The sequence below is a fragment of the Acetobacter estunensis genome, assembly GCF_019083805.1.
Classification (GTDB): domain Bacteria; phylum Pseudomonadota; class Alphaproteobacteria; order Acetobacterales; family Acetobacteraceae; genus Acetobacter; species Acetobacter estunensis_A.
On sequence record NZ_JAHRDV010000005.1, the window covers coordinates 1 to 57,671 of the forward strand.

Here is a 57,671-nt window from a genome sequence, read left to right on the forward strand (position 1 = left end):
TCAGTTGTCAAAGAACAACGCCCCAGAAGAAACCGGAGCCAACCATTCTGCCTCAGCGCCCCGGGAAGTGCAACCCCCCGTCCGCTTCGGTGAGCGGCTTATACGGCGATACCTCAAAAAACGTCAATCGACTTTTTCAAAAAACTTACATAAAAACACTCACATACCCCCCGAAACCGCAGGGAACCGCCAAAAATTCTTCTCAAAAAAATCCAGGAACACAGCATACCGCCATAACTCCCCGCACGAATCCTCCCATCGTCAGGCACCACCTCCCCAACGATCCATCTGAATCAGACCGTTGATGACCATAAGATGGAAAGACACCTTACCCATCCGTCCGCCCCACCTCATGACAATGACCAAGTAGAAAAGGCTTCCGCTCGGGCTTTCCTCATTCAACGTGAACTCGAACGCCCTTGCGGCGTTAAGCTCTACTTAATAGACGATCCAACACACCTTATAAGTCGAGACGCATCCGTTCGGGACGACTCCGACCAGCCTTCATTTGAGCAACGTCTCTGCACAACAATTATTTCCACGCATTTCAAAGACGAACAGGGCTTTTGAGCCCTCTTTTCTCATGCAACCGAGAGCTGTCCCCGGTCATCGAAATATCACAGAAACCTCTGCTTTCTGGGTGCGGGCACACCTTTATGGGTTCGAACGCCCTCCCGTCTTCAGCGTTCCCAGCATCTCCGTTCGCCCACGGCTCCCATATTTGCGGGATACAGCGATTTCACCCAAAATGACGCTAATGGAAATATCCGTAACAACGCGCGATTTCATAAAATGATAAAAACCCTATATAGGCCACACGCCTGATCCCAGCGGCAGAGCACTACAGGGTTCCGTGCCCACAGCGCCGCGGTTGTCAATCACCCGAGAATGGCCAGCTGAATGACCGTCATATCCCGTATCGAAAGCGTCTCCACGCTCACCGGTTTCCAGGACACGACACCTACTCCCGTTCAGACCGAGTCCGGCCAGAACCGACGTTACGGTGACTTCGCCACCTTCCCCGAGGCTCTGAACTACGCCGCGCAGGGAGCGGCGGGGTACAATATCTATTCCGGTCGCGGTGTCCTTCTTGAAGCGCTGCCTTATGCTCTGCTGCGTGAGCAAGCCATCGAGATGGCGCGTCGCCTTCTGGCTCTCGGCCTCCAGCCGGGTGACCGGGTCGGCCTGATCGCGGAAAGTGACGGCGACTTCGCGCGCATCTTCTATGGCTGTCAGTATGCCGGTCTGGTGGCGACTCCCATGCCCCTGCCGGTGGCCTTCGGTGGCCGTGAGACCTATGTCGCGACCATTCGCGGCATGATCGAGACAGCAGACGCTTCCGCCATCGTCATCCCCGACCTGATCGCCAGTTGGACCGACGATATCATTGCCGGGTTCGATCTGAAGTTCGGCGGCTCTCCGGCCCAGTTGATGGAACTGCCCGCACCCGCGCGGCCGCTGCCCACAGTGCGCCCGGATGACCTGTCCTATCTCCAGTTCTCCTCAGGCAGCACGCGCTTTCCGAAAGGCGTCTGCGTCACACAGCGTTCCGGCCTGGCCAACGCACATTCCATCGCGCATGACGGTCTGCAGGTCCGTGAAACCGGCGACCGCTGCGTCTCGTGGCTGCCGCTCTATCATGACATGGGTCTCGTAGGCTTCTTCATCACGCCCATGACCTGTCAGCTTACGGTCGATCTGTTGCCGACGCGTGAATTCGCCCGCCGTCCGCATGTCTGGCTGGACCTGATCTCCCGCAATCGCGGCACGCTCTCCTACAGCCCCTCCTTCGGCTACGACCTGTGCTCGCGCCGGTCCGGTGCGGCCGGGCTCGATCTGTCGAGCTGGCGTGTGGCCGGTATCGGCGGCGACATGATCCGCCCGCACATTCTGGAGAACTTCGCCGAGCGCTTTGCGTCGCTTGGTTTCGACGCCCGCGCGTTCGTGGCCAGCTACGGCATGGCCGAAGCCACGCTCGCCATCAGCTTTGCTCCGCTGAACGTCGGAATGCGGACCGACACCATCGATCTGCGTCGTCTTGAGATGGAGGGTGTGGCTTATCCGAGCAACGATCCCTCCCATCCTCTGCGCACCTTCGTCCTGTGCGGCCGCGTACTGCCCGGTCACGAGATCGAAGTGCGCGATGCTGACGGCACGGTTCAGCCCGAACGCCATATCGGCACCATCTTCGTTCGCGGCCCCAGTCTGATGAGCGGGTATTTCCGGCTCCCGACCGAGTCCGCCGAAGCGCTGGACGCCAATGGCTGGTTGAACACAGGCGACCTTGGCTACATGCTCGATGGCCAGATCGTGGTGACGGGGCGCGCCAAGGATCTCATCATCATCAATGGCCGCAACATCTGGCCGCAGGACCTTGAGTGGAGCGCCGAGCACGAGGTCGAGGGACTGCGCAATCACGATGTGGCCGTGTTCTCGATCGAGGAAGATGGCGGTGAAAAGGTCGTGGCTCTTGTCCATTGCCGTGCCACCACAGCAGAGGGCCGGCAGGCGCTGAGTGAAAAGATCGCGGCCGTGTTCCGTCGCCTGCACGGGGTGGAGGCGGAGATCATCCTTCTGCCGCCGCACTCCCTGCCCCAGACATCCTCAGGCAAGCTGACGCGTGCCAAGGCCCGTAGTATGCTGCTCTCCGGCGCGTTCACCCGTATCGACGAGACGGCTTCAGCCGCCTGAAGCGGCGGTGCTCCCGACCACCGATGCGGTCACGGCAGGACTGGATGACACGTCGTGCCGTGACATTTCTCTGGCGAGGGGACATGTTTTCCGCCATAACCCCGCCGTTCCGCGGAACCATGCCCATGACCGGACATTCCGCCCGCAACTGATTCAAGGTGCCCCGAATGAGTGAAACGGTTCAGGATGTCTCGGCTCTGATCATCCAGAAGCTCCTTGCCAATCCCAAGGTGCCCCGTGACATCACCGGATCGAGCAAGATCGTTGAAGATCTGGCGTTCGACTCCCTCGCCGTGATGAATTTCGTGATGGAAATCGAGGACGAACTCGATGTCTCCGTCCCGCTGGACCGTCTGGCCGAAATCCGTACCATCGACGATCTTGCATCCTGCATCGTCGCCATCCGCAACGGCGGCTGATCCCTGCATGAGCATTTTCGACAAGTTTCGTGGCGTAGAACAGCGTCTGGCCGAACTTCAGGCCGCTGGCGGACGCAATCCATTTTCGGTCGTCATCGAGCGCCCCATCTCCTCCACCGTGGGACTGATCGAGGGGCGTGAGACGCTGCTGTTCGGCACCAACAACTATCTGGGCCTGAGCCAGTCTCCCCGCGCCATCGAGGCGGCGATCGAGACCGTACGCGCCCGTGGTGTTGGCACGACCGGTTCACGCATCGCCAACGGCACGCAAAGCCTGCATGAGCAGCTCGAAGCCCGCATCGCGGACTATTTCGGCCAGAAGCACTGCATGGTTTTCTCGACCGGGTATCAGGCCAACCTCGGCATGATCTCCACATTGGCAGGCAAGGGCGACTATCTGCTGCTCGATGCCGACAGCCACGCAAGCATCTATGACGCCAGTCGCCTCGGCCATGCGCAGGTCATCCGCTTCCGTCACAATGATCCCGAAGATCTTCGCAAGCGCCTGAACCGCATCAAGGACGAACCGGGCGCAAAGCTCGTGGTGGTCGAGGGCATCTATTCCATGACGGGCAATGTCGTGCCCATGAAGGAAATGGCCGAGGTCAAACGCGAGACGGGTGCCACCCTTCTGGTGGACGAAGCCCACTCCTTCGGCGTGCTCGGCCCGACAGGACGCGGTGTGGCGGAAGCCGCTGGTGTCGAGAAAGACGTGGACTTCATTGTCGGCACCTTTTCCAAGAGCGTCGGCACTGTGGGCGGCTACTGCGTCTCCAATCATCCTGAACTGGATCTGGTGCGGCTGCATTGCCGCCCGTACATGTTCACTGCCTCGCTGCCGCCGGAAGTCATCGCCGCGACCATGGCAGGACTGGACGAAATGAAGGCGCATCCGGAACTACGCACGCGCCTGATGGACAACGCCGCGCGCTTTCATGCGGGCCTGAACAGTATCGGTCTGAAGACGGGTAAACAGGTCAGTCCGGTGGTCGGCGTGGTGCTGGAGACCATTCCCGAGGCCATCATGCTGTGGAATCGGCTGCTGACCTTGGGGCTTTACGTCAATCTCAGCCTGCCGCCGGCAACACCGGACCATCACCCGCTGCTGCGTTGCTCCGTTATGGCCACGCACACGCCGGAGCAGATCGACCGGGCCGTGGAGATCTTCCGCGAGGCGCTGGAAAGCCTGTCTGCGGACGCCTGATCGCAGACGCGACACATCATGAAAAAGGGCGGCTCTGCACTTGGCAGGCCGCCCTTTTTCATGCGTTTATCAAACGATCGGACTCTGTCCGCGCCCGGAAGGAATCGCTGATCCCTTCCCCTATTGACGTGAACGCCTGACTCAGATCGTGAACGCGCGCCGTCCCGTGCGAAAACGACCCGGACGATAGGGCAGTGGATCGATATAGGGCGTCTCGCCCTTCATCAGCTCTGCGCACAGACGCCCCGTCGCTGGGCCAAGCGTGAAGCCCTGATGGGCATGACCGAAATGGAACCACAGTCCCGTATGACCGGACGCCTCCCCGATGATGGGCAACATATCTGCCACACAGGGACGGCTCCCGATCCACGGCGTGGCTTCCACTCCCTCACCGATGTCGAGCATCCCGCGTGCCAGACGCTCGCTTTCGCGAATCTGACGCCAGCACGGCGGCGCATCGCGGCGGGCGAACTCGGCCCCCGTCGTCACACGCAGACCCCGCGCCATCGGCAACAGGGCAACGCCAGCATCCGTGTCGATCATGGGATTGTTGAGTTTGCCGTCCCATTTGAAATGCCGGTGATAGCCACGCTTCACGAACAGCGGAAAACGATAGCCCATCGCCTCCGTCAGATCGGATGACCACGGCCCGAGCGCAATTACCGCCTGCTCCGCGGAAACCGGACCATCCGCTGTCTGCACGGTCCAGCCCGACGAGAGATTCGCCAGCGTGCGGGCATCGCCATGCACAATATGGCCACCGGCCTTCACGAACGCTTCCGCATAACGCTGCACCAGCGCACCGGGGTCTTTCACGCTCCACGGCGTCGTCCACTGCACACCGCCCGTCATGCGACGACGCAGCGCGGGTTCCTCGCGGGCCAGAGCGGAAGGATCGAGAATACGGCTGTCCACACCGAACTCGCGGGCGAAATACCGGGCGCGCGCGGCGCCGTCCTCAAATCCTTTTTCCGTGCGGAAAATCTGGGTCCAGCCCTGTTTTTCCACCAGATCGGCCGCTCCTGCGGCCTCGACCATCGCCTCATGCTCACTCAGACAATGGCGGATCAGAGCCTCGAACCCCGTGCGCGCCACGCCGTAGCGACGCGGGGAAGAGTTCCACCAGTATTCCGCAAGCTTCGGCGCAATGGCGAGCAGATCGCCCCAGCGGTAATTCACGTCGTTGCCGCGCTTGAACGCGACCTGCACCAGCTTCATCAGGTCATGAGGAAAGGCATACGGCTCAACGGCTTCACGCTGAATCAGTCCCGCATTGCCATAGGACGTCTCCCGCCCCGGCTCGCCGCGCTCCACAAGTGTGACGTCATAGCCTTTCTGGATGAGGTGCCATGCCGTGCTGACACCCACCATACCGCCACCGAGAACAAGCGCCGATCGAGCCATGTAATGGACACTCCCTGTCCGGACGAAGCGCGCAATGTCGGGCGCTTCATGTCCGCAAACCGTCATTTTCCGCATCCCAAGGGACGCCTCTCCGCTTTCCCATCCAGCGGCACGCCGGTCAACCGCCCCTTCAGGACGAAGGGTTGCCCGTACGGCGGAACACCCCTGCGCGCACTAGGCGCCACAGGACAGCAGGAGCGCACACCACCGGGTGACGCTCGGCAAAGGGTGTGAGCGGCACATGCACACCGCTGTGGCGCTGGATTTTCCACACGATGTAACGCGCAGCCCCTTCAAACGTGAAAGCCGCCTTCACCAGCCGCGCAATGTTGAGCGGACGCCCCAGCCGTGCGCGGAGTGCCCAGCGGCGCTCCGCCTGCTCTCGCTCGGCTTCCGGCACACCAGATGCCACCTGGCCGTCGGGCCGAAGCTGTGCGTCCAGACCCGCCGCCACCCATGACGCCGTGAGCAGCCGCGAAAACCGCGCTTCCTCACCCGCCAGAAGATGGCGCGAACGCGTCGTTGTCTCCACCCGAAGCTCGGCCGCATAGGTCCGATGAAACAGCGCCTGCCAATATCCCTCCGGCGTCGCCTGATCCGGACCAAGTTCCGCAGCCCAGAGTGCGGCGGTCCCGACCGCGCGGATCACACAGCGCAGCACGGCATCGGCGGCCTGTGCATCGCGCACCCACACCAGACGCACAGGCTGCGCGAACCGCGCCCAGACGGTGGTGTCGCGGCACTCGGGTCGGGTTAACCGGCGGAACTGCTTCAATGAGAGAATGGCGACCTTGGCGCGCAGGGGCACACCGTCCACGTCCATCTCGTGATATTCCACATTTGGCGGCAGCAGGGCATTCGCCACACGCGCCAGCCGCCCACGCGGCCAGTCCGACTGATGCTCCACGATCATATAGAAATCGAGGACACCCTCCGCGAGAACGGACGGATCGGTCTCCCCCTGCGCGATTTTCCGCACAAGAGAGCCATAAAACAGCACCCCCAGCGGTCTGGAGAGCCCCACCATCCGCTCCACGAAGCGCGAAATCAGTGGCGGCACGGGAGAAGTCAGTTCGGTCGCCAGCATCTGGGCGACGGTTCGGGCAGCGTTCGTCCGCGCCGTTTCGGTCGTGCCGCTCACAGCGCCCTCTTCAGCACTGGATAAACGCCAGACGCGGCCCTTCGCGGAGCCACACACGTCCGTCTTCACCCGGCGCAAGTTCCTCTCCGTCCATCACCAGACGGTCGTGGGTCTCGATCATGATCTCGGCGGCCATGCCGCTGTGATAAGCCGCGGACCGCCGCAAACGCTGCGAAATGCGGCCGCGCAGCACGGACAGGAGCCCACGTGCCAGTCCCGGCGGGTTTCCGGCAATGTCCAGATAGATCACGCTTCCCCGCGCAGGCGTGTCCAGCCAGAACGGCCAGACGCCCCGTGAGAGCCGATGCAGTCCCGTGACCAGAAAGAGAAACCGCGAGCGGATATCGGAGGTCTGTCCATCGACGGTGAGTGTCATGGGCGTGCCCGCCATCCATTTCTGGCGCACCTCCGCGCGCAGGAACTGACGCAAACCGTAAAAAATTGTCATCAGAACCGCGGTGTCGTGCGAATACCGATCAAGGATCGCAGGGGCATGCGCGATCTCGATTCCACGGGTGAACGCCGCCATCCCCCCGAACATTCCCGCCACGGGGCGACGCTTGGGGTCCGACCACGAGACCACCACCGGATGACGCCAGCGCACATCGTCCATCAGCGTGCCCGTGCGCACCTTCTCGCGCAGCAGAGCCAGTGCCGGAAGCCCACGGGTGGGGCAGCCAACATCGCTGGCAATCAGGTTGGTGTTGCCCGAAGGAATGACGGCCAGCGCCGGCAGCCGGTCCTGCGGCCAGCAGACCAGCAGGGCGCTCAGGACGTTGCTGACAGTGCCATCGCCGCCATTGATCACAATGAGCTGCACCTCGCGCCGCGCCAGTTCCACCATGGCCTCGGACAGTTCCGACTGACCTTTCGGCTCGATGAAATTGTCCCCGAACAGCGCGCGGGCCTCACGGGCGAAGGCTCCTCCATCATGGATGTTCAGACGACTGCGCGAATTGTGAATCAAGGCGACAGATGAAGGCACGCGGCTATCCGTGTTCCGGGGCGACCGTCATCCTGCGGTCCGAAAAGAGGGTCGTCAGGACGCGACAACCCGGATGACTCGTGCGTGATGACGCGGCTCCTATAGACGCCTCACTTCAAGTTGTCACATTCCTCCCTGTCGCCGCTCCGCGCTGCGTGACGGGAAGAATTGCGCGCCGCCCTCTTGATCGGATACGCCGTTTGAGAGATCGATGCGTCCGGTCAGGTTCCGTCCTGTCCCCCGCGACCGTCTCCGAACGTCAGGTCAGGAAATCCCTTAGTGTCAGCCATTCTGGCCCATCTCTCCGACCCGCATCTGCCGCTCGAAGCCCTCCCCGGCCTGCGCGACCTGCCCAACAAGCGCGCCGTCAGCCTTCTGTCATGGCTGTTCATCCGCCGCCATATCCACCGCACAGCGCCGCTGGCCGCCGTCATGCGCGATATCGCCACCCATAATCCCGACGCGCTCGCCATCACCGGCGACATGACCAATCTCGGCACCCGGGCCGAAAGTGCGGCCGCCGCCCGCTGGCTGAGCCGCACCGGCCATGTGCAGGCCGTCATTCCCGGCAACCACGACACGCTCGTCCGCGAGCCGTGGGAGGAAGGGCCGGGACTGTGGAGTCCGTATGGCGGCATGAGCGGGCCGAATGAGCCGCTGTGCCTGCGGGTGAACGACGTGGTGTTGATAGGTGTCAGTTCCGCCATCGTGACACCGCCGTTCTTCGCATCCGGCCGTGTGAGCCCGGCGCAACTGGACCGCACCGCCCGACTGCTCCGCGAAACCCGTGCCGATGGGCTGTGTCGCGTCGTGATGATCCATCATCCGCCCGCGCATAGTCTCATGATGTGGCACAAGAAGTTGTACGGCATCACACCTTTTGCCGAAATGTTACGCGACAACGGGGCGGAGGTGGTCCTTCACGGCCACTCTCACGAAGGCACACTCACCACCGTGTCCGGCACCGATATCCCGCTGATCGGCGTCACATCGGCCTCCCACCGACCGGGCCGGAGCCTCAAGCGCGCGGCCGGATGGAACCGCATCACCGTCACACGCGATGCAAAGGCCACGAAATGGGACATTCGGGTGGAAGCCCGACGCCTTGCGCCGAATGGGCGACTGCACACGTTCCGGAGCTATGATCTCACACGCCCGGACGGCGGAGCAACCGGTCCATGACCACCACCCCGAAGGAGTCGGCCTACATCCCACCGCTCGCGCGTCTGCCGCGCTGGCTGCGGCCGGGTACGCTCGACTCCTATCTTCTGGCACAGACCGTCCCGCCTTTTGCCATCGCCATTTCGGTCGTGCTGATCGCGCTGCTGCTGGAACGGCTGCTGGTGCTGCTCAATGTTCTCGCCTCCGCCGCCAGCCCCTATTCCACCCTCGTCAAGCTGCTGGCCGACCTGTTGCCGCACTATATGGGCCTCGCCCTGCCCGCCGCTTTGTGCGTGTCGGTCTTTGTCGTCGTGCGCCGCATGAGCGAGGGCGACGAACTGGACGCGCTGATGAGCAGCGGCGTCTCGCTGGCCCGCGTCGCGCGCCCTTTCGCCATCACAGGCGCTGTCATCGGCGTGCTGTCGATGCTGCTCTACGGCTATCTCCAGCCCCATGCGCGCTATCAGTTCCGCGAGGGATTCTACTTCGCCCGCCATGCCGGATGGTCCCCCGTGCTCCAGTCCGGCATGTTCGCCTCCCCCTCCAGCTCCCTCACCTTGACGGCGGACCGCGTCGATCACGCCGGGTCGCATCTGATCAATGTGTTCATCCGTGACATGAGCGATGATCGGGAGCGCGACATCACCGCCCGCACAGGCACCATCCGCAGCGACACCTCCAAGGGAGAGGTGCAGATCGAACTGTTCGACGGCTCCATTCTCACGGTTCGCCCGGGCGAACAGTCCACCGTCACCACGTTCGACCACGCTGTGCGCCTGATTTCCCGCGCACAGGCCGCATCCTTTCGCCATCGTGGCGACGATGAGCGCGAACTCACCTCCCACGAACTGGCCAGCAAGATCCGCACCGTCAAACACGGCGATCCTCAGCCGCAGGTTCCGGCCTCAGCGGCCATGCAGACCGACATCCCATTGGCCAGTCTGAGGGCCGAACTGAATTTCCGTCTTGCCCGCAGCCTGTCGATCCCTTTCATTCCCGTGCTGGCCGTCTCTCTGGCCATCATCGGAAAACGCAAGCGCAGCAGTTCAGGGCTGGCGGTGGCCGTGCTGGTTCTCGTGACCTATGACCACATCCTTCAGATGGGCGAGAGTCTGGTGGCGAGCGGCAAGTCCTCGCCCTTTCTGGTGATCTGGCCCCCCACGCTGGTCTTCTGCGGAGCCTGTGTGCTGCTGATGCTGTTCCGTGGCCAGATCCTGCCCATCCGCCGCGTCCGCCCGGCAGCCCCGCGGGAGAGCGCCGCGTCATGAGAGACCCCGCGATTCCGCGCGGCCCCCGGCACGTCCTGCTGCGCTACCTCTCCTTCAGCCTGCTCTCGCGCACGGTCATGTGCTGCGCCATCCTCATCGCGCTGATGGAAATCCTGGCGCTGCTGGAGCAGATGACGCCCATCCTCAAGCGCCATCTCGGCTTTGGCGGTGTGCTGACCTATATGGGCCTGCATCTGCCCGCCATGCTGCTCAACGCCCTGCCGCTGAGCGTGCTGATCGGCGCCCTGCTGCTGCTCACGCAGATGACGATGAACAGCGAAGTCGCCATCCTGCGGGCCGCCGGGCTGTCTCCGCTGGGCTTTTTCATCCGCCTTGTTCCTATCACGCTGCTGATCGGCGGTTTCGGCTTCGCCATGGAAGATCAGGTCACACCGCGCTCGGAACTCGCACTGGCCGCGTGGTGGAACCGCACCGATCCCCATCCCGAGACCGGCCGTTCCTTCTGGTTCCATGTGCCCGGCGGACAGGCTTCCGCCTGTCCCATGCCCACCCTCTCCACACCACCTGCCGCCAACGAACTGGCCCATGTCCATCATGTGGCCCGCGCCGGACATGAAGCGGTGGGAATCGATCTCTATGACCGGGACTCGGAAGGCCGCCTGCTGCGCACGCTTCACGCCGAACGCGCGGTTCACGCGCAGGGGCAATGGACGCTCTCGGGCATTCGCTGCATCACCGTCTCGCTGGAGGCGCACGACGCCACGGCCACCGAAAGCGCGCGCGAGTCGGCCATGTGGATCAACCCTTTCGGGCCGACGGACATGCTGCGGCTGGCGCAGGAATCCATCCCCTTCTCTTCGGGCATGATTCTCGCGGCTCTGCACGGACACATCGCAACCAACCAGACCCCCGGTTATCTGCGGGCCGCCCTCTTCGAGCGCCTGCTCCGGCCTCTGGCCTTCATCGTCATGCTTTTGCTGGCGCTGCCGGTGATCTATATTCCTCCGCGCACCGGGCTGCGGAGCTGGCTCCCCGTCTGGTGTCTCGGTGGCGGTTTGCTCTTCATCATCGTGCAGGGCATGTTCCGCGCCATGGGCAATGCGGGCCTGCTTCCGGCGCCCGTTGCGACGGCGCCCGGCCTGCTTATCTTCCTGCTTGCCGCCTGCACCGCGCTTTTGAGGAACGAGGACAAATGAGCGCCACCTTGCGCAATTCGACCATCCGGTCCGGGCGTAGCTTCGATCTCGGCAAGATGAACCTGCGCCAGCTCTGGGTGGCGTATCTCACCTATCCGACGATTCTGCTGTATTTTGCCCTCATCGTCATCAGTGTGGCGCTCGTCGTGCATCTCGCCCCTGGCTGGGTGCCGCTTGCCGCCTCCGTGGTGGCCGTGATGCTGGTTTACCCTCTCGTGTGGTATCTGCTGCACCGTTACGTGCTGCATGGTCAGTGGCTCTACAAGTCGCGCTGGACGGCGGCTCTGTGGAAGCGCATCCACTTCGATCACCATCAGGATCCGCATCTGCTCGATGTGCTGTTCGGCGCACCGGCCACCACGCTTCCCACCATCGCCGCCGTGACCATTCCCGTGGGCTGGCTGATCGGGGGCTGGGGATGCAGCGCCGCCGCTTTCGGCACAGGTGTGACCATCACCTGCATCTACGAGTTCTTCCACTGCATTCAGCACCTGAACTACAAACCCAAGGCTGCGTGGATCCAGAAGATGAAGGCGTGGCACGTCCTCCATCACTTCCATGATGAAGACATCAATTTCGGCATCACCAGTTACGTCGTGGATCGTGCCTTCGGCACCCTTTACACCGATGCGAAAAGTCGTCCGCGTAGCCCCACGGTCTTCAACCTCGGCTATGACATCAAGGAAGCCCAGCGCTATCCGTGGGTGATGGAACTGACAGGTTCCGCGCCGCGCGACCGTCCCGACGGTGCTCGCCCCTCGGCACGGACGGACAGGACCGCCGCGTGAACACTACGACCACCGGCACGCTTTCAGCCCTCGTTCTGGCCGGCTCCCGCAGGGGAGCCGCAGACCCGATGGCCGTGGCCGCTGGTCTGTCGCACAAGGCCCTGATCCCGCTCGACGGCAAGCCGATGATCGCGCATGTGCTGGACGCGCTGCGTGCCACACCCGCGATCACACGCATCATCGTCTGCATTGAGACGCCCACCGTGCTGGACGGGCTGCTGCTCCCCGGCGAAGACATCATTCCGGCCGCAGATGGCCCGAGCGCCAGTGTTCTCGCCGGGCTCGCTGCATGCGGAACGCCCCTTCTCGTCACGACCGCCGATAATCCGCTGCTCCGCCCGGAATGGATCGAAGCGTTCCTGAAAGACGCAGGCACGGCCGATCTCGCCGTGGGCGTGGCGAAGGAAGCCACCGTGCGCCGGGATGTGCCGGGCACGGCGCGTACCTTCATCCGCCTGGCGGATGTCGCCTTTTCGGGCTGCAATCTCTTCCTGTTCCGCACCGAAGTCTCGCGCCGCGTGGCATCCCTGTGGCGACGACTGGAGAACGAGCGCAAGCATCCTCTGCGCATGGGCTGGCTGCTGGGGCCGTCCGTGTTGCTGCGGTTCCTGTTGCGCAGGCTCGATACCCGCGCGCTGCTCGCACGCATCCGCAAGCTGACCGGCGCTCAGGCCCGTTTCGTGTTCATGCCCGATGGACGCGCGGCGGTGGACGTGGACAAACCCGCGGACCTCGAACTGGTCCGCAGACTGATGGCGAGTGAACGGCGCAACTAAGTCCGCTCCGTCGCGCTGTGGGTATGCGTGACTATTCGGTCAGAAACGCGCGGAGCGAGCTGCGAACTCTCGCGTCGAGCTGCGCGTGAGATGCAGGAAGGAGCGCCTCCAATCAGCATTGCGGACGGCTGGCCTTCTCCCCAGACAACGACATATTCGGGAAGATCGAAAATGAAAAAACGTGCGCTTGGCAAAACAGGTTTCGAGATTTCTCCCATCGTGTTCGGCGGCAATGTCTTTGGCTGGACGATCGATGAGAAAACCAGTTTCGACGTGCTGGATGCCTTTGTCGATCATGGGTTCGATGCGATCGATACGGCTGACGTGTATTCCGTGTGGGTGCCTGGCAACCAGGGCGGTGAGTCCGAGGCCATCATCGGGCGGTGGCTGAAAGCTCGGCCCGGAATGCGCGACCGGGTCAAGATTTTCACGAAAGTCGGCATGGATATGCGCCAACCGGGCAAGACGGGGCTGTCCGAAAAACGGATCCTGCAGGCCGTCGAAGAGTCTTTGTCGCGGTTGGGCATCGAGCGGATTGATCTCTACTTCTCTCACTGCTTCGACCCGAACGTGCCGCAGGCGGAAACGCTGGGCGCTTACGAGAAGCTTCTGAAAGCGGGCAAGATCCGCTCCATCGGTGCCTCGAACTTCGATGCGGCGCAACTCAGTGATGCCCTGGACACCGCGAAAGCCGAAGGATTGCCCGCCTATCAAGTGCTGCAACCCGAATACAATCTCTACGACCGCGCGTCATATGACGGCCCGTTGCGTGATCTGTGCCTACGGGACGGGCTGGGTGTCGTGCCCTATTACGCACTGGCCTCCGGCTTTCTGTCGGGCAAATATCGCAGCGAAGCTGATATCGGCGACAGCAAGCGTGGTGACAAGGTGAAGAGCTATCTCACCCCGCGCGGACTGAAGATTCTTGAAGCGCTGGATAAGGTGGCGGAACGTCACGGCGCGAAAGACGCTGAAGTGGCGCTGGCCTGGCTTATCGAGCGGGAAGGCGTGACAGCCCCCATTGCCAGCGCGACGAAGATTTCCCAGATCGAAAGCTTCGCAAAGGCCGTCAGTCTGGACCTCACGTCACAGGACATGACGGAACTGGAAGCCGCAAGCGCTCCATAACGCCCACCTGCGGCGAAGGCGGCGGATGTTTCGTCCAAGAAACATTTTCCGTCGCCCCAAGCGGTCGATGAGTCTACGCTGATCCATGCATACCCTTCGTTCATTCCTGACGAGAGGCCGTTCGCATGTGTATCGCCTGTACTCATACCATTCATCGTGCCCACCGACATTTCGGCTGGAACCGTGATTTCGCACCCGCCCTCACCGCTCGGCCCGGTGAGACGATCCATTTCGAATGTGTGGACGCCGCAGATGGTCATTTCCATGCCGGTTCCACTGCGGACGATGTAAAGACGCTGGATTTCAGTCTCACCAACCCGGTGACTGGGCCTGTTTTCGTGGAAGGCGCCCGACCGGGTGACGCCCTGAAAGTTACCTTCCGCAAATTCATCCCGTCCGGACTTGGCTGGACTGCCAACATTCCGGGATTCGGATTGCTCGCCGATCAGTTTCCCGATCCGGCCCTGCACATGTGGACCTACGATCCAGATGCCATGACACCGGCGCTGCATGGTTCGGGTTTCCGTGTACCCCTCAAACCCTTTGCAGGCACCGTCGGTGTCGCCCCGATGGAAGCAGGCCAGCATTCGGTCGTGCCGCCCCGTCGTGTGGGCGGCAATCTCGACATTCGGGATCTGACGGAAGGCGTCACGCTGTATCTGCCGGTCGAAGTCGAGGGTGCCCTGTTTTCCATTGGTGACACACATGCCGCGCAGGGGGATGGAGAAGTCTGCGGCACCGCCATCGAGAGCCAGATGGATGTGGTCGTCACACTCGATCTCGTGCGTGACGCCCGGCTTGCTTCACCCCGTTTCACGACACCCGGCCCCGTCACCCGGCATCTCGACAATGCCGGTTACGAAGCCACGACCGGCATCGGGCCTGATCTGATGACGGCGGCCCGCGAGAGCGTGATGCGCATGATCGATCTGCTGACCAATGAGCATCACCTGACACCGATGGAGGCCTACATGCTGTGTTCGGTGTGCGGCGACCTGCGCATCTCCGAGATCGTGGACCAGCCCAACTGGGTGATCTCGTTCTATTTCCCCCGGTCGGTGCTGTCCTGAGAGCGCCTATCCGCCATACTCTCGAACACCAGCATCTCATGTCCATCGCGCATGAAGCTGTCGCACACATGCATGCCGATACCGCCCAATACCTTGCGTGAGGCGATGTTGGTGTCGCGGGCGACGGCGATCACGCGCCCTATGCCCGCCGCATGCGCGTGCCGAAGTGCTGCCGCCGCCGCTTCCCGGGCCAGCCCCCGGCCTGACGCCGAAGGATGGATGGCGAAACGCAGCGCCATGCCACGCCCATCCGGGCGCTCATGAATCCCGGTAATACCGATCAGTTTGCCGTTCTCACGGATGGCGAACATGCCGGAGCCATGTTTTGCCCAAGTGGTGATGTCGGACACCATGTCCGCTTCCGCCTGCTGACGGTTGCGCACACCGCCCAGCATCATGCCAAACGCCGCACCATCGGCCTTCAGCCGCGCGATGTCGTTCATATCGCGCCACGACACGGGCGAAAGCGTCAGCCGACCCGTGCGTATGGAGTTGAGATTCATCATTCCACGTGGCCCCGCAAACAACCGGAGAGCCGATCAGAACCGATCATGCTCCCCGATTCCGGCGAGAAAACGTGAAGGAAACCGCGTACCCGCTCAGCGGGCGAGCGGGCGATACTTGATGCGGCTCGGCTCGGTGGAGGCATCACCGAGACGGCGTCGCTTGTCCGCTTCATAGGCTTCGAAGTTGCCCTCGAACCACTCGACGTGACTGTCACCCTCGAAGGCGAGGATATGGGTGGCCAGACGGTCAAGGAACCAGCGATCATGGGTGATGATGACCGCGCAGCCCGGATACTCCGCCAGCGCGTCTTCCAGCGCGCGCAGCGTGTCCACGTCGAGATCGTTGGTCGGCTCATCAAGCAGAAGAACGTTGCTTTCCTTGCGCAGCATCTTGGCCAGATGCACGCGGTTGCGCTCACCACCCGAAAGCACGCCGACCTTTTTCTGCTGGTCCGCGCCCTTGAAGTTGAATGCGCCGACATACGCACGGGAAGCGACCGCCCGCTTGCCCAGATAGATGACATCCGTGCCGCCCGAGATCTCTTCCCAGACATTCTTGTTGTCATCGAGACTGTCGCGTGACTGGTCCACATAACCCAGTTCCACCGTATCACCGATGGTCAGCGTTCCGCTGTCGGGCTTCTCCTGTCCCGTGATCATCTTGAACAGCGTCGATTTACCCGCGCCATTGGGACCGATGATGCCAACAATGCCACCGGGGGGAAGCTTGAAGCTGAGATTGTCGATCAACAGGCGATCGCCAAAGCCCTTCGTCAAATCCTCGGCCTCGATCACTACATTGCCCAGACGCGGACCGGGCGTGATGACGATTTCCGCCGTGCCGGTGGTCTTCTCGTTGCTCTTGGCCAGCAGCTCTTCGTATTTGGTGATGCGGGCCTTGCTCTTGGCCTGACGGGCCTTCGGGCTGGAGGCGATCCACTCCTGCTCGGCCGCAAGGGCCCGCTGGCGGCCGCTCTCTTCCTTCTCTTCCTGCGCCAGACGCTTGCGCTTCTGCTCCAGCCACGAAGAATAATTGCCCTCGAACGGATACCCGCGACCGCGCTCGATCTCGAGAATCCAGTTCGTCACGTTGTCGAGGAAGTAACGGTCATGGGTGATGACCATGACAGTGCCCTGATAGTCGCGCAGGGTCTTTTCCAGCCACGCCACACTCTCGGCGTCGAGATGGTTGGTCGGCTCATCGAGCAGCAGCAGATCGGGCTTTTCGAGCAGCAGACGGCACAGCGCCACGCGGCGGCGCTCACCACCGGAGAGCTTGTCTACGGGGCTGTCGGCTGGCGGGCAGCGCAGCGCATCGAGTGCGATGTCGAGCTTGCGGTCCAGTTCCCAGCCGTCACCTGCGTCGATCTTTTCCTGAAGCTCGGCCTGCTCCGCGAGAAGAGCGTTCATCTCCTCGTCGTCCATTGGCTCGGCGAACTTGGCGGAAATCTCGTTGAAACGGTCCACGGCCTTCTTGAGGTCGCCAAAGCCCAGCGCCACGTTCTCGCCCACCGTCAGGTTCGGATCGAGCTTGGGCTCCTGCTCCAGATAGCCCACGCGCACGCCCTCGGCGGCCCACGCCTCACCACCGTATTCCTTGTCGATACCAGCCATGATCTTGAGCAGCGTGGATTTACCCGCGCCGTTGACACCCAGCACACCGATCTTGGCGCCCGGCATGAAGGAGAGCGTGATGCCCTTGAACACTTCGCGACCGCCCGGATAGGACTTGGTCAGGTCCTTCATCACATAGACATACTGATATGGTGCCACGGGACGAAACTCCTGAAATACGGTCGTGGAAAAGGAGGGCCACAGATGAGGCGGGAGGCGCGCAGGCCGGTCAGGCCTCCCCCGGACTTGTCGCCTGCGCCCGGCAGGACTTGAACCCGCAACCAAGCCGTTATGAGCGGCCCGCTCTAACCAATTGAGCTACGGGCGCGCAGGCCGCCCCTGATTCGCCCAAACGCCGCGTTTTTGCAAGATGTGAGTTGCATTGGGCTGCGCATCGCGCTTGGCAATGCCCGCCTGCGCGGATACGCTCCGGCCGCTTAATTGTTAACGGAGCGAGAGACCATGGACGTTTCCAAACTGTCCCCCGGCAAGGACGTGCCCAACGACATCAACGTCGTGATCGAGATCCCGCAGGGATCTTCGGTCAAGTACGAGATCGACAAGGAGAGCGGCGCGCTGTTCGTGGACCGCTTCCTGTTCACGCCCATGGCCTATCCGGCGGCCTATGGCTTCATTCCCGGCACGCTGGCCGCCGATGGCGATCCGGCCGACGCCATGGTGCTCACGCCGCGTGGCGTCGTTCCCGGGTGCGTGATCCGCGCGCGTCCCATCGGTGTGCTGCTGATGGAAGATGAGGCCGGACAGGACGAGAAGATCCTGTGCGTGCCGCACGACAAGATCCATCCCCAGTTCTCCAAGGTGGAAAAGATCGAGGATCTGCCCGAGATCACCCTCAAGGAGATCGAGCACTTCTTCACGCGCTACAAGGATCTGGAGAAGGGCAAGTGGGTAAAGGTCACCGGCTGGGGCGACAAAGCCCGCGCGGGTGAGTTGATCAAGGCCGCTCTGGAAGCCGCAAAGAAGTAAGTTTCGCTGGTTTCAGGCGATGGGAATGCCCCGCTTTTCTTTCCGAGAGAGCGGGGCGTTCGTGTACCGGGCGCTGCCCCGTCCCCCGGCAGGAGGCTCGGCCTCCTGCACCTCCATTCATTTCGTCATTGGGCATCACAGGAGCCGCGACCTTTTGCGGGTTTCAAGGCGGAGCCCTGAGGCAGCATCATTCGTCTTCATTCGCCTCAACCGGCAACTGCCAGTCGATCGGCTTGAGACCATGCTCTTCAAGGAACGCATTGGCTTTCGAGAAATAATGACCGCCGAAAAAGCCGTTATGAGCGGACAGCGGCGAAGGATGCGGCGCCTTGAGCACCAGATGGCGCGACGAATCCACAAACGCCGCTTTTTTCTGCGCGTAACTGCCCCAGAGCATGAACACCACGGGTGTGCGCTGCTCGTTCACGCAGGCGATCACCGCATCCGTGAACCGCTCCCAGCCGTGCCCCTGATGTGAAGCGGCCCGTCCCTGTTCCACCGTCATGACACTGTTGAGCAGCAACACGCCCTGCTTCGCCCAGTGCGTAAGATTGCCATGCCGCGCGGGCGGGATACCAAGGTCGCTGTACAGTTCCTTGTAGATGTTCACCAACGAGGGCGGTACGCGCACGCCGCGCGGCACGCTAAAAGACAGACCGTGCGCCTGTCCCATGCCGTGATAGGGATCCTGCCCAAGGATCACCACACGGACGGAACCCAGAGGTGTGAGATTGAGCGCGCGAAACCAGTCCGGCCCACGCGGGAAGATCATCTTCCCCGCTTTCTTCTCTTCGACAAGGAAAGCCTTCAGATCCTTCATGTAGGGCGAGTCGAACTCCTTCTGAAGCGCGACCCGCCAACTTTCATCCAGCTTGACCGTGGTTTCGCTCATACATCCCGCTCCCTCTGCCATTACATCCCGCCATCCACAGGCGGCTCCGCACCATCCGGCACAATGCCGAAAAGGAAAAGGGGCGAAGTCCGGTTGCGGACTTCGCCCCTCATATCCTCGACCGGTGATCGAAATCAGACGCGATCGGCCAGACCCAGTTCACCCGCCATGTCACCCCGGACAGCCGCACGCTCACGCTTGGCCATCTTGTCCAGATGACGGCGCGCCTCCGGCGAAATCGTCAGCGCCAACGTCATCACGGCGGACAGCACATACAGGCCAGAGAAAATCCAGAGGATACCCTCAATACCATGCCAGGACTCAAACCATGTCACGATGGCCGGACCAACCCATGTGCTGGCGCCCGCCCCCAGACCGAGCGCGGACAGAGCCGCCGCTTTTTCCTTGGGACAGATCTGCGGCACAAGACCCGACAGAGGCACAAACGCCGCCAGCGTCGCGCCATAGAGCGCGCCAATGATTGCAGCCACCATGAAATTGCCCGGATACATCAGCGGCACATAGTAGAACGCCGGCACCATGATGGCCGCGCCAATACCACCGCCAAACGCCACGACCGTACGATGCCCCACGCGATCCGAGGCAATGCCCGACACCAGATTCACCAGAATGTTCGACAGGAACACGATGGAGAGAAGCTGCAGCCACTGCGAAAGCGAGAACCCGACAACCTTCGTGAAGAACGCGGGCATGATCACCAGAAACGCGTATTCTGACGACGTGTTGATCGTGCGCACAATCATGGCGATGAACGTCTTGGGCTCACGCCAGAGAATGCTGAAAGAACTGAAAAAAATCGTTTTCGCGGGCGTATTCTTGTCCACCAGCGGAGCCGAGCCGATCGGCTCGCGCGTCAGCAGAAGCGCCAGAAGACCACCGAAGACGACAAGCCCGAGGGACGACCAGAACGTCGCCATCTCCCCGAGCACGGGAATGGAAAAACTTGCGAACAGGGAACCAAGCGTCGGAAGCCCACCGGAGAAGGCGAACCAGAACCACCCGGCCGCCGAGCCAAGCTGACGCGGAGGCGTCGCGGCCGCGATCCACACAAGAAATCCATAGGTGAACAGAGGATATCCAAAACCACGCATGGCATAGGCGGCCAGCATGACGGGATAACTGTTTACGGCCACACCCATGGCCAGAAAGAGCACTTCAAAGACGGCCCACAGACCTAGGCCGATCCACATGACCTTTTTCGGACCCCACAAATCGGAAAGTGGGCCAGACAGCCACGCCGAAATGGAAACCGTCACACCATAGATCGTGAACAGAAAGGCTGTGTCACGGGAAGAAATGCCCTGACTTTCAAGATAGGGCGCGAGATAACCGGCTTCGACACCATCACCGATCATGAAAAAGAGCAGACCGACGAAGCCCCAGAAAAGTGGACCGGGAATGCCGAGCTTGTCAGCGAAGGATGTCGAAGGAGAGGACAGGGTATCTGTCTGTTTCAAGGGGATATGTTCCTCTTTACGCAGGCAAGGACAACAACGATTGATATCTTCACGGCATGTGAAGAATGGAAGCTGACCGTACGATTCTCCGGCATGACCCGCGTGAAACGGGAAGGACCGGAATCTTTCGGGTGAAACTCGATTCCCGGTCGATTGGCAGCACGCTCACATCCGTGACTACGAATACATCGAGCGGCAACAGGGAATTATCGAGAGGAAACGACCACTCAGGTCGGGGGCGGATCATCGCCGCGGCGGAAATACATCGGAGAATACCGAGATCAGGGCATATTCACATCGCGCTTCATATTTGCAGAAAACGAAGCACAAAGACCGCAAGCCGCATCAAGGGCGAAACACCATTTTTATATCAGGACCAACCTGATCCCGACGACAGGATTTATTGTGCACCTCCTTGCGTGGTTTCTCATGAATTGCTTTGTATCTGTCACATACCATCTCACTGCCAGATTTTCAACACTTTTTGATAATTTGCCTCTTATATGAACAAAATAGCTAAAAAATATGTTTATTTTACAATGATATTTCAAAATACAATAGAAACAATTCATCTAATACAGTGATTTACTAATGATTTTCTATTCCGCCAAAGGAATGTTTATCGAATCCGCTCCCTGCCCGACGAGATAATCTCATTATTCACTCCATAACACCGAGCCTATCCACCAGATCCACTTGCCAGTATCTCCTCTCCCAATCGAACAGATGGTGTGCGTGGCTGCGAACGTTGAAGCACATCGCTCATAGTCTTTCATGAGCTTCCGCACCGGGTTTGCGGAGCTCTATCAAGACCAAAAGATGTCTTAGGATATCGACTGCCATGTACAGCTTCGATTTTTCCTTTTATGCCATCGCCATCCCTCATCACTAAACCAATCAAACACGACAGTATCTGAGATTTTCTATATTTTTCTGTAGGTGCGCGACGGTCATGCTGGCGGCCAATAAACTGCAAAGAACCAGAACGAACCCTGTCAAGCTCCCAGCGAAAGCAGGAGACGCCATGAAGATAGTGTCAGCAAATCGCCAGATCATCATGATAGGATAGCCGAGCAAGTAGATAGCGAGCGTGTTCCGTTCGGCAAAGACTGCGACGGCTTTAAGCCAGACGGGTTGTGAGCACGAAGCTGCGGACCAGACCAAAAGAGGCACGCCAATTACGAGTAATGGCCAGCCAATAAAATGGATTTTCGGAAGATGCATACTCGCGAATAAAACCAGAACACAAACCGGGTGGATCTTCGGAGCGCGTGCGCCATAGCGCCCATAGAGATGCCACAGTAACGCGCCACCAGCGAAACCCATGGTCATGCGCGGCCACCCGCCCCAATAATGCGTGGAAGACCAACCTGCATTCGGATCGCGCCAGATCGCACCGAGCACGAGGTAGGTGAGTGCGGCGCCGATCCATAAAACGAACAGCCGTCTGGGCGCGTCATGAACGCGTAGGCCGACGAGAAGCGCGAAGCCGAACAGTTCAAGCACGATAGCCCAACTCGGTGGATTAAGAGGGAAGACCGAGCCATGAACGAGCGTCGAGAAGAAAGGCAGCAGGGCAAAACCCGAAAACAAGGCGCCAATCCAGCTCTTGACTGTCCATCCGTCCGCGTTGGCGAACGCAAAGGGAGCGCACGAGCCGAAGCCTATGACGAGAGCCATGGCATAGATCGGGTAGATATGGACGATGCGCCTGCCGATAACCTGCCATCTGACCGCATCGACAACAGCGGGTTGCGACAGATAGCCCATCGCAAGAAAACCTTCGATCATGAAAAAGATGTCGATGGCAATTTGCCCCTGGGGCCACAACTGCCCAACATAGGGTTCCGCCCAGTGGCCGCTAAAAATACTGAGACCGACGAGCATGCGAAGCACTTGAAGCATCGTATGGCCTTTATCTTCTCCACGCGTTGACAGGATATCGCGGCTCCCATTTACTTGGAGAACCATATGCCAAGAGTGCGGCAGTCTATCAGTATTGCATTTGATTTGTTCATCCCGACACTATCAATCTGTCGCTTATGATTACTTATTCTCAATATAACTCAGGCTTTTATAAAAAAACTCGCAGTCTTCCCCCTAAACGGACGTCACCAAGAACATACAACCAACAGGGCAATTGATCCCACGAAATCGGAACTGCGGGGATGACAATACCCTCCTTCCCGTTCACGCCCGCGCGAGAACGTTGACATTCGTCGTGCCCTCCCGTCTCATACGTCTCACCAAGGGGGGTTCCGCTCAAAGGAACTGAGAGGCCGCATGGCTCCTGCATGACAGGACGGCGCGGCGACCCTGCCGGTGTCATCACGACATCGGGGAACCTGATCCGGTTAGCACCGGCGGAGGGACTGGTCTGGTCGCACGCGCACGCCGTGTTTTCCGCACGGCAGAAGGCCAAAACGGCTCGGCCCGTTCCTCGCATACGACGCGAGGACGCAGACATGAACCACATCACACCCAAAGGCGCCGACACGAAAGCGCCGCCTCCCGGTCACGTCACCACCGGCCCCATCTGGGGATCGCGCAAGGTCCATTCCAGCCCTGAAGGCCGTCCCGATATCCGCGTGCCGTTCCGTGAGATCGCACTCGATCCGTCCGCGAACGAAGCGCCGCTGCGTCTCTACGACACCTCCGGGCCTTACACGGACGATACGGCCACCATCGACGTGGCCAAAGGCCTGCCCAAGGTTCGTGCCGAATGGCTGACCAAGCGCGGCTTCAGTCCGGCCACGCCCCGCACCGTGCGCCCGGAAGACAACGGTGGCGCAACGGGCGAGCATCTGGTCGATCCGTGTCCGGCCCCTCACACAGTGCTGGAAGGCGGCAACGCCAAACTCGTTACGCAGTATGAATTCGCACGCGCAGGCATCATCACGGATGAGATGATCTACGTTGCGCACCGCGAAAATCTGGGCCGCCTCAAGGCCGCCGAAGGGGCTGCCACGCGTCGTGCGGATGGTGAGGATTTCGGGGCCGCTATTCCCACCTTCGTCACACCAGAGTTCGTGCGTGAGGAAATTGCCCGTGGCCGCGCCATCATCCCGGCCAACATCAACCATCCCGAACTTGAGCCGGTCATCATCGGCCGCAACTTCCTCGTGAAGGTCAACGCCAATATCGGCAATTCAGCCGTGACCTCCTCTGCTGCCGAGGAAGTGGAAAAGCTGGTCTGGTCCATCCGCTGGGGTGCGGACACGGTCATGGACCTGTCCACAGGGCGCAACATTCACAACATCCGCGACTGGATTCTGCGCAACGCTCCCACGCCTATCGGCACGGTGCCGATGTATCAGGCGCTTGAAAAGGTCGGCGGTGACGTCAGCAAGCTGTCATGGGAAGTGTTTCGCGACACGTTGATCGAACAGGCCGAACAGGGTGTAGACTACTTCACTATTCACGCAGGCGTCCGTCTGGCGCACATTCCACTGACGGCGGATCGTGTGACGGGCATCGTCTCACGCGGCGGCTCGATCATGGCGAGCTGGTGCCTGATGGAGCACCGCGAAAGCTTCCTTTACGAGCATTTCGAAGACATCTGCGACATCATGCGCAAATACGATGTGTCGTTCTCGCTGGGCGACGGCCTGCGCCCCGGCTCGGTTGCGGACGCCAACGACGCCGCCCAGTTCGCGGAACTGGAAACACTGGGCGAACTGACCAAAATCGCATGGGCCAAGGGCTGTCAGGTGATGATCGAGGGACCGGGCCATGTGGCCATGCACAAGATCAAGGCCAACATGGACAAGCAGCTCAAGGAATGTGACGAAGCGCCATTCTACACGCTTGGCCCGCTGACGACTGACATCGCGCCGGGCTACGACCACATCACGTCCGCCATTGGCGCCGCCATGATCGGCTGGTTCGGCACGGCCATGCTCTGCTACGTCACGCCCAAGGAGCACCTTGGTCTGCCCAATCGGGACGATGTGAAGGTGGGCGTCATCACCTATCGCATCGCCGCCCATGCGGCGGACCTCGCAAAAGGGCATCCGTCCGCCAAGCTGCGCGACGACGCGCTGAGCCGCGCGCGCTTCTCCTTCCGGTGGGAGGACCAGTTCAAGCTCTCTCTCGACCCGGACACGGCGCGCGCCTATCACGACGAAACGCTGCCGAAGGAGGCGCACAAGACAGCGCATTTCTGCTCCATGTGCGGGCCGAAATTCTGCTCCATGCGTATCTCACAGGACATCCGCGACGATGCACAGCGCATCGCGGGCATGGAGGAAAAGAGCCGCGAATTCCGCGAAGCCGGGAACAAGGTCTACGTTCCGGCAGAGTGATCCGCCACTCAGCCTCCGGCGATCTCGTGATGGTCAGAGGCGCTTTAATTTAGTTCAATCTTAAGTTTGTTTTTTCGTGCTGTCCTCCGGTCCCGTCCGGAGGAAGCCGATGATGAAAAACTTTGCTCGTGCCGCGTTCACACTTGCCTGCCTCACCGGCCCTGCGGTGGCACAGGATTACTCGAATGCTCCATCCCGCACAGCCTCCCAGCATTGGGACTATACTACGGGCGGCCAACCCGCCCCCGTGGGCGATACCTATGAGAATTATCCGCCACCGCCTACGCAGGTCATCGTCTCACCGGGCATGACGGGAGGCGGCTGGGGATCGGGTTCTTCCAATGGCAGCTACGGAGGCGGTTATGGCAATACCGGGAACGGAGGCTCCGCAACCGTTCAGCAGGGCGGTGTGGGATGGGGCAATGTGGGACAGGGAAATATCGGGGCTAGCAATATAGGTGCCGGAAATATCGGCGTTCGGCAGCCATAAGCGGCAGCAGCGCCTTTTCAGGGTTAATAAAATGTGAAAACTAGAGTGGGTATTCACAGGACGAGACTGGACAGATCACGCGATGTTAACGGACTGCGTTGCCCCTTATGGCCTCACGGAATGGGACCACTTTCGACCAGCCCTCAGTGTGGCGGAATACGCTGTCTTTTACCCCCGGCACGATCATTACGGCTCTCTTCCCTGGGGCATCTATGATCTCAACGGTCGTCTCAATGCCCGGGCAGCCCTGATTCAGGAAAAAAGCAACCTTGGTCATGGCCAGGAATGGATCGCGGCCAGTCCCCGTTGCAGCATGGACATGCCGGAAATCGAAAGTGCCGTTTACGGTGGCATGATCGGTCTGCATTATGGCCACACATTGCTCGAACTGCTGCCGCGCCTGTGGTACCTGCGTAATGTCGCTGCGCCATCTTCAAAAATTCTTGTCCATTGCGGTCCGGGTCTGGCAACGGCTTGGAACACTCCATGGTTCAAAGAACTGATGGAGCTGATCGGCATTTCTCCCAGCGACCTTCTCTCTCCCACGACCACAACTCTTGTCCGCCGTCTTCTGCTTCCCGAGCCGACATTTCAGATCAATCATTTCTGCATGAAGGAATTTATCGCCTTCACCAACACCATCGGTGATCGCGTCGCCCCTTCGACCGACGAACGACCGGTTTTTCTCACCAAGAAAAATCTTTCCGGAGGCGTGCTGAACTGCGTGAACGAGGATGAGTTCTGCGCACGGCTCGAATCTCGCGGGTTTCGGATTGAATCGCCCGAGAATCATACATTGCGCGAGCAGATTGCGTTTTTCCACAATCCGGCAGGCGTGGCGGGCATGCTCGGATCGAACATGCACACCAGCATCTTCAGCCGCAAAGCGTACGGCCTTGTCCTGCATGTCGTGGCTCACAACTCAAACTCGTTCTACCTTCTTGACGCCTGTAATCAGGCGGATTTCCGCTACGTTACCAGCCCATCCATCACCGAAACGGAGGCCGCGCCCGGATTCCGACACAGCTTCCGCATGGAAGATCCTGCAAAGTTGGCCGACGCCTTCACCGATGCTTTCTTTGCTCAACAGACAAAAATACAGGCCAAAAGACAGGCTAGTCGCACGTCGAAACAGTCTACTCCCATGACCTTTTACGCTGTCCGCAATGAAACCGAAGAATTTCTCACGGCACGTCATGCCGACGGCAAACTGGTCGTCTCAAGCAAGGCTTCGCCTCTTCTCTATCCCATCATCGCAGCGCTGGGACAGGACGGCGATGTAGAACTGTTCGCCGAAGCGCCAGCGCCTTTTCCCATCACTGCGTCAACCACCAGTCGCTGGGCCACCAGCATCTCCGGTCGCCTGACGCTTGAAGACGTTGAAGGTGTTCGCCAGTCCGGTATCCAGCACAATGGACGATGGCTTACCCTCCCCCCCCACAGCGATGGCGCCGAAGCCTCGTTCCGCGCTGAAACCCAACTTGGATGGGAATGCGTCACATTCGTTGAACTCTCTCCTGAGCGCATACAGGCCGCACAAAAGCTATACGACCAGCTTCATGGCCGTCGTCAGCAGGCGGCGCGCGTCTCCGGCGGCTTCCTGATGGCCTGACGCCCTGTAAAACTTCGCAACGCACCCTATATTCTCCGGTTGGACCACAAGGGATACCGACCGGACCATGACCGCACGACCAGTCTCCTCTTCCGCCATCCGCGTGAAGGGAGCGCGCGCCCACAATCTCCGCTCTGTTGACGTGGATATTCCGCGTGACCAGCTGACGGTCATCACTGGCCTATCCGGCTCCGGCAAGTCATCGCTGGCCTTCGACACGATCTACGCCGAGGGCCAGCGCCGCTACGTGGAAAGCCTGTCCGCCTATGCCCGCCAGTTCCTCGAACTGATGGGCAAGCCGGACGTGGACTCCATCGAGGGTCTCTCACCCGCCATCTCCATCGAGCAGAAAACGACGTCCAAGAACCCGCGTTCGACGGTCGGCACGGTCACCGAAATTCATGATTACATGCGTCTGCTCTGGGCGCGCGCGGGCATTCCCTACTCACCCGCCACCGGCCTGCCGATCGAAGCCCAGACCGTCAGTCAGATGGTGGACCGCGTCATGGCCATGGAGGACGGCACGCGGCTAATGTTGCTGGCCCCGGTCATCCGTGACCGCAAGGGGGAATACCGCAAAGAACTGGGCGAACTTCAGCGCAAAGGCTTCTCGCGCGTGAAGGTGGACGGCACTCTTTACGAAATCGAGGACGTGCCGAACCTCAACCGCAAGCTCCGCCACACCATCGAAGTCGTTGTGGACCGCGTGGTGGTGAAACCGGGCATCGAGAGCCGTCTGGCCGACAGTTTCGAGACGGCACTGGACCTTGCGGATGGGCTTGCCATCACGGAAGAAGTGGTGCGCGACAGCAAGGAAGATGGGACACGCACGGTCTTTTCCTCGCGCTTTGCCTGTCCCGAAAGCGGCTTCACACTCGAAGAGATCGAGCCGCGCCTGTTCTCCTTCAACGCGCCGCAAGGGGCATGTCCGGCCTGTGACGGCATCGGCACCGAGACGTTTTTCGATCCGGATCTTGTCGTGCCGGACGAGAACCTCTCTCTCGCCCAAGGCACCATCGCTCCATGGCGCGGCCAGCGCACGCCTTTTGCAGAAGACATTTTGCGGTGTGTCGCCAAGCATCTCGGCATCTCCATGGACACACCATGGCGCGATCTGCCGGATGAAGCACAGGACGCCATCCTCAACGGCACGGCCGAGGAGGTGCATTTCACGTGGAAAGACGGCTATCGCAGCCAGACAGACACCAAGAAGTTCGAAGGGGTCATCCCAAGCCTCGCACGGCGGATGAAGCGCACTGACAGCATCTGGGAACGTGAAGAACTCTCGCGCTATCAGTCGGATAAGCCCTGTCATGTCTGTCATGGCGCGCGCCTTCGCCCCGAGGCGCTGTGCGTGAAAGTGGCCGGACGCACCATTGCGGAAGCCTCCGACTTTCCCATCCGTGAAGCACATGAATGGTTCGCCACCGTTCTGCCCACGCTGACGCCGCAACGTGCCGAGATCGCGCGGCGTATCCTGCGCGAGATCGAGGAACGTCTGAAATTCCTGGTCGATGTCGGACTGGATTACCTCACCCTCTCTCGCGGCTCCGCAACGCTCTCGGGCGGCGAAAGTCAGCGCATCCGTCTGGCCAGCCAGATCGGCTCCGGCCTGACGGGCGTGCTGTATGTGCTGGATGAACCCTCCATCGGTCTGCATCAGCGCGACAACGAGCGCCTGCTCGGCACGCTGGAACGGCTTAAGTCACTGGGCAACACGCTGATCGTGGTCGAGCATGACGAGGACGCCATTCGCAGTGCAGACTGGCTGATTGACATGGGACCGGGCGCGGGCGTGAAGGGCGGCACTGTGGTCGCCAGTGGCACACCGGCAGAAGTCGCGAAATGCAAGGACAGCCTGACCGGTGACTATCTCTCCGGTCGGCGAAAAGTCCCTGTTCCTGCCACGCGACGTCCGTTCGATCCCAAGCGCCTTATCACTGTGCGCAACGCCACGGGCAACAACCTCCAGGGCGTGACCGCTCAATTCCCGCTTGGCACCTTCACCTGCATTACGGGGGTGTCCGGTTCGGGCAAATCCACGTTGGTGATCGACACACTTTACAAGACACTGTCACGCCGTCTGATGGGTTCCTCACAAGTGCCGTCTCCCTGCGATGGCGTGGACGGGCTGGAACAGCTCGACAAGATCATCGACATCGACCAGTCCCCTATCGGGCGGACACCACGCTCCAACCCAGCCACCTATACGGATCTGTTCACGCCCATTCGCGACTGGTTTGCCGAACTGCCGGAAAGCAAGGCGCGCGGCTACAAGCCGGGACGTTTCTCCTTCAACGTGAAGGGAGGACGGTGCGAGGCCTGCCAAGGTGACGGCGTGCTCAAGATCGAGATGCACTTCCTGCCCGATGTGTTCGTCACCTGTGACACCTGCAAGGGCGCGCGCTACAATCGCGAAACGCTGGAAGTGAAGTTCCGGGGCAAGTCCATTGCAGACGTGCTGGCCATGAGCGTGGATGAAGCCTATCCGCTGTTCGAGGCGCAACCGCGTATCCGCGACCGCCTGGCCATCCTGCAGAAAGTGGGTCTGGGGTATGTGGCGCTGGGACAGCAGGCCACCACACTTTCGGGAGGTGAGGCGCAGCGCGTGAAGCTCTCCAAGGAACTCGCGCGACGCGCCACGGGGCGGACGATGTATATCCTGGATGAGCCGACCACCGGCCTGCACACCGAGGACGTGCGCAAGCTGCTGGAAGTGCTGCATGCGCTGGTGGATCAGGGCAACACCGTCGTGGTGATCGAGCACAATCTGGAGGTCATCAAGACCGCCGACTGGATCATCGATATCGGTCCTGAAGGCGGTAGTGGCGGTGGGCGCGTGGTGGCGGCCGGAACACCGGAGGACATCGCCGCCTGCCCGAAAAGTCATACGGGACGGTTTCTCGCGCCGTTGCTGGATGAGGTGCCTGCACTCCCCACGCCTCCGAAAAAACCTTCCACCATAAAGAAGAAAACCACTCCTTCCGCGAGCAAAAGCAAGTCCCGGACACGGAAAAAGGCCTGAACACATGGACACGTCACGCCCCCCATTTCCGCCTTTTACACGTGAAACCGCCATCCAGAAGGTGCGCGCAGCCGAAGATGCGTGGAACAGCCGCGATCCGGAGAAGGTCGCTCTGGCCTACACGCCCGACAGTTACTGGCGCAATCGCACGGAATTCGTCACGGGACGGGGGGAGATTGTCGCGTTTCTGACGCGCAAATGGGCGCGCGAACTGGAATATCGGCTCATCAAGGAACTCTGGGCTTTTGAAGAAAACCGGATTGCTGTGCGCTTCTGCTACGAATGGCACGACGACAGAGGCAACTGGTTTCGTTCGCATGGCAATGAAAACTGGGAGTTTACGGAAACTGGTCTGATGAGTCGTCGCTTTGCCTGCATCAACGATCAGGTGATCCGTGAAGAAGAACGACTATTTCACTGGCCACAGGGGCGACGCCCGGATGACCATCCCGGGCTGAGCGATCTGGGACTCTGAGCGAACCTCCCGTCATCACACTCGTTATTGAAAGACGCAGCAACAAACAGGGAGAGCGTTCATGTCACGCTTTATCGGAGATAACGACGCCCCGAACCACGCAGGCGAAGGCAAGCACGGTCAAGCCCGCGCCATGACGGAAGCGGCTCTTCGCGCCGAGGAGCGCGGCGAACAGGCGGAGGCCGACCGCCTCTTCGTGCAGGCCGAGAACACCGATCCCGAAGCCGTGGCCAATGTGCTGGAAGAAAACCGTGACCAGCCCTCACGCTTTCACATACGTGCTCCAAGGAGCACCGATTTCGGCGATGACGCTGCAGTAGCGGCCATTACTCGCACGATAGAGCCGAACTCGGATGCGCCCGATCGGGCGGGCATCACCGACAATGGTAGCGGGGCGGATTCCGAGCGGCGGTGAAGCCTTTCAGCCGAAAAAGCTGCGCATCATCTGGTGCGCAAAGAACGGCTCCACGAGGTATTGCAGCACCAGCAGAATGACCAGCGGCGAAAGATCGACATTGCCGAAGGACGGCAGGACGTTGCGCAGCGGTGTCAGCACGGGCTCCACGATAGCATTGAGGAACCGTCCAACCTGCCAGACGAAACGGTTGCGCGTGTCGAGCACACCGAAAGCGTAGAGCATGCTGAACACACAGTAGATGATGATCACGAACTCATAGAGCCGGGTCACCGTCAGAAGCAGACGCCACAGATCGTACACGAAAACTCCGTTCATTCCGATAAAACAGGAAGGCGGCCCAACAGGGCCTGTAGGCGCGGAGCCTACAGGAGAGGCCGTCCTGCGCACAATATAAGCGGGAGAACAAACCCACTTGACAGGGAGGAAGCGCCCGTTATGTATCCGAACGGTAAGGCGGGGCTGTAGCTCAGATGGGAGAGCGCCTCGTTCGCAATGAGGAGGTCAGGGGTTCGATCCCCCTCAGCTCCACCAACCGCCTTATGTCTTCAAAACAATAAGAACATCAATGGACACGGAAAATTTTGCCGTTTCCTGTGTCCGATCAGGACCATCCGCCATGTTCGGCAACAAAGCCTTCTCCCTGCTCACACGCTATGCTCTGGCGCACCAGATTGATGAATGGGGCTGGACGATCGGTGAACACACCTATGGTTCGCCCACCGTTATCGAAGCCGAGCAGGCCGGGTTGGAGATCGGACGCTTCTGTTCCATCGGGCCGGAGGTGCTGCTGATTCTGGGCAACCACCGCTCGGACACCGTGACGACCTATCCCTTCAAGACGCTTTCGCATTTCTGGCCGGAAGCGAGCGTGGCAGAGAATGACCATACCTCACGCGGCAATATCGTCATCGGTCATGATGTGTGGATCGGAGCGCGGGCGATCATCACCTCCGGTGTGACCATCGGGTCTGGAGCCATCATTGCGGCGGGCGCCATCGTGACGAAAGACGTGCCACCCTACACCATTGCGGGTGGCAATCCCGCGAAGACCATCCGACACCGCTTTCCTGCTGAGATCATTGATCGGCTGCTGGCTATCGCTTGGTGGAACTGGCCGGAGGACGTCATCCGCGAACGCCTGCCCAAGCTGATGAGTGGCGATGTACAAGGGTTTGTGGCGGCTTACGGCGGGTAGAAGAATCCTCTCACGACGCTCATATTGTCCCGACAGGTAAGCCTGGACCATCGAACATTGACCCAGACCTTCCCCCCAAGCAGGACTATTCCACCACAAGTTCCACACCCAACCCGCGCAGCGCATCCCAGTAACCGGGCCATGTCTTGCCCACGCAGGCAGGGTTCAGGATCGTGATGCCGTCGATCAGCAAGCCGGTCAGAGCAAACGCCATGGCAATGCGATGATCGGAATAGGTCTCGATCCGGGTCGGGCGTGACTGTCCGGCCAGTGTCGGATCACCATTGACGATCAGATCGTCTCCCTCCTCCCGCGCCAGCCCCTGACAGATCCGGTTCAGTTCAATGCTGACAGCGGAAATCCGATCGCATTCCTTCACCCGCAGATTGCGAATCCCCACAAACCGCACCGGCGTCTGATTGAAAGCCGCAAGCACGGCCAGTGTCGGCACCGCGTCCTGCATCTGCGAGCCATCGATCTCGGCGGGCATATGCGGAAACAGCGTCATCATCTGCCACGCCTTCGCGTCCGGCTGCGAGAACGCCATCGGGTCCAGCCCCACATCGATCCCGCCCCCCGTCAGCACGCCTGCCGTCCAAGGGTAAGTCGCGGCGGACGCATCCGGTTCGATGTAGAAATCCGTGGCGGCATAAGGCTTGGGCTGCACACGCCACCGCATGGCGCCCTCTGCCTGCACCTCTCCACCAAAAGCCTGCATGGTGGCCACGGTCAGATCGACATATCCCCGCGCGTCCAGCCCGCTTCCCTGAAGCGCAATCTTCACAGGCGCGTCCGCGCAGCCTGCCGCCATGAGCACGGCCGAGACATACTGGCTGGACAGACCGGCATCGATGCGCACCTCTCCTCCCGCCAGATGGCCCGTGCCCTCCACGGTTACGGGGGGACAGCCCGTTGGCGCGGAGGCTTTCACGCCGAGAGCCGAGAGCGCGGACAGAAGCGGCCCGATGGGGCGCTTGTGCATGTGCTCGTCACCGTCCAGCACAACCTTGCCCGGCACGCGCGCGGCCACGGCGGCCGTGAGAAACCGTACCGCCGTGCCTGCATTGCCCAGAAACAGCGGAGCCTCCGGCACGCCCAGCGCGCCCGTTCCGGTCACGACGAAGCTGGTCTCCGTCGGTTCCTCGACCTGCACCCCCATCTGCTGGAGGGCTCTCGCCATATAGCGCGTGTCGTCACTCTTGAGCGCGCCTGTCAGATGGCTGCGACCTTTGGAAAGAGCGGCCAGAAGCAGGGCGCGGTTGGTGATGGATTTGGAGCCGGGAAGTTCCAGCTTTCCCCGCAGCGGGCGACCGGGAGGAACGATGCGGATGGCGGAAGCGGCAACCATGAACTCTCTGTCCTGTGTCGTGTGATACCGCGTTCTACCACAAAACCGCAGGAATACCGGCTCCGATACAAAAAGGGCCGTTCCGCCTTTACGCGAAACGGCCCTTTCCCTGAAGTGCCTCAGCCGTCTTCTTCGTCAGGGCCATCCATCATGGCTTCCGCCACGACACCCGCCTGTTCACGCACCTTCTGCTCGATTTGCTTGGCGATTTCCGGATGATCGCGCAGGAACTGCTTGGCGTTCTCACGCCCTTGCCCTACGCGCTGGCTGTCATAAGAGAACCACGCGCCGGATTTCTCCACCACGCCCGCCTTCACGCCAAGGTCGATCAGTTCACCCATCTTGCTGATGCCCTCGCCATACATGATGTCGAACTCGACCTGCCGGAACGGCGGGGCCATCTTGTTCTTCACCACCTTGACGCGGGTCTGGTTGCCCACAACCTCGTCCTTGTCCTTGATCGCACCAATGCGACGGATATCCATACGCACCGAGGCGTAGAACTTCAGCGCGTTGCCGCCCGTCGTCGTCTCGGGGTTGCCGAACATCACACCGATCTTGAGACGGATCTGGTTGAGGAAGATCAGCAGCGTGTTGGAACGCGAGACCGTGCCCGTCAGCTTGCGCAATGCCTGACTCATGAGACGCGCATGCAGGCCGACATGACTGTCGCCCATGTCGCCCTCAAGCTCGGCGCGCGGCACAAGGGCCGCCACACTGTCCACCACCAGCACATCGATTGCACCGGAACGCACGAGTGTGTCAGCAATCTCGAGCGCCTGCTCACCGGCATCGGGCTGACTGATGAGCAGGTTGTCGATGTCCACACCCAGCTTGCGGGCATACCCCGGATCGAGCGCGTGCTCGGCATCGATGAAGGCACAGGTGCCCCCAAGCTTCTGCGCCTCCGCGATCGCATGCAGGGCCAGCGTCGTCTTGCCCGAACTCTCAGGGCCGTAGATTTCGACAATGCGCCCGCGCGGCAGACCGCCGATGCCCAACGCGATGTCCAGCCCCAGCGACCCCGTTGGGATCGCGTCCGCCTGCTGGTGAGGGCGCTGGCCGAGCCGCATGATGGACCCCTTGCCAAATGCACGCTCGATCTGGCTTAGCGCCCCGTCCAGAGCCTTCGTCTTGTCCATTTCCATTCCTCGACCCCCGATTTCCCGCTCCGGCTTCGTCATGAACGCAAGCAGCGACGGCATTTCGGGCATGTTGATCATACCGGCTGACGAGTCTGTCACAGGCCTGACCTCTCGGGCAATGCGCGGAACGGGGAATTGCACCCGCCTGCGCCTATGTTCCTTGCAGAATGCCGAAATCGGACGGCCCTTTTCGGACGCCGTCCCTCCGACGCAAACGGCTTGTTAATAAAGCGTTCGCCTTTGTTCTCTTTTGGAACATAGGGAGAACAAAGGCAAGAAAAATCCTACCGTCTGCCCGCTTTGCCCATCAGAACACCGGAAAACAGGCCGCCTTCGGTGCAACCGTCGCCGCTGTCTGCCCATGCGCCGCCAGACGCTCGGCCACGAATCCGCTCGCTTTCACGTCCTCCACGAAGTCCTGCAACCACGCCCGCGCGGCCTCCCGGCCCTTCGGTGTGCCGATGCCCTGCTCAATGGACGTGAAACGACCGTCCAACACCCGGTAGCCCGGATGCTTCGCTGCCCAGGCCGCGAGCGGCTGGCGCACACCCGCCGCAGCCTCCAGCCCCGACTCCACAAACAGGTCGATGGCCGCCGGCGAGGTCGGGGCGCGCTCAAGCGTCGCGTGTTTCAACGCACGCGAGAGAAACAGATCGTACGCCGCCCCTTTACCGACCGCTATGCGCACTCCTTCACGATCCAGATCCGCAACATCATGGAAGGGCGCGTCCTCCCGTACCAGATACGTGCCCTCGATCACCACATAGGGAGCGGTAAAGAGAATCTCCTCAGCTCGTTTCGGATCGACGGCGAGAAACATCAGATCCAGCCGCCCTGTCGATACCGCCGTCGTGACGTCCCCTGCGGCGGCAAATGCCTCAAACAGCACGTCCACCTTCAATCGCCGCGCAATCTCACGCGCCAGATCGACAGATACCCCCGCGACATCCCCATGCTGGGCATCCCGTTGCGCCAGAACGGGGTTGCCCAAATTGATGGCCGTGCGGATGACGCCTTCCGGCGCCAACTCCCTGATGACGGTCTCGCGGTTCATGAATACCTCCCTGCCGGCCGAATTGTTGTTCTTGCTGCGCGTCAGGGTTTGCGACCGGCGCTTATAACGCGCGGACGTGAGCGTGGCGGTGTAGCGGATGTAAAGTCGAGAGATTTAGAGTCACGTTGTAGGGATGAGGAAACGCGCATTCTCCGGGCGCTCCCCTCATCCCCCAACTTCAACCTCAGACTGATGTGCCGGGCTTCAGTTCGTAGGCCTTCTTCACAAGTTCAGCGCGCTGTCCGAGACCTTCCGCACTTTTGCGCGTCCAGACCTTGTCCATCATCTGTCGCTGCTGACCAATGATCGCCTGTGGTTCCACGTTACGATAAGTGCCGATCTTCCCGGTCAGGACACCAATCGTGGTCTCAATCACAGGCTCCGGATCATACTGCTCATGCGGAAAGGCGATCCGGCTGTAATCGAACACCCGCTCCGACGGGTCATCACACCAGCCTTTCCATGTCTCGAACATCCGATCGTTAAAACCCGTCAAGAACGGCCCCGGATTGACCGTGGCCACCTCGATTCCGAACTCTTGCATTTCCAGATGGAGCGCCTCAGCGATCGCTTCGATCGCATGTTTGGAAGACGCATAGGCACCGGCAAAGGGATCGGTGGTCAGCCCGGCGACGGACGACATGAACACCACTTTGCCCTCTCCCCGCTTGATCATGCCCCGCAACACGATCTGCGTCAGCAGGACCGGTCCGACGATGTTGACTTCATACTGTCGCCGCAGGTTCTCAGCCGGAATGTCCGCGACGGCCCCACCTTCTGAAATACCGGCATTGTTGAGCAGAACGCTCACGTCCCAATGCTCCGCCTTTTTCCGATCCCCTTCGCATGTCACGTCAAGAGTTTCGATGCGAAGCTTTACGCCACGGCGTTGCGCTTCCTTCTCCAGCGCATGAATCTGGGGCGGAACCTGCACGGCCGCGATCACATCTTCTCCCTGCGCGGCAAGTCGAAGAGCTGTTTCCGCTCCAAAACCGGAGCCGGCACCTGTTATTAGGATCGTTTTCATATCAGCACCTTTTCACATAATGGAATGCACCCGACACTCCAGCCCCGCATACATCGCGGCCAGATCGGGAAACGTGCCTAAACAACGGATGGGGAAAGACAGTAGTTCCTGAAAAATCCAAGAAAGACAGGAATGTCTCTTTCACTTTCGACGCCGAGCGGGCCGAAAAGAACTTAAAAGCTGTCGGAATGTATTCTTCATGACACTGCCACGTTCCGGATCGGCTGGCAGCATGCTTAGGAAATGCCAAGCCTGTTCCATCGTGACATGCGGCGGGAGGGGCGGCACATCAGGATCGGTGCGGGCCTCCAGAATGACAGGCCTGTCAGCGGCCAGCGCCTCATCCCACGCCGTGCCGACTTTTTCCGGATCATCCACATAGATACCCTTCAGACCAAGCAGTTCCGCATATTTATGATACGGGAAATCCGGTATCTTCTGTGTAGAGTTCGTCTTTCCCGCGCCAAGTTGAATGCGCTCTTCCCATGTCACCTGATTAAGATCCTGATTGTTCAGAACGAGAACGATCAAATGAGGTGTTTTCCATTGCCGCCAATATTTGGAAATCGTGATCATTTCATTCAGACCATTCATCTGCATGGCCCCATCTCCCATGCAGGCAATCACGGTCCGATCCGAATACGCCATCTTGGCGGCGATGGCGTATGGCGTTCCCGCTCCCATCGACGCCAGTCCACCAGAGAGCGATCCCATCATGCCTTCCCGCAACCGGATGTCACGGGCATACCAGTTCGCCACGGAACCGGAGTCACTTGTTATGATCGCCCGGTCCGGCAGGCGGGCAGACAGTTCACGGAACACCCGCTGCGGATTGAGCGGCTTCGCCTCCGTCATGGCGCGCGCATCGAGAACATTCCACCATTGCGCGACATCCTTCTCGATTTTCTTCTGCCACGTCCGATCTGTTTTGCGAACCAGAAGTGGCAGAAGCGCACGCAAGGTTTGCCGGGAATCACCCTGAAGATTGATCTCCATAGGGTAACGCAGGGACAGATTGTTCCCATTGATATCGATCTGAACGCCTCTGGCCCGTCCGGGCGCAGGCAGGAATTCACTGTAAGGAAAGCACGAGCCGACCATCAGCAATGTGTCGCATTCCTTCATCAGATTCCATGAAGGTTTCGTGCCCAGAAGTCCGATCGATCCCGTCACAAAAGGAAGGTCATCGGGAACCGCGGCTTTGCCAAGAAGCGCTTTTGCAATTCCGGCTCCCAGCACATCCGCCACGGCAATCAGTTCCTCCGTGGCCGCGAGAGCCCCGGCGCCCGCAAGAATCGCGACTTTGCGCCCTGCATTCAGAACCGCCGCAGCCCGGCGCACACCCTCCTCATCTGGGATACCGCTCTCTACCGGAAATCCCACGCCCGTATGGGTGTAACCATGCGCCATGGAAGGCTCTTCATAGGGAAGCAGTTGCACATCATTGGGCAGAATGACGCAGGTGGGAGACCGCGTGGCGGCGGCAATGCGCACCGCCCGGTCGATCAGATGCCTCACCTGCGCAGGAACCGAAGCCGTGGCCACGAATTCACTGGCCACATCCTTGAACAGCGCCTGCAGATCCACTTCCTGCTGATAGGCGGCCCCGATGGCGGAGCGCATTTGCTGGCCCACAATGGCCACGACCCCGACATGATCGAGCTTGGCATCATAAAGACCGTTCAGAAGGTGAATGGCACCCGGCCCCGATGTGGCGTAACACAGCCCGACCTGCCCGGTGAACTTGGCGTGAGCGCTGGCCATGAAAGCCGCCATTTCTTCATGACGGACCTGCACAAACTCCGTACCTTCTTTCAGCGCCGCTTCCAGCGCGACATCCAGACCGCCCACCCCGTCACCCGGATATCCATAGACACGGACAAGCCCCCATTCCCGGAGGCGCCTCCAGACGAATTCACTGACATTCATCCTATTTCTCCGAAAACTGGTGCGACGCGTGTGTCACACTCCATACGCTTCCGGATTTGATGCGTTCCTTGCTTTGAAAACGAACTTTTCAGAACCGAAACCGTGTTTGACGTGGAATCAAAAGCTTCGACGACCAGCGCATCCTATGTTCGAAAAAACCGATCCTTCTTGAAAACTTTTCTATTTATATTTGAAACTTTCCTATCTCCATCTTCTTGAGTCCTCACCGGATCCGAAAACAGCCTGACATCGAACACACATGAAAATGAGGTCATGTTTTCAGCCGGAACAGAAATGGAGTCTTCAGTATGTTCTACAATCACGAAAATCGTCATCCCATCGCATACGCTGCCGACCGCTCGGGAGAAAGCGCCGGAAGCCACAACGCTGGGAACTTCGCTGAAAATCGCGAGAAAGCTTCTGAGGCCGGTCGCAAGGGGGGGCACGCCAGCCACGGAGGTCATGACAGCACCACAACTCACGAAAAAGCCCAGCACAATCCGGGGAACTTTGCAGAAGACCATGAAAAGGCCGTAGAAGCCGGTCGCAAAGGCGGACAGGCCAGTCATGGGGGGCACGGCTCTGAAGCCTCCCATACAGAAGGAGCGCACAAGTCCGGAAACTTCGCAGACAATCCGGAAAAAGCGGCCGAAGCAGGCCGCAAGGGTGGGCATGCCAGCCACAAATCCTGATAACGCCGTCATTGCGCCGGAAGCATGCTCGTCATGCTTCCGGGCAGTCAAACAGAACGATTACAATCGTCAGGTTTTCCGAACGTTCGAATTGATTATTGGGGTGATGCTTTTCCCAGAAAGAGCCTATCCGCAAATATCAGCCCTAGAGCATCTTAAATACAAAACCTCTGAGAGTGGATTTGAATGAACCACTCGCATGAAACGCGCCATTTCAGGATAACGGTATAATATGTATGCCCATTACCCTAAACAGCTTCGTAATTTCTGGTGCTTTCGTTCAGATGCGAGCATCGTGGTGACTGTCAACGATCTCTCTCAGGAAGTCGTGCCGCCCACCGTCAGTCCCGTCATCTTGAGCGTGGGCTGTCCCACACCCACCGGCACGCCCTGCCCCGCCTTGCCGCACGTGCCAATACCGGGATCGAGCGCCACATCGGACCCAATCATGGAGATTGAGGTCATGGCGTCCGCACCGTTCCCGATCAACGTTGCTCCCCGCACCGGAGCCGTCACTTTGCCGTCCTCGATCAGATACGCCTCGGACGCCGCGAACACGAACTTTCCGGAGGTGATATCCACCTGACCACCACCGAAATTCACGGCGTAAAGCCCACGTTTTACGGAACGGATCATGTCTTCGTTGGTTGCCTGACCACCGAGCATCAAGGTGTTGGTCATACGCGGCAACGGCATGTGCGCGTAGGACTGGCGACGGCCATTGCCTGTGGGAGACGCTCCCATCAGACGCGCATTGAGACGATCCTGAATGAAACCGGTCAGGATGCCATCCTCGATCATCACCGTGCGGCCCGTAGGCGTTCCCTCGTCATCCACGGTCAGGCTGCCCCGCCGGTCGGGGAGCGTGCCGTCGTCCACCACCGTCACACCCGGGCTGGCCACGCGCTTGCCCATCAGGCCAGAGAACATGGAGGTCTTCTTGCGGTTGAAATCTCCCTCCAACCCATGGCCCACGGCCTCGTGCAGGAGAATGCCGGGCCAGCCGGAACCGAGCACGATTTCCATCTCGCCCGCCGGAGCCGGACGCGCATCCAGATTGACCAGTGCCGTGCGCAGCGCCTCGTCCACCGCCCCGCGCCACGCATTTTCCTCGATCAGCTTCGTCAGGCTGTAGCGTCCGCCAAAACCGTGCGTGCCACTCTCGCGCCGCCCGTCCTTTTCCACCACGACCGAGACGTTCAGCCGCACCAGCGGGCGCAGATCCGCCACGCGCGTCCCGTCCGCCCGCACGATCTGCACGGCCTGCCATTCGGACGCGAGGGACGCCATGACCTGCACCACGCGGGCATCGCGCCCCCGGGCATAGGCATCGATCTCTCCCAGCACAGCGGCACGGCGTGCAAAATCCGTCTCGTGCAGTGGGTTGATGTCCGCATAAAGGCGCGTGTTCGTGGAGCGCGGCGGGGGCGCCATCACGCCAGTGCGGCCATTGCGAACCTCGCGCACGGTCTCACCCGCGCGACGCAGGGATTTCGCGCTGATCTCATCCGAATGGGCAAAACCGGTTTCCTCGCCCAGCACGCTGCGCAGGCCAAAACCGCTGGATGTGTCGAAAGACGCGGAGCGGATCACGCCATCATCAAGCGAGAGCCCTTCACTTTCGCGGTATTCCAGAAACAGCTCGCCATCATCCATGCCGGCCAGCGCGTCGGCCGTCAGCGTCTGCGCTTCATCACGACCAAGGCGGGAAGCGGCCCGCTCAAAGAACAGATGATCGGTCGCAGCCAGCGGACCAAGACCGGCTACGGCGGACTGAGCGCGGGAAGGGGCGTTCGGGGTTGAGGCATCGGACGACATGGGCAAGACTCCCGCAAGAACGGGCAGCGGGTCGGCAAGCGCCGGGCCGTTCACCACCCTGATACGTCTTTGTGTCATACTCGCTTTCGTCACCGACAGAAAAGTCGGATGACGGACGGACCCCATCGGGGCCTCCTGCGTTTCTCTCCCAGCCGGGCCATGACGCTACGAAGAAAGGACATCATTTGACGCGTAGGACCGCGCATATCCGCTTTTCCCGCTTTCTGGCTTCCGGCATCCTTGCCCTCACCGCCGGAAGCGCGCTTGCCCCCGCAGCTCACGCCCAGACGGCAGGAGAGACGATGACGGTTTCGTCCGATACCGCGCCGGTCACGCCCGAGGCTGCCTCCCCGGACGATGTGCCCGTGCTGTTGCACCCCGCCATTATTCCGCCTCCACAAGCCGCGCGCCTGCCCGAACATCAGGATCTGCGGCCCCCCTCCATCATTCTCGACGGACTGTTCGACGCCATCGGACGGGCACGCATCTTTACCGATGCCAAGGCCGCCGCCGATGCCTATCCCAACCGGCCGCCCGAGGAGATCCTCGCCGCATGGCGCAGCCAGAACGATCAGCCAGGCTTCGACCTCAAGACCTTCGTGGCAACATGGTTCACCGTCCCGGCCATCGTCTCGGCTGCGTATCAGCGCACTCCGGACGAAAGCGTGCGCGACTACATCTCGGGCATGTGGGACGTGCTGACACGTCAGCCGGACACTCCTGTGCCGTGGTCCTCGCTGCTGACGCAACCCCAGCGCTACGTGGTGCCGGGGGGGCGATTCTCGGAGCTGTATTACTGGGACAGCTACTTCACGATGATCGGCCTCTATGAGGACAACCGCGTCGATCTTCTGCGCTCGACCTTTATCTGCCTCGCCTCCATGATCGACCGTTACGGGCACATCCCCAATGGGGCGCGCACCTATTATCTGGGACGCTCGCAACCTGCCTTCTTTGCGATGATGCTCGATCTGCTGGCCCAGCATGATGGCAAAAGCATCTATGTGAAATATCTCCCCGAACTCCAGAAGGAATATGCCTACTGGACGGACGGGGAAGCATCGCTCAAGCCCGGTCAGGCGTGGCGACATGCCGTCCGGCTGCGCGACGGCAGCTTCCTGACACGTCCATGGGACGATTTCGATACGCCGCGTGATGAGAGTTACCCGCAGGATATCGCCACAGCACGCACCACGGATCGTCCCGCGCACGAACTCTGGCGCGACCTGCGCGCAGGTTCCGAGACAGGATGGGATTTCTCCTCGCGCTGGCTGGCGGACGGACACACGCTCTCCACCATTCGCACCACCGATCTTGTCACGATCGAGATGAGCGTGGCCGTGGCGCATCTGGTGCAGACACTAGCGAAAGCGCACGAACTGGCCGGCCACAAGATGCAGGCCCGACACTACGCTGCCGAAGCGGCCCGGCGCGTGGCGACCGTTCAACGTGTCTTCTGGGACGCTGAACGCAAGGCGTTCATCGATTACGACTGGAAGACCGACACCCACACAGGCGTTCTGTCCGCCGCCACTGTCGTTCCGCTGTTTTTCAACATGGCCACCCCCGAACAGGGTCATGCCGTGGCGCAGACGGTGCGGGAGTCTCTGCTCAAACCCGGAGGCATCGCGGCCTCCACCGTCACCAGCGGGCAGCAATGGGACGCCCCCAACGGTTGGGCGCCTTATCAGTGGATGGCTGTGAAGGGACTCTCGGCCTACAAGGAAGACGCTCTGGCGGAAGACGTCGCGCGGCGCTGGATGACGCGCGTGATCGGCACCTATGAAAAAAGTGGTGTTCTGCTTGAGAAATACGATGTCGTCAGCCCCACCATTCAGAAGGACGGCGGCACGGGCGGTGGCGAATACCCCATGCAGATCGGCTTCGGCTGGACCAATGGTACGCTGGTCGGGATGATGAACCGCTATCCGCGCCTGACGCAGCAGATTCTCAATCACAACCCACAGGCCGGTCAGGAATCCAAAATCGAGGATACGCCGGGCGACGGCCTCCAGCCCAATGCCCCACCCATCGCAACGGTGGTGCATCCAACGCTCAAGGGGCAGGCTGCCTCACAGGAGAGCGTGCCCCGCGATGGCGTGCCGCTTTCTCCCGATCACCCCTGACGCTGTCGATACATTTCGCTCATGAAAAAAGGCCTGCCCCGAACGGGAGCAGGCCTTTTTCAGTGAAGCGGGACCGAATGTTCAGTCCTGCCCTTCGAAGAAGCTTTTCACACGACTGAAGAAACCGGCATGTTCCGGACTGCTTTTGACATGCTCCCCCGCTTCCTTCTCGAATTCTTCAAGAAGTTCGCGCTGGCGCTTGGTCAGATTCTGTGGGGTCTCCACCACAACCTGCACATACATATCCCCGCGTGAGGAAGACCGCAGGACGGAGAAACCTTTGCCCCGAAGACGGAAATGCTCGCCGCCCTGCGTTCCGGCAGGGATCTTCACCTTGGCGCGCGAACCGTCCACAACCGGCACCTCGATCTCGGTGCCAAGCGCGGCCTGCGTCATGCGCAGCGGCACGCGGACATAGATGTTGGAACCGTCACGCTGGAAGAGTTCGCTGCGCTGCACGGCAACATGAACATACAGATCGCCTGCGGGCGCACCCTTGCCCCCGGATTCACCCTCGCCCGAAAGGCGGATGCGCGTGCCGTCCTCGATCCCGGCCGGAATGGCCACTTCCAGCGTACGGGTGGTTTCAATGGTGCCTTCGCCATGACATGAGGCGCAGGGGTCTTTCACCACGCGGCCTTCCCCATGACAGGTGGGGCATGGACGCTCGACCACGAAAAAGCCCTGCTGGGCACGCACCTTGCCCGCGCCGTGACAGGACGGGCAGACCTGAACGCCAGCCTCGCCTTCCTTGGAGCCGGTGCCCTCACAGGACTCGCACAAAATGCGGGTGCGAACGGTGACAGGCTTCTTCACGCCGCTGAAGGCTTCCGCCAGCGTGACCTCGACCTGCACCTGAATGTCGGAGCCGGCGCGCACAGCACTGCCGCCCCCGCGACGGCCCATCATGTCGCCGAACATCTGCTCGAAGATGTCGCCCAGACCGCCGCCTGCGAAACCGCCGCCGAAGTCGAAGCCGCCCGGTCCACCACCGCCGCCATTGGTGAACGCGTCATGACCGAAGCGGTCATAGGCCGCGCGTTTCTGCTCGTCCTTGAGGACGTCATACGCCTCGTTGATTTCCTTGAAGCGCGCCTCGGCCGCGCCATCTCCCGGATTACGGTCCGGGTGATACTTCATGGCCAGTTTCCGGTACGCCTTCTTGAGCTCGTCAGAGGAGGCTTCCCGAGAGACTTCCAGAACAGCGTAATAATCCAGTTTGGTGGCCATCTAGTTCCTCATGAGTGGGATGAAAGCACAAACGCCCGCTCCCTGAACGGAGCGGGCGTCTGGGACCCTCGGAGAGCACAAGACCGCCCTCCCGTGAAGTGACGGAGCGGGACAGTCCCACCCCATCACGGCATATCCGCTCAGGACTTCTTGTTGTCGTCGATTTCCTCGAAGTCGGCGTCGACAACCTTCTCATCGGGCTTGGCGCCGCCAGCAGCGGCACCTTCCGCCGCACCCTCGGCACCCTGACCGGCCTTGTAGACGGCCTCACCGACCTTCATCGCCGCCTGCGTCAGACGCTCGGAAGCTGATTTCAGCGTGTCCGCGTCCGAACCTTCAAGAGCCGATTTCACAGCCTTGATGGCCTCTTCCGCCTCGCTGCGGACATCGGCCGGAACCTTGTCGCCACCCTCGGAGAGCGACTTCTCGGTCTGGCTGACCAGCGCATCGGCGTTATTGCGGGCCTCGACCTGCTCACGCTTCGCCTTGTCAGCTTCCGCGTTTGCCTCGGCGTCCTTGACCATCTTGTCGATGTCGGACTCCGACAGACCACCAGAGGCCTGGATCTTGATCTGCTGCTCCTTGCCAGTCGCCTTGTCCTTGGCCGACACGGAGACGATGCCGTTTGCGTCGATGTCGAAGGTCACTTCAATCTGCGGCACGCCACGCGGAGCCGGAGCGATGCCCGTCAGGTCGAAGTTGCCCAGCAGCTTGTTGTCAGCCGCCATCTCACGCTCGCCCTGATAGACCTTGATGGTCACGGCGCTCTGGTTGTCTTCCGCAGTCGAGAAGGTCTGGCTCTTCTTCGTCGGGATCGTGGTGTTGCGATCGATCAGACGGGTGAACACGCCACCCAGCGTCTCGATACCCAGCGACAGCGGCGTCACATCAAGAAGCAGCACGTCCTTGACGTCGCCCTTGAGCACCGCACCCTGAATGGCCGCACCGATCGCCACGACTTCGTCGGGGTTCACGTTGCGGGCTGGTTCCTTGCCGAAGAAGGACTTCACTTCCTCGATCACCTTCGGCATGCGAGTCATGCCGCCGACGAGGATAACCTCATCGATCTTGGACGCATCCAGACCCGCATCCTTCAGAGCCGCCTTACAGGGCTCAAGCGTGCGGGCAATCAGATCTTCCACCAGGCTCTCAAGCTTCGCACGGGTCAGCTTGACCACGAGATGCTTCGGACCCGACGCATCCGCCGTGATGAACGGCAAGTTGATCTCAGTCTCCTTGGAAGAAGACAGCTCGATCTTGGCCTTCTCGGCCGCTTCCTTCAGACGCTGGAGCGCCAGCTTGTCGCTCTTGAGGTCGATGCCCTGATCGCGCTTGAACTCGCTGGCAAGGAAATCGATGATCCGGTTGTCGAAGTCTTCACCGCCGAGGAACGTGTCACCGTTGGTGGACTTCACCTCGATCACGCCATCGGAAATCTCGAGGATCGAGACGTCGAACGTGCCGCCACCAAGGTCATAGACCGCAACCGTGCCGCCGTTCTTCTTCTCGAGACCATAGGCCAGAGCGGCTGCCGTCGGCTCGTTGATGATACGCAGAACTTCGAGGCCCGCGATCTTGCCCGCGTCCTTCGTGGCCTGACGCTGGGCGTCGTTGAAGTACGCCGGAACGGTGATGACGGCCTGCGTGACCTTCTCGCCGAGATAGGACTCCGCCGTCTCCTTCATCTTGCCAAGCACGAAAGCGGAAATCTGCGCCGGAGCGTATTTCTTGCCGCGCGCTTCCACCCATGCGTCGCCGTTGTCACCCTTTACGATCTCGTAGGGGACGAGCTTCTTGTCCTTCTGGACGGTCGGATCGTCGTAACGACGGCCGATCAGACGCTTGACGGCATACAGCGTGTTGGTGGGGTTGGTGACGGCCTGACGCTTGGCGGCCTGACCGACCAGCATCTCGCCACCTTCGGTGAAGGCCACCATGGACGGCGTGGTGCGCGCGCCTTCGCTGTTCTCGATAACCTTCGTTTCGTTGCCTTCACGGACGGCGACGCAGGAGTTGGTCGTACCGAGATCGATACCGATAACCTTGCTCATTATGTCTTTTCTCCTTCAGCGGCGCCACCCGACCCGAAGCATCGGGCGACACCCTTCAATTTATCGTGGCAAACCCTCGGAAAACCGAACGGGTTCACCTCTTTCCCTACCGATGTAGGAGGCCCTCACAGGGGTTTCAAGAGGACCGCAACCCCCTGAGCACCTCCTTTTTCCCTTACGAAGCGCCACCTTCGTTCTTGGCGACGACAACCATCGCGGGCTTGAGTAGACGTCCATGCAGCGTCCATGTCGGCGTCCAGGCCTGCATGACCGTTCCATGCGCATGTTCAGCGCTCGGCTGCTCAGCCATGGCCTGATGCTGATTGGCGTCGAACGGCTTGCCGGACGGGTCTTCACTCACCACGCCATGACGCTCAAGGATGGACAGGAAAGAACGCTCCGTTCCCTCGATGCCTTCGCGCATCGTGGTGATGAGCTTGTCCTCGCCTTCGACCTTGGGCGGCAGGCTGGCGAGAGCCCGCTTGAGATTCTCGGCGGCCTCGACCACGTCACGCGCGAATTTCTGCACCGCATACTGGCGGGCATCGTCCACATCGCGCTTGGCGCGGGCGCGCAGATTCTGCATCTCCGCTTCCGAACGCATCCATTTGTCGTGCTCTGCCGCGAGCTGGTCTTCCAGCTCCTTGATTCTGGCGCTGGCCGCACTCATCACGTCGTCCGTGGAGGGAGCGCCTTCGGGCTGTGCATCCGTCCCGGCTGTCGTGTGGGACGAACCGTGCTCGGTGGGGCCGTTCACCGCATCTTCCGCTGGCGCTTCGGCCCCTTGGGTGTCTGTCGTGTTGGTCATGTGACAAGAATTAGGCATCCGGATGGAGGACGACAAGGCATCGACAGGGAGGAATTCTCACTGCCCACCCATGCGTACGGCAGCCGGTCTGTTTCGTGAGGTGAGACATACCCCATAGCCCCGCTCCTCCCGGCAAGCTATTGTGCCCCCGACTGAAGCCCGAGCGCACCGTGGGATGGGTGTCGCCTCCGTTGTGGGAGAACCGGATACGTGACGGAAAAACAAACGATCGCCCTGGTCGATGACGATCGCAACATCCTGACCTCCGTACAGATGACGTTGGAAGCCGAAGGTTATCAGGTCCGCACATTCACCGATGGCGAGCAGGCTCTGGTGGATCTCACCAACCGCCCGGTGGATCTGGCCGTGCTCGACATCAAGATGCCCCGCATGGATGGCATGGAACTGCTTCAGCGCCTGCGCGCACGCTCCAACCTGCCCATCATCTTTCTATCGTCGAAGGACGAAGAGGTGGATCAGCTCATGGGGCTGCGTCTCGGCGCGGACGATTATATCACCAAGCCGTTTTCCCAACGGCTGCTGATCGAGCGCATCCGGGCTCTTCTGCGCCGTAACGAGGTCAACAAGGCCGAAATGGCGGGCGAGGGCGGCGCCAGCCTGCTTGTGCGCGGCGATCTGTCTCTCGATGAATCGCGTCACCGTTGTCAGTGGAAAGGCCACGACGTCCCGCTGACCGTAACAGAGTTCCTGCTGGTCAAGGCTCTGGCGGCCCGTCCGGGACTGGTGAAATCGCGCGATCAGCTCATCGACGCGGCCTATGGCGACAACATCTACGTGGATGACCGCACCATCGACAGTCACATCAAGCGCGTGCGCAAGAAGTTCCGGCAGGTGGATGAGGACTTCAACCAGATCGAGACGCTCTACGGTATCGGCTACCGCTACAAGGAAGACTGATACGGTGCAGCCCGGCTTCCGCCCGACGGATCGTGCGGCATGACCGCGTCCCCCGATCCGATGGACCGGCTTCGCACCCTCGGTCGCGCCTTGCCGCCGCGACTGCGCCAGATCGCCCGTCTCGCGCGTGTGCGGACACGGCGGTGGCGCATACGGCTTCTGGCCCGCACACGACGCTCGCCCGCGCCCCCGGGCGAGGACGACGCGGACCGGCGGCTGATCTCACCCCTGATGCGGCGTATCCTGCTGGTGAACATGCTGCCGCTGGTGGTGTTCGGCCTCACGCTGCTGTTTCTCAGCCAGTTCCGCAACAGCCTCCTGATCGCCGAGGTCAGCGCCCTGCGCGAGCAGGCGCGCATCTATGCCGGGGCGCTCGGGCAGAGCGCCGTCACACTCAATCCCGCCGCACGTGGACTGCGCCGCGATCGCCTGCCCGGCGGCACGCATATGCTGGAACCCAATCTCGCGCGGCCGCTTCTGCTGCGGCTGACCGAACCCAGCCCCACGGCGGATGCCCGGATCTTTTCACCCGATGGCACCCTGATCGCCGACAGCCATCAGGAAAAACTCGCCCATCGGCGCCCCGGCAGTCCGCCGCCATCACCGGACATGCAGGACGTGCCAGCCGACGGCACACCGACCTCGCATGACGGACTGTTCCGCCGCCTTGTGGACGCCCTTTTCGGCAATGACGAGGACATGCGGCTGGACGATCGCCCACCGCCGCCACTTCCCGGAGACCGCTCCCTGAAAGCGGGACCGCCGCGGGAAGATCCTGAAACACCGCCCTATATCCGGCGCACGACCAATCACAAGCTGGTCATTACCGTGGCGGAACCCATCGTGCATGACGGACAGACGGTCGGCATCATTCAGCTTACCCGCACGGGTGAGATGATCGACACATCGCTGTTCAAGATTCGCAGCTCCATCCTGTCGCTTTTCCTGCTGGCCATGGCCATCATGGTGCTGCTGTCGTGGTATCTCTCGCTGACGATTGCCCGCCCGCTCCTCCGGCTGGCCACCTCGGCGCATGTCATGCGTGAGAACTCGGGGCGGACCGGTACCGTCCCGAGCGCCCTGCTGGGCCGCAGCGATGAGATCGGAGATGTGGCCCGTGCCCTTCAGGACAGCGCACAGGCTCTGTGGACACGGATGGACGCTATCGAGCGCTTCGCCGCCGATGTCGCGCATGAGATCAAGAATCCGCTCTCCTCCATCCGCTCGGCCATCGAAACCATCCTGCGCATCGACGACCCAGACCGACAGAGACGCCTGCTGACCATCATCGGGGAAGATGTGCGGCGGCTTGACCGGCTCATCACCGATATTTCCGATGCCAGCCGCCTCGATGCCGAACTGTCGCGTGTGCGGGCGCAGCCTGTGGCGGTAGTTCCGCTGCTCTCCCTGCTGGCGGAAATCCATCAGTCCACCCGCAAGCCCCATCAGCCAGACATCGACCTCGCCATTTCTGACGACACGCCCGAGGCGCCTTTGCTCGTGCTGGCGGTGGAAGACCGCCTGGTGCAGGTCATCCGCAACCTGATCGGCAACGCCATCTCGTTCTCCCCTCCCGATGGCCACATCTATCTGGAAGCCCACGCGGCAGGAGGAATGGTGGAAATATCCGTCTCAGACGAAGGCCCGGGCATTCCCGAGTCGAAGCTGGATTCGATTTTCGACCGCTTTTATTCCGAACGCCCCAAGGCGGAGAATTTCGGTCAACACTCGGGGCTGGGCCTGTCCATCAGTCGCCAGATCATTCAGGCCCTGCGCGGCACCATCCGCGCCGAAAATCGGACGGACAGAGAAGGGCGCGTCATCGGTGCCCGCTTCATCATCCGGCTGCCGCGCGCGACTGGCACGCCGCCGGCACGCCGCGAGGATGACACTGACTGAAAACGCGTCGTTTCCTTTTTGCCCAATAAAAAAGCCCCCGGCCGTTTCCAGCCGGGGGCTTTTTGAATATCCGTGTGAACGCCCAAGACGTCAGCGCGGAGCCAGCACCATCACCATCTGGCGGTTCTCCAGACGGGGCATCTGCTCGACTTTCGCCAGTTCATCGACTTCCTGACGAATACGCTCAAGCACCTTCACGCCAAGTTCCTGATGCGCCATTTCACGACCACGGAAACGCAGCGTAACTTTCACCTTGTCCCCATCATCGAGGAAGCTCTTCATCGCGCGCATCTTAACCTGGTAGTCATTTTCGTCGATGTTCGGACGAACCTTGACTTCCTTGATCTCGATGACCTTCTGCTTCTTACGAGCCTCGTTGCGCTTCTTCTGCTGCTCGTACTTGTACTTGCCGTAATCAAGAATCTTGCAGACAGGCGGCTCGGCGTTCGGGCTGATCTCAAGAAGGTCCAGCCCTACGCCATAAGCACGCGCCAGCGCGTCACGGGTGGGCAGGACACCGATCATCTCTCCGTCCTGATCGATCAGACGGACCTGCGGAATGCGGATCTCTTCATTAACGCGGGGCCCCTCGCGACTTGGCGTCGAGGGAAACGGTGGTCTGGCTATGGTCAGCTCCTGTCGAAATGGCAAAAGCGCCCCCACCGCAATGCGGGGACGGCAGTCTTTGATCTATACCAGCTTATTATGTGCGGAAAGCTGCGGCTAATATCAAGCGCCACATTCATGCCATCCGCGCGAGCAGCCATGCGAAAACCACTCGCCACCCGAAAGACGGTGCATGCCGTCCTTCACTGATCGTCGCCGTCACGGCTGTCATCGTCCGGACGCGCGCCGATCGTGACCGGCACTATCACCGTCGCGGCCTTGCGGTGCACGGTCAGCGAAAGGGTGGAACCGGGCTTGCGGGCGGCCACGATGCGGATCAATGTGCGGGCGCTTTCCACACGGTCGTTCCCCACCAGCGTGATGAAATCACCCCGGCGGAGCCCCGCTTTCTGTGCCGGGCCACCGGGATCGGTCTCCACAACCCGCGCGCCGTCCTGCCCCTCCTCATCCTCCAGCGTGACCCCCAGCCAGCCGCGCTCGATGTGACCACCCGTGCGCAGCATCTCGACCACCGGGATCACCAGTTCGGAGGGAATGGAAAATCCGATACCCACCGAGCCACCGGTGGGCGAGACAATGGCCGTGTTGATGGCAATCACCTCTCCCTTCATGTTAAAGGTCGGGCCGCCCGAATTGCCCGGATTGATGGGCGCGTCGAGCTGGAGAAAATCATCGAACGGACTGGCCCCAATGTCGCGCCCGCGCGCCGAGACAATACCGGCGGAGACCGACGACCCCAGTCCGAACGGATTGCCCGCCGCCATAATCCAGTCGCCCACCTGCACCTCCCGGCTGTCGCCCCAGCGCACATAGGGAAGCGGCGTGAGGCTCTCCACCTTGATGACGGCGATGTCGGTCAGATCATCGCTGCCCAGCACACGGGCGGGCAGTTCATGCCCATTGGCCAGCGACACCGTGATGTTATTGGCGTCCCCCACCACATGATTGTTGGTCACGATCACGCCCGCAGGATCAATGATGAAGCCTGACCCCGCGCCCAGCATTTCCTCACCATGACGTCGCAACCGCTCACGAAAGCGGCGTTCCAGTGGCGTGCCCTTCACATCCGGCAGCACATGCAGTCGCCGGTTGGTGGAGGGATTGATGTCGCGCGTCACGGCAATGTTGACCACAGCCGGCACCACGCGGCGCACCAGCGGCGCGAACGTGACCGGCAGTCCGGCGACAAGCGGCAATCCATCGGTCACGGCCGGCGGCGTGGTGTCGGGAGGCGCCGACGCATCGGCGCGCGCCTCCCCCACCGGCAGGAGCGCACACGCCATCAGAGCGGAGACGGGAAAGACCTTCAGGCCACGGAGCAGCGCTCCCCGGACGGAATGGGTGGGCATCAGACAGACATTACCTTCATGACGGCGTGGAGTGTCCGATCAATCGGCCGGCATCGCAATGCCTTGTCCTCATGAACATGAACTTTTCATGCAACACTGTGGCCTTCGCACACTGCGTTAACGTCCGCGTAGCGGCGTAGGTGAGGCCGTGGAAGGATCTTCCGGCCAGTCGTGGCGGGGATAGCGCCCGCGCATGTCACGCCGCATGTCCAGCCAGCCATTCTTCCAGAAATTCGCCATATCCGCTGTCAGCGCCTGCGGACGGCCTGCAGGAGAAAGCAATGCCAGACGCAGGGGAACCCGACCACCCGCAAGACGTGGTGTATCAATCGTTCCATAAAAAACCTGAGCTTTTGCTGAGGCTATGGGAACCGGCTGGCTATAATCCACCTTCACACGACCGCCTTTGAGCATCAATTCCGTGGGCAGCTCCCGATCCAGCCAAACGAGATCGGCGTGCGCGAAGCGCGCCCGCAGCATTGCCAGCAGATCCAGCCCTTTCAGCGCCGTCAGTGTCGTAATGCCCCCAAGCCAGGGAGCCAGCCATTCGCCCACATTTGAGACAAGAGCCTCATCCGAGCAATCGGGCCAGTCAGAACGCTCCAGCGTTCCGCGTGCGATCGCCACACGCGCCTGAAACTGCCGCGCGGCCTCCGTCCATTCCAACGCCGTGGCAAGCGATGTCGTCGCCTGCATCAGCAGCAAATCCGCAGCGTCCCCGGCCTTCACCGCCTCGGTCCGGTCGCGCAGCACCAGCGCCCCCACGCGCAGGCGCCGTCGCGCCATGATGGAGCCACTCACCGGATCAAGCGCCGTCTCCACCTGTTCGCTCGCTCGCGCCAGCAGCGCGTCCGGCAGATTGTTCGGGTCCAGAGGTGCTGCCAGACGGATTTCCGCGCTCTTGCGCAGAAACAGCGAGGCCACAGCCAGAAGGCGGCAATCCGCCAGACGGTCCGCCTTGCCGATGCGTGCGCTACCACCGCCTGCCAGACGATAGCTTCCCGGCTCTCCGCGCGCCTGCGCCACCCGATCGGGAAAGCCCGCAGCCACGAGGGCGGCCGCATCTCCCTTTGATTCGGTCTCGCGCGGCAGTCCCATCCGCCGCCGGAACTGGGTAGCGGCCTGCCGGATACGGGCAAGCGCACCCCAGTCAGCGTCGGGATGATCGCCCCCTGCAATCAGATCCAGACGCAGGGAAATATCAGCCGGAGGAATGGGAGGAGGCGCACCGGGCCGCCCACCCTGACGCGGCCGCAACGGGTCACGCTCTTCCAGCAACGCGGCAAGATCGGCGGCCAGTGCGGCCTCGGATGCGTCTTGGGCCGCCAGCATCATGGCGGCCAGACGCGGATGTGTGCCGAGAGGCGACATGGCCTGCGCAGCTTTTGTCGGGTGTCCCTCCTCATCCAGCGCCCCGAGAAGCGTGAGCAGTTCGCGGGCCGCCGCCACACCACCAGCGGGCGGGGCGTCCAGCAACCGCAGAGGTCCATCTCCGCCCATGACCTGCCGCCACAGGCTGGTAGCCAGCACAAAATCCGACAGGTCCGCATCCAGAATTTCGGGACGGTCATGCGGGCTCATGCCGCGCTCGGTGGCCTGCGTCCACAGGCGCACACCCAGCCCCGGCGCTTCTCGTCCGGCGCGCCCGGAGCGCTGCGTTGCCGCCGCGCGTGAGATGCGCATCGTCTCCAGCCGGGCCAGCCCCGCCCCCGGATCGAAACGTGGCGCGCGCCGGAAACCGCCATCGATGACAATCCTTACTCCCGGCACGGTCAGAGAGGTCTCGGCGATGGACGTGGCGAGAATGACCCGACGTGCCCCATCCGGTTCCTGCGCAAGCACGCGGGCCTGTTCCGCAGGCGGCAACTCGCCGTAAAGCGGGCGCACGAGAACAGGTGTCCTCTGAAGTTCGGTCATGGTACGGCGAATTTCACCCGTGCCGGGCAGGAAGACGAGAATATCGCCCTCACGCTCAGCCAGAATCTCACGCACTGCCCGCGCAGCCTCGCGCGGCAGATCGCGCGCAGACGTCAGATCACGCTTTGCATGACGGATTTCGACAGGAAACTGCCGTCCCGCGCTTTCCACCGCAGGCGCGCGCATCAGTTCACATAGCCGCGCCGTGTCGGCTGTGGCGGACATGGCCAGCAGCCGCAGATCGAGACGCAATTCGGCCTGAAGATCCAGCGAGAAGGCCAACGCGAGATCGCCATCCAGAGACCGCTCGTGAATTTCATCGAAAATCACGCAGGCCACGTCCTCCAGCGTCGGGTCCGAGAGCAGGCGGCGCAGAAACAGCCCCTCCGTCACGACCTCGATCCGCGTGGCCGCTGAGACGGCGGACTCCAGCCGTGTGCGGAAGCCGACGGTGTACCCCACCTTTTCGCCCAGCAAGGATGCCATGCGCTGAGCGGCGGCGCGGGCGGCCAGCCTGCGTGGCTCCAGCATGATGATCCGCGCTGTCGGCGCGCGCCAGCCCCCGTCCAGCAACACCAGCGGCACAAGCGTCGTCTTGCCCGCTCCCGGAGGCGCCACAAGCACGGCGTTCGGCTCGTCCTCAAGCCGCGCGACCAGTTCGGGCAGACAGGCCCGCACAGGCAGATCCTCGCCGGGAGCCGACAAAAGGGAAGCCACACGAGCGGCCCGATCGGAGTGCGCACCATCAGTCATGCTTCGCGTTATGAAGGCGGGGCCGTTCCCCTGCAATCGCGCAGCCTGTTCCTGTGCCGCTCCTCTCGCTAAAGTCGCGCCCTTCCCGCGCGCCTGACACGCTCCCCCACCGCGACCAAGGATCACAGTCCGTGCGCCTGACCGCCCTCGCCTCCTTCCTGACGCTGGCCCTCTGCCTTGTTGCCGGCACCGTTGTCCATGCCGCCGAGAGCGCGCCGTTCGCGACCGAGCGCGACAGTGTGACGCTGGTCAGCGCGAGCGATGCCGTGCAGCCGGGACAGCCCACGCGGTTCGGGCTGCATTTCCATCTCGCACCCGGCTGGCACACATACTGGAAGAACCCCGGTGACGCGGGTGAGCCGGTGGCGCTGACCGTGACCCTTTCCGGCGGCGCGACGGGACAGGCTAGCGCCATCGAATGGCCAACCCCCCAGCGCCTGCCCGAAGGGCCGCTGATGTCCTATGGCTACACGAGCGAAGTGCTGCTGCCTGTCACACTCAGGCCAGAACCCGGTGACGACACGACGGTCCAAGTGAAGGCCCATGCCGAGTGGCTCGTCTGCGCCGCGGTCTGTGTGCCGGAGCAGGCGGATTTCACTCTCACGCTCCCAAAGGCTCCTCCCACGCCTTCGGCCGAAGCGCCTCTCTTCACTCAGGCTGCGGCACGTGTGCCGAAAGCGGCACCTTTCTCCGCCACCATCGCCCCGGACGGAGTACTCACGCTCTCCGGTGCGGGCTTGTCCTCCCGCCACGTGACAGATGCATGGTTCATTCCCGACACGCCCGGCATCGTCGATCAGGTTGCCCCCCAACCACTGGCGCGCACAGGCTCTGGCCTGACACTGAAGCTCAAGCCTCTGGACGCCTTTCACGCAGGCACGCCACTGGACGGGCTGGTGGAACTGCACAGCCCGGATGCGGCTCCCGAAACACTGGCTATCCATGCCCATTCGGTCGCAATGCCCGCCGCACCCATTCAGCCTCCTCCCGCTATGCCGGATGGATGGCTCACACTAGCGGGACTGGCTTTCCTTGGTGGCCTGATCCTCAATCTGATGCCGTGCGTGTTCCCGGTTCTGGCCATGAAAGCCGTGGGACTGGCGCGCGGACAGGAAACCGGTCATCGCGTGCGCGGCGCTATGGCCTACATGGTGGGCGTATTGCTGACCTTTGCCGCTCTCGGGGCAATCACGCTTGCCATCCGGCACGCCGGCATTGCCGCAGGCTGGGGGTTTCAGTTCCAGTCGCCGGTCTTCGTCACGGCCATCTGCTGGCTGCTCTTCATCGTGGCGCTGGGGCTTCTGGGCGTGTTCGAACTGCCCGTCATCGGTGCCGGGCAGACTGCGATTTCCCGCACACACGGAGTACTGGCCGATTTTTTCACCGGTCTTTTGGCTGTGCTCGTGGCAACCCCCTGCACCGCGCCCTTCATGGGAGCGGCCATCGCAGGCGCACTGGCAACGTCACCTCTTGCCGCGATGGGCATCTTCCTGAGCATGGGGCTGGGGCTGGCGGCCCCGTTCGTCCTGCTGGCCGTTCTACCGGGCGCTGGACGACTTCTCCCGCGTCCGGGAGCGTGGATGGACACTCTGCGCCAGTTCCTTGCCTTTCCTGTGCTGGGCACCTGCGTGTGGCTGATATGGGTTCTGGACCGTCAGGTGGGCAGCACCGGCGTGCTTCTGCTGGGCACCAGTCTGCTGATGGTGGGGTTTGGTGGCTGGCTCGCCATACTTGGCCGCAACCGAGCGCAGGGGAGCTACCTGCGTGTGGCTGCACTCATCGTCTGCCTTCTACCCCTGCCGCTTCTGGCTGTTCTGCCGCCCGCGGGCGTCGTCGCGCACACGCCCGACGCATCGGATGTCACCCCTTACTCCCCCGGACGACTGGCCGCACTCCGCAAGGAAAGGCGTCCCGTGTTCGTGGACATGACGGCAGCGTGGTGCATCACCTGTCTGGTCAACGAGCGTGTCACGCTGGACAGTGCCCGGGTGCGCTCAGCATTTGCACAGCAGGGTGTGACCTACATGAAGGGAGACTGGACCAACCGTGATGCCTCCATCGCCGCTTTCCTGCATGAGCATGGACGAGATGGCGTGCCACTCTACGTGTTCTATCCAAGAAGAGGCGAAGGCCGCGTCCTGCCGCAGATACTCACACCCGATCTGGTCATCTCGGCTTTGACGCACTGACCGCAGTCCCCGATTTTCGGGGAGCTATTTTTTCTGCGCCCCCTTCATGAACGCCTCCAGCCCTCCTTCGAGCGCCATGCGAAAGGCGCTCAGAGTCTCCTCGCTCACATGATGCTCCATGCCTTCTGCATCGATCTGGGCGCTCTCGCGACTGACACCCAACGCCAGCAGGAACCGCTCCACCACCTGATGTCGGATGCGGGCATCATCCGCTACCTTTTGCCCCGCCTCACTTAGAAAAACTCCGCGATAGGGCTTCTGGTGCACCAGCCCTTCCGCCACCAAGCGGGCCAACATCTTGGCGACCGTCGGCTGCGACACACCCAGACGTTTTGCGATCTCGACCTGACGGGCCTCTCCACCCTCAAGAAGAAGATCGGAAATCAATTCAAGATAGTCTTCCACCAGAACGCTTCGGCGCGCTTCCCGCGCGGCCTCGAAGCCCCGGCTCTGTGTCTCCACATCCGGCATCCGCCGCGACGCGCCACGGCTTTCCTTTCTGGACACCTGTTTTCTCCCGGCGATCATGCCCGTGGGACATAGATCATGCACCACAGGCAATCCAGTCGCATCGCCTCACCGGGGAAGGCTCGCTCCTTCAAG

Annotated in this window: 46 protein-coding genes and 2 tRNA genes (1 of these 48 running past the window's edge); 24 read left to right on the forward strand and 24 right to left on the reverse strand. The window is 61.3% G+C overall.

All coding sequences use genetic code 11. The features are described from left to right. Positions 1-900 precede the first annotated feature (900 nt). The 3 genes from KUA11_RS07685 (at position 901) to spt (ending at position 4,314) form a co-directional block, all read left to right on the forward strand. On the forward strand, positions 901-2,691 hold the full coding sequence (locus KUA11_RS07685; protein ID WP_217409752.1) for a fatty acyl-AMP ligase: 1,791 nt from the start codon (positions 901-903) through the stop codon (positions 2,689-2,691). A gap of 167 nt (positions 2,692-2,858) precedes the next feature. Next, positions 2,859-3,110 (forward strand): acyl carrier protein, encoded by a 252-nt coding sequence (locus KUA11_RS07690; protein ID WP_166317125.1) that lies wholly within the window; start codon positions 2,859-2,861, stop codon positions 3,108-3,110. Between the two features lie 7 nt (positions 3,111-3,117). Next, on the forward strand, positions 3,118-4,314 hold the full coding sequence (spt, locus tag KUA11_RS07695; protein WP_217409753.1) for a serine palmitoyltransferase: 1,197 nt from the start codon (positions 3,118-3,120) through the stop codon (positions 4,312-4,314). A gap of 141 nt (positions 4,315-4,455) precedes the next feature. Here spt and KUA11_RS07700 read toward each other — a convergent pair whose 3' ends face one another. The 3 genes from KUA11_RS07700 to KUA11_RS07710 form a co-directional block, all read right to left on the reverse strand. Further along, positions 4,456-5,718, reverse strand: a complete 1,263-nt coding sequence (locus tag KUA11_RS07700; RefSeq protein WP_217409754.1) for an NAD(P)/FAD-dependent oxidoreductase — start codon at positions 5,716-5,718, stop codon at positions 4,456-4,458. A 130-nt stretch (positions 5,719-5,848) separates the two neighbouring features. Beyond that, on the reverse strand, positions 5,849-6,805 hold the full coding sequence (locus KUA11_RS07705) for a hypothetical protein (RefSeq protein WP_217409970.1): 957 nt from the start codon (positions 6,803-6,805) through the stop codon (positions 5,849-5,851). 64 nt (positions 6,806-6,869) lie between these two features. Beyond that, positions 6,870-7,844, reverse strand: coding sequence for a diacylglycerol/lipid kinase family protein (locus KUA11_RS07710; protein ID WP_217409755.1), 975 nt, complete (start codon positions 7,842-7,844; stop codon positions 6,870-6,872). A gap of 279 nt (positions 7,845-8,123) precedes the next feature. Here KUA11_RS07710 and KUA11_RS07715 point away from each other — a divergent pair, with 279 nt between their 5' ends. The 7 genes from KUA11_RS07715 (at position 8,124) to KUA11_RS07745 (ending at position 15,192) form a co-directional block, all read left to right on the forward strand. Further along, positions 8,124-9,026, forward strand: a complete 903-nt coding sequence (locus KUA11_RS07715) for a metallophosphoesterase family protein (protein WP_217409756.1) — start codon at positions 8,124-8,126, stop codon at positions 9,024-9,026. After that, positions 9,023-10,273 (forward strand): LptF/LptG family permease, encoded by a 1,251-nt coding sequence (locus KUA11_RS07720; protein WP_217409757.1) that lies wholly within the window; start codon positions 9,023-9,025, stop codon positions 10,271-10,273. The genes KUA11_RS07715 and KUA11_RS07720 overlap by 4 nt, the downstream gene beginning before the upstream one ends. Then, complete coding sequence (locus KUA11_RS07725; protein WP_217409758.1) at positions 10,270-11,430, forward strand: LptF/LptG family permease; 1,161 nt, start codon at positions 10,270-10,272, stop codon at positions 11,428-11,430. The genes KUA11_RS07720 and KUA11_RS07725 overlap by 4 nt, the downstream gene beginning before the upstream one ends. Then, positions 11,427-12,218, forward strand: a complete 792-nt coding sequence (locus tag KUA11_RS07730; RefSeq protein WP_217409759.1) for a sterol desaturase family protein — start codon at positions 11,427-11,429, stop codon at positions 12,216-12,218. The genes KUA11_RS07725 and KUA11_RS07730 overlap by 4 nt, the downstream gene beginning before the upstream one ends. 68 nt (positions 12,219-12,286) lie before the next feature. Continuing rightward, entirely contained in the window at positions 12,287-12,994 is a 708-nt protein-coding gene (locus tag KUA11_RS07735; protein WP_254454790.1) for a nucleotidyltransferase family protein, read from the forward strand. Between the two features lie 171 nt (positions 12,995-13,165). Beyond that, on the forward strand, positions 13,166-14,122 hold the full coding sequence (locus KUA11_RS07740; protein WP_217409761.1) for an aldo/keto reductase: 957 nt from the start codon (positions 13,166-13,168) through the stop codon (positions 14,120-14,122). Positions 14,123-14,247: 125 nt separating this feature from the next. Then, positions 14,248-15,192, forward strand: coding sequence for an acetamidase/formamidase family protein (locus KUA11_RS07745; RefSeq protein ID WP_217409762.1), 945 nt, complete (start codon positions 14,248-14,250; stop codon positions 15,190-15,192). Here the strand turns inward: KUA11_RS07745 and KUA11_RS07750 are convergent. From KUA11_RS07750 to KUA11_RS07760, 3 genes are all read right to left on the reverse strand, one after another. Beyond that, complete coding sequence (locus KUA11_RS07750) at positions 15,165-15,695, reverse strand: GNAT family N-acetyltransferase (protein ID WP_217409971.1); 531 nt, start codon at positions 15,693-15,695, stop codon at positions 15,165-15,167. The genes KUA11_RS07745 and KUA11_RS07750 overlap by 28 nt on opposite strands. A 96-nt stretch (positions 15,696-15,791) precedes the next feature. Then, the gene (gene ettA / locus KUA11_RS07755) at positions 15,792-17,471 is read right to left on the reverse strand and encodes an energy-dependent translational throttle protein EttA (RefSeq protein WP_217409763.1); all 1,680 of its coding nucleotides are present in this window, start codon (positions 17,469-17,471) and stop codon (positions 15,792-15,794) included. A 95-nt stretch (positions 17,472-17,566) separates the two neighbouring features. After that, a tRNA-Ile gene (locus KUA11_RS07760) sits at positions 17,567-17,640 on the reverse strand. Positions 17,641-17,774: 134 nt separating this feature from the next. On the opposite strand from KUA11_RS07760, the gene ppa reads away from it, so the two are divergent. Then, positions 17,775-18,299 carry an inorganic diphosphatase gene (gene ppa / locus KUA11_RS07765; RefSeq protein WP_166317086.1) on the forward strand — a complete coding sequence of 175 codons (525 nt, stop codon included), beginning with the start codon at positions 17,775-17,777 and terminating at the stop codon, positions 18,297-18,299. Between the two features lie 187 nt (positions 18,300-18,486). Here ppa and ung read toward each other — a convergent pair whose 3' ends face one another. The 3 genes from ung to KUA11_RS07780 all read right to left on the reverse strand — a co-directional run bounded on the left by ung (position 18,487) and on the right by KUA11_RS07780 (position 22,574). Continuing rightward, positions 18,487-19,191, reverse strand: a complete 705-nt coding sequence (gene ung / locus KUA11_RS07770; protein ID WP_217409764.1) for a uracil-DNA glycosylase — start codon at positions 19,189-19,191, stop codon at positions 18,487-18,489. Between the two features lie 134 nt (positions 19,192-19,325). Continuing rightward, positions 19,326-20,669: an MFS transporter gene (locus tag KUA11_RS07775; RefSeq protein ID WP_217409765.1), complete on the reverse strand. Its 1,344-nt coding sequence runs from the start codon at positions 20,667-20,669 to the stop codon at positions 19,326-19,328. 897 nt (positions 20,670-21,566) lie between these two features. Further along, positions 21,567-22,574, reverse strand: a complete 1,008-nt coding sequence (locus KUA11_RS07780; RefSeq protein ID WP_217409766.1) for an acyltransferase family protein — start codon at positions 22,572-22,574, stop codon at positions 21,567-21,569. A 560-nt stretch (positions 22,575-23,134) separates the two neighbouring features. On the opposite strand from KUA11_RS07780, the gene thiC reads away from it, so the two are divergent. The 6 genes from thiC to KUA11_RS07810 all read left to right on the forward strand — a co-directional run bounded on the left by thiC (position 23,135) and on the right by KUA11_RS07810 (position 30,990). Continuing rightward, complete coding sequence (gene thiC, locus KUA11_RS07785; RefSeq protein ID WP_254454792.1) at positions 23,135-24,973, forward strand: phosphomethylpyrimidine synthase ThiC; 1,839 nt, start codon at positions 23,135-23,137, stop codon at positions 24,971-24,973. 109 nt (positions 24,974-25,082) lie between these two features. Next, on the forward strand, positions 25,083-25,463 hold the full coding sequence (locus tag KUA11_RS07790; protein ID WP_254454770.1) for a hypothetical protein: 381 nt from the start codon (positions 25,083-25,085) through the stop codon (positions 25,461-25,463). Between the two features lie 82 nt (positions 25,464-25,545). Beyond that, the gene (locus KUA11_RS07795) at positions 25,546-27,075 is read left to right on the forward strand and encodes a glycosyltransferase family 61 protein (RefSeq protein ID WP_217409767.1); all 1,530 of its coding nucleotides are present in this window, start codon (positions 25,546-25,548) and stop codon (positions 27,073-27,075) included. A 67-nt stretch (positions 27,076-27,142) separates the two neighbouring features. After that, the gene (uvrA, locus tag KUA11_RS07800; RefSeq protein ID WP_217409768.1) at positions 27,143-30,100 is read left to right on the forward strand and encodes an excinuclease ABC subunit UvrA; all 2,958 of its coding nucleotides are present in this window, start codon (positions 27,143-27,145) and stop codon (positions 30,098-30,100) included. A 4-nt stretch (positions 30,101-30,104) separates the two neighbouring features. After that, positions 30,105-30,575, forward strand: coding sequence for a nuclear transport factor 2 family protein (locus tag KUA11_RS07805; protein WP_217409769.1), 471 nt, complete (start codon positions 30,105-30,107; stop codon positions 30,573-30,575). Positions 30,576-30,636: 61 nt separating this feature from the next. Further along, positions 30,637-30,990 carry a hypothetical protein gene (locus KUA11_RS07810; protein WP_217409770.1) on the forward strand — a complete coding sequence of 118 codons (354 nt, stop codon included), beginning with the start codon at positions 30,637-30,639 and terminating at the stop codon, positions 30,988-30,990. 6 nt (positions 30,991-30,996) lie between these two features. Here KUA11_RS07810 and KUA11_RS07815 read toward each other — a convergent pair whose 3' ends face one another. Further along, positions 30,997-31,308, reverse strand: coding sequence for a YggT family protein (locus KUA11_RS07815; protein WP_194303337.1), 312 nt, complete (start codon positions 31,306-31,308; stop codon positions 30,997-30,999). Between the two features lie 140 nt (positions 31,309-31,448). Here KUA11_RS07815 and KUA11_RS07820 point away from each other — a divergent pair. Both KUA11_RS07820 and KUA11_RS07825 read left to right on the forward strand, forming a co-directional pair. Beyond that, positions 31,449-31,524, forward strand: a tRNA-Ala gene (locus KUA11_RS07820). An 85-nt stretch (positions 31,525-31,609) separates the two neighbouring features. Then, positions 31,610-32,188 (forward strand): CatB-related O-acetyltransferase, encoded by a 579-nt coding sequence (locus tag KUA11_RS07825; RefSeq protein ID WP_217409771.1) that lies wholly within the window; start codon positions 31,610-31,612, stop codon positions 32,186-32,188. A gap of 85 nt (positions 32,189-32,273) precedes the next feature. Here the strand turns inward: KUA11_RS07825 and KUA11_RS07830 are convergent, their stop codons facing one another. The 5 genes from KUA11_RS07830 to KUA11_RS07850 form a co-directional block, all read right to left on the reverse strand. Then, positions 32,274-33,536 carry a 3-phosphoshikimate 1-carboxyvinyltransferase gene (locus KUA11_RS07830; RefSeq protein ID WP_217409772.1) on the reverse strand — a complete coding sequence of 421 codons (1,263 nt, stop codon included), beginning with the start codon at positions 33,534-33,536 and terminating at the stop codon, positions 32,274-32,276. Positions 33,537-33,655: 119 nt separating this feature from the next. After that, positions 33,656-34,678: a recombinase RecA gene (gene recA, locus KUA11_RS07835; RefSeq protein ID WP_242006366.1), complete on the reverse strand. Its 1,023-nt coding sequence runs from the start codon at positions 34,676-34,678 to the stop codon at positions 33,656-33,658. Between the two features lie 310 nt (positions 34,679-34,988). Further along, the gene (locus KUA11_RS07840; RefSeq protein WP_217409773.1) at positions 34,989-35,735 is read right to left on the reverse strand and encodes an ABC transporter substrate-binding protein; all 747 of its coding nucleotides are present in this window, start codon (positions 35,733-35,735) and stop codon (positions 34,989-34,991) included. A gap of 184 nt (positions 35,736-35,919) precedes the next feature. Continuing rightward, entirely contained in the window at positions 35,920-36,762 is an 843-nt protein-coding gene (locus KUA11_RS07845; protein WP_217409774.1) for an SDR family oxidoreductase, read from the reverse strand. A gap of 141 nt (positions 36,763-36,903) precedes the next feature. Further along, a complete protein-coding gene (locus KUA11_RS07850) occupies positions 36,904-38,691 on the reverse strand; it encodes a thiamine pyrophosphate-requiring protein (RefSeq protein WP_217409775.1) in 1,788 nt (595 codons plus the stop codon). A 308-nt stretch (positions 38,692-38,999) separates the two neighbouring features. On the opposite strand from KUA11_RS07850, the gene KUA11_RS07855 reads away from it, so the two are divergent. Further along, on the forward strand, positions 39,000-39,383 hold the full coding sequence (locus tag KUA11_RS07855; protein ID WP_217409776.1) for a con-10 family general stress protein: 384 nt from the start codon (positions 39,000-39,002) through the stop codon (positions 39,381-39,383). 318 nt (positions 39,384-39,701) lie between these two features. Here the strand turns inward: KUA11_RS07855 and tldD are convergent, their stop codons facing one another. After that, a complete protein-coding gene (tldD, locus tag KUA11_RS07860; protein WP_217409974.1) occupies positions 39,702-41,201 on the reverse strand; it encodes a metalloprotease TldD in 1,500 nt (499 codons plus the stop codon). Between the two features lie 185 nt (positions 41,202-41,386). Here tldD and treF point away from each other — a divergent pair, with 185 nt between their 5' ends. Beyond that, positions 41,387-43,327, forward strand: a complete 1,941-nt coding sequence (gene treF / locus KUA11_RS07865) for an alpha,alpha-trehalase TreF (RefSeq protein WP_254454771.1) — start codon at positions 41,387-41,389, stop codon at positions 43,325-43,327. Between the two features lie 81 nt (positions 43,328-43,408). On the opposite strand, the gene dnaJ is transcribed toward treF, so the two are convergent. From dnaJ to KUA11_RS07880, 3 genes are all read right to left on the reverse strand, one after another. Continuing rightward, positions 43,409-44,557, reverse strand: coding sequence for a molecular chaperone DnaJ (gene dnaJ, locus KUA11_RS07870; RefSeq protein ID WP_217409777.1), 1,149 nt, complete (start codon positions 44,555-44,557; stop codon positions 43,409-43,411). A 140-nt stretch (positions 44,558-44,697) separates the two neighbouring features. Beyond that, entirely contained in the window at positions 44,698-46,608 is a 1,911-nt protein-coding gene (gene dnaK, locus KUA11_RS07875) for a molecular chaperone DnaK (RefSeq protein WP_217409778.1), read from the reverse strand. A gap of 175 nt (positions 46,609-46,783) precedes the next feature. Further along, positions 46,784-47,416 carry a nucleotide exchange factor GrpE gene (locus KUA11_RS07880; RefSeq protein ID WP_254454772.1) on the reverse strand — a complete coding sequence of 211 codons (633 nt, stop codon included), beginning with the start codon at positions 47,414-47,416 and terminating at the stop codon, positions 46,784-46,786. Positions 47,417-47,626: 210 nt separating this feature from the next. Between KUA11_RS07880 and KUA11_RS07885 the strand changes: the two genes are divergently transcribed. Together KUA11_RS07885 and KUA11_RS07890 are read left to right on the forward strand one after the other, a co-directional pair. Continuing rightward, positions 47,627-48,334 carry a response regulator transcription factor gene (locus tag KUA11_RS07885; protein WP_166315861.1) on the forward strand — a complete coding sequence of 236 codons (708 nt, stop codon included), beginning with the start codon at positions 47,627-47,629 and terminating at the stop codon, positions 48,332-48,334. A gap of 231 nt (positions 48,335-48,565) precedes the next feature. Then, on the forward strand, positions 48,566-50,233 hold the full coding sequence (locus tag KUA11_RS07890; protein WP_254454793.1) for a stimulus-sensing domain-containing protein: 1,668 nt from the start codon (positions 48,566-48,568) through the stop codon (positions 50,231-50,233). Positions 50,234-50,323: 90 nt separating this feature from the next. On the opposite strand, the gene infC is transcribed toward KUA11_RS07890, so the two are convergent. The 3 genes from infC to hrpB all read right to left on the reverse strand — a co-directional run bounded on the left by infC (position 50,324) and on the right by hrpB (position 54,879). Beyond that, positions 50,324-50,860, reverse strand: a complete 537-nt coding sequence (gene infC, locus KUA11_RS07895; protein WP_166315977.1) for a translation initiation factor IF-3 — start codon at positions 50,858-50,860, stop codon at positions 50,324-50,326. Between the two features lie 182 nt (positions 50,861-51,042). Further along, entirely contained in the window at positions 51,043-52,209 is a 1,167-nt protein-coding gene (locus KUA11_RS07900) for a S1C family serine protease (protein ID WP_254454773.1), read from the reverse strand. Positions 52,210-52,326: 117 nt separating this feature from the next. Beyond that, a complete protein-coding gene (hrpB, locus tag KUA11_RS07905; RefSeq protein ID WP_217409779.1) occupies positions 52,327-54,879 on the reverse strand; it encodes an ATP-dependent helicase HrpB in 2,553 nt (850 codons plus the stop codon). A gap of 131 nt (positions 54,880-55,010) precedes the next feature. On the opposite strand from hrpB, the gene KUA11_RS07910 reads away from it, so the two are divergent. After that, positions 55,011-57,068, forward strand: coding sequence for a protein-disulfide reductase DsbD family protein (locus tag KUA11_RS07910; RefSeq protein WP_368040968.1), 2,058 nt, complete (start codon positions 55,011-55,013; stop codon positions 57,066-57,068). A 24-nt stretch (positions 57,069-57,092) separates the two neighbouring features. Here the strand turns inward: KUA11_RS07910 and mntR are convergent, their stop codons facing one another. Both mntR and KUA11_RS07920 read right to left on the reverse strand, forming a co-directional pair. Next, the gene (mntR, locus tag KUA11_RS07915; RefSeq protein WP_368040970.1) at positions 57,093-57,575 is read right to left on the reverse strand and encodes a manganese-binding transcriptional regulator MntR; all 483 of its coding nucleotides are present in this window, start codon (positions 57,573-57,575) and stop codon (positions 57,093-57,095) included. 69 nt (positions 57,576-57,644) lie between these two features. Beyond that, on the reverse strand, positions 57,645-57,671 hold the 3' end of the coding sequence (locus tag KUA11_RS07920) for a methylated-DNA--[protein]-cysteine S-methyltransferase (RefSeq protein WP_217409780.1). Its footprint extends 426 nt past the window's final position; only the last 27 of its 453 coding nucleotides appear in the window; its start codon lies beyond the right edge, outside the window; the stop codon is at positions 57,645-57,647.

Coding starts and splice junctions, on each gene's coding strand:
- KUA11_RS07685 (WP_217409752.1), top strand. CDS start 901: ATGACCGTCATATCCCGTATCGAAAGCGTCTCCACGCTCACCGGTTTC.
- KUA11_RS07690 (WP_166317125.1), top strand. CDS start 2,859: ATGAGTGAAACGGTTCAGGATGTCTCGGCTCTGATCATCCAGAAGCTC.
- spt (WP_217409753.1), top strand. CDS start 3,118: ATGAGCATTTTCGACAAGTTTCGTGGCGTAGAACAGCGTCTGGCCGAA.
- KUA11_RS07700 (WP_217409754.1), bottom strand. CDS start 5,718: ATGGCTCGATCGGCGCTTGTTCTCGGTGGCGGTATGGTGGGTGTCAGC.
- KUA11_RS07705 (WP_217409970.1), bottom strand. CDS start 6,805: ATGCTGGCGACCGAACTGACTTCTCCCGTGCCGCCACTGATTTCGCGC.
- KUA11_RS07720 (WP_217409757.1), top strand. CDS start 9,023: ATGACCACCACCCCGAAGGAGTCGGCCTACATCCCACCGCTCGCGCGT.
- KUA11_RS07725 (WP_217409758.1), top strand. CDS start 10,270: ATGAGAGACCCCGCGATTCCGCGCGGCCCCCGGCACGTCCTGCTGCGC.
- KUA11_RS07730 (WP_217409759.1), top strand. CDS start 11,427: ATGAGCGCCACCTTGCGCAATTCGACCATCCGGTCCGGGCGTAGCTTC.
- KUA11_RS07735 (WP_254454790.1), top strand. CDS start 12,287: ATGGCCGTGGCCGCTGGTCTGTCGCACAAGGCCCTGATCCCGCTCGAC.
- KUA11_RS07740 (WP_217409761.1), top strand. CDS start 13,166: ATGAAAAAACGTGCGCTTGGCAAAACAGGTTTCGAGATTTCTCCCATC.
- KUA11_RS07745 (WP_217409762.1), top strand. CDS start 14,248: ATGTGTATCGCCTGTACTCATACCATTCATCGTGCCCACCGACATTTC.
- KUA11_RS07750 (WP_217409971.1), bottom strand. CDS start 15,695: ATGAATCTCAACTCCATACGCACGGGTCGGCTGACGCTTTCGCCCGTG.
- ppa (WP_166317086.1), top strand. CDS start 17,775: ATGGACGTTTCCAAACTGTCCCCCGGCAAGGACGTGCCCAACGACATC.
- ung (WP_217409764.1), bottom strand. CDS start 19,191: ATGAGCGAAACCACGGTCAAGCTGGATGAAAGTTGGCGGGTCGCGCTT.
- KUA11_RS07780 (WP_217409766.1), bottom strand. CDS start 22,574: ATGCTTCAAGTGCTTCGCATGCTCGTCGGTCTCAGTATTTTTAGCGGC.
- thiC (WP_254454792.1), top strand. CDS start 23,135: ATGAACCACATCACACCCAAAGGCGCCGACACGAAAGCGCCGCCTCCC.
- KUA11_RS07790 (WP_254454770.1), top strand. CDS start 25,083: ATGATGAAAAACTTTGCTCGTGCCGCGTTCACACTTGCCTGCCTCACC.
- KUA11_RS07795 (WP_217409767.1), top strand. CDS start 25,546: ATGTTAACGGACTGCGTTGCCCCTTATGGCCTCACGGAATGGGACCAC.
- uvrA (WP_217409768.1), top strand. CDS start 27,143: ATGACCGCACGACCAGTCTCCTCTTCCGCCATCCGCGTGAAGGGAGCG.
- KUA11_RS07805 (WP_217409769.1), top strand. CDS start 30,105: ATGGACACGTCACGCCCCCCATTTCCGCCTTTTACACGTGAAACCGCC.
- KUA11_RS07810 (WP_217409770.1), top strand. CDS start 30,637: ATGTCACGCTTTATCGGAGATAACGACGCCCCGAACCACGCAGGCGAA.
- KUA11_RS07815 (WP_194303337.1), bottom strand. CDS start 31,308: ATGAACGGAGTTTTCGTGTACGATCTGTGGCGTCTGCTTCTGACGGTG.
- KUA11_RS07825 (WP_217409771.1), top strand. CDS start 31,610: ATGTTCGGCAACAAAGCCTTCTCCCTGCTCACACGCTATGCTCTGGCG.
- KUA11_RS07830 (WP_217409772.1), bottom strand. CDS start 33,536: ATGGTTGCCGCTTCCGCCATCCGCATCGTTCCTCCCGGTCGCCCGCTG.
- recA (WP_242006366.1), bottom strand. CDS start 34,678: ATGGACAAGACGAAGGCTCTGGACGGGGCGCTAAGCCAGATCGAGCGT.
- KUA11_RS07840 (WP_217409773.1), bottom strand. CDS start 35,735: ATGAACCGCGAGACCGTCATCAGGGAGTTGGCGCCGGAAGGCGTCATC.
- KUA11_RS07845 (WP_217409774.1), bottom strand. CDS start 36,762: ATGAAAACGATCCTAATAACAGGTGCCGGCTCCGGTTTTGGAGCGGAA.
- KUA11_RS07850 (WP_217409775.1), bottom strand. CDS start 38,691: ATGAATGTCAGTGAATTCGTCTGGAGGCGCCTCCGGGAATGGGGGCTT.
- KUA11_RS07855 (WP_217409776.1), top strand. CDS start 39,000: ATGTTCTACAATCACGAAAATCGTCATCCCATCGCATACGCTGCCGAC.
- tldD (WP_217409974.1), bottom strand. CDS start 41,201: ATGTCGTCCGATGCCTCAACCCCGAACGCCCCTTCCCGCGCTCAGTCC.
- dnaJ (WP_217409777.1), bottom strand. CDS start 44,557: ATGGCCACCAAACTGGATTATTACGCTGTTCTGGAAGTCTCTCGGGAA.
- dnaK (WP_217409778.1), bottom strand. CDS start 46,608: ATGAGCAAGGTTATCGGTATCGATCTCGGTACGACCAACTCCTGCGTC.
- KUA11_RS07880 (WP_254454772.1), bottom strand. CDS start 47,416: ATGACCAACACGACAGACACCCAAGGGGCCGAAGCGCCAGCGGAAGAT.
- KUA11_RS07890 (WP_254454793.1), top strand. CDS start 48,566: ATGCGGCGTATCCTGCTGGTGAACATGCTGCCGCTGGTGGTGTTCGGC.
- KUA11_RS07900 (WP_254454773.1), bottom strand. CDS start 52,209: ATGCCCACCCATTCCGTCCGGGGAGCGCTGCTCCGTGGCCTGAAGGTC.
- hrpB (WP_217409779.1), bottom strand. CDS start 54,879: ATGACTGATGGTGCGCACTCCGATCGGGCCGCTCGTGTGGCTTCCCTT.